Raw genomic sequence first — 56316 nt, forward strand, 5'->3', positions numbered from 1 at the left:
AGCGAAACGATCACCAGGCGTCAGGGCGGGGAGGATCCCCGCCGCCGGTTCGACCCCGCCTACCTGCGTTCGCTCCCCCTGGAGCCGGCCGTTCTGCGGGAACGCCTGAGAAAGGACACGAAGGACATCCCTCTGCCCGAGGCTCGGGCGGTGTTCGGTCACGTCCTGACCATCCTCCAGGAGGGCGCTCCAGCGGCTCGCCTGCGTGCCGCCCTCTACACCGTCCTCTCGCAGCTGGACGGCGTCGGCGTGGAGAAGGTGAGCGATCTGCTGGGCAGGGAAGGAGTGGGCATCTACATCGACGACGAGGGAATTCGCCGGGAGGTCATCATCGACCCGAACACCTACGTCCTGCTCGGCGGACGCACCGTCTACGTCGGCGGATCGGCCTCGCCGCCGCCGTACGGCGCGTTGCCCGAGGGTGAGGTGATCTTCGCGGTGGCTCAGGTGGCCGCCGGCATCGTCGACCACGCGGGGGAAGTCCCGCGCTGATCAAACCCGCACACCCGTCTTCCGCGTACGCGCCAGGACGAGGCCCACCGCGCCGGCCGAGATCAGGCAGACAGGTGTGTAAAGCAGGAGGTTGAGCCAGTAGAACGGCATGCCGGTGTCCGTGCCGAAGCCGGTGGACCACACCAGGCCCAGCACTCCCCGCACCAGCAGCCCCGCCCCGAGGGCGAGCGCGACCGCCTTCGCCGGCCACCCGCCCCGGCCTCTGGAGACCGCCACGATCGCGGCCGCCGCCGTGGCCAGCAGAAGGATCAGCGGCAGCAGGACACGGGGAGTGAAGGGCACCTCCATGTTCAGGACGGCCATGGACAGCGCACGGGGGTCGGATGCGGGCCTGACGAGCCAGTACAGGTGGGCCATGGCGTCAACGACCAGGATGGTGGCGACGAAGGTGCCGAGTCGTGTGGTGTTCATGCCCTCAAGGAGGAGGCGGATTCCCTGATGGTTCCATGGAACCTTTGGGAACCTCGCCGCCTCTGGACGTATATGAACTGGCCTGTCGTTGATCTGGACCCGGTGCGGCGCCTGCGGGCGCTGGCCGCCACCATCCCGGGCGCGCACGTCGCCGAACGCGTCATCCCGGCCCCCTTCGAGCTGATCTGGGAGGTGGCGAGCGACCTGGAGCGGGAGTTCGGCACGTTCGAGCCGGACATGCGGCACGTGCGGATCGTCGCCGACGACGGCGACGGGCGTCTGGTCGCGAAGGCTCGCAGCAGGTACGGCATGCGCGCCCGGTTCGCCGTCGATCTGCGACCGGGCTGGTGCTGGATGCAGTCCAGGTTCCTGCTCGTCGGTCTGGCGGCGACAGCCGTACCCGGTGGCACGCTCGTCGCGCAGACCGGCGGTCTTCGTGTGCCGGGACGGTCCGCGCTGGTGCCGCTGGGCGTGCGCTCGGCCGGGCGCAAGGCGTTGGCGCGGCTGGCCGGCCGGATCGAGGAGCGGGCCAGGTGACCGTCGAACTGGTCCTGGCCGCACAGCGCGGGGACACCATGGCCATGAGCGACCTGCTCAACGAGCTGACGCCGTACCTCGGGCGGATCTGCGGCCCCATCGCGCTCGACAGCGGACCCGACGCCGTCCAGGAGGCGCTGATCGCCGTCTTCAAGAACCTGCGCGGGCTGCGTGAGCCCGAGGCGCTGTACGGCTGGGCGCGGGCGATAGCCGTACGGGAAGCGGTGCGCATCGCCAGGCGCGACGGCCGAGCCGGCCCCGCGGAGTTGTCCGAGCTGCCGTCGCGGCAGGACGTGGAGAGCGCGGTGGACATCCGCGACGTCCTGGAACGGCTCTCGCCGGAGCATCGGGCCGTGCTCATGCTGCGCGACCTCGAGGGCCTGGAGGAGGCGGCCGCCGCCCGGCTGCTGGAGGTGCCCGTGGGCACGGTCAAGTCGAGGCTGGCGCGGGCACGACGGAGTTTCCGCCAGGCATGGCAGTCCTGAGGGAACGGCGGCGCCCATCACCTCCCCCGGAGGCGGACCCAGCCGGAGCGCCAAAGGACAGGACGAAAGGCGCGACGAGCAGGACCGCCGGGATCAGCCGGTCACCACCGGCTCTGGTCGAGAAAGGCACGGCTGACTCCCCGAGGGCCGCTTTCGGCCGGTGCGGACTCGGATGCCCTGGACGTGAATGCCTGCGGATTCGCCGACCAGAAGCTCTTGCGCGGGACACGGTCGCAAATGGCTCGTCATGAGAACAATTCATGCGCCATTACTCGATGGCCCTGAAGATGAACGGCGCGACCAGGCCGATCAGGGCCAGGGCCTCGGTGAGGACGAAGCCGAGGAGCATGTTCTGGCGAATCAGCCCGTAGGCCTCGGGCTGGCGGGCGATGGCCTGCACGCCCTGACCGAAGATGATGCCGACACCGACGCCGGGGCCGATGGCGGCAAGGCCGTAGCCTATGGCGGTGACGTTGCCGGAGATCTGAGCGAGAACACCCATAACGTTGCCCTTCTGGACGTCCGGTAGCGATTTACCGATATTTCCTCACATAGAGGCTCTGAAGAGGAATGTTCAGATGCTCCAAGCCGATAGGAAATTGCTCGTCAAGCGACGCGCTAGACAAATCCATCCAGGTCGTCCCAGGAGGGCGGAAAAACGGTAAACATCTTCCTTTCGTCTTTTGCCGACAAGCCCCAAAGGGGATTCCGCGCCCACAGCGTTGGGCGCGCCCTCACCTCGGTGACCCACCCACCAGTGGGCGGCCGGATGATCGCACGTCACCAAGCTCGGAGCGCCGGCGCCGCATCACCATGGGCGGCCGCGCAGCCGGCCCGTGCGGTCATTCCCCGGGACGGCGGGCCTGGTTCGCCTCGCGGACGACCGTCCAGGTGTCGGCCACCGGGCCCAGGTGCCCGAGCTTGTCGGGGTTGATCACCGCGCGGATCGTCTGAACCTGCCCATCGAGGATGTCGAGCCTCAGGGTGTTGACGACCTTGCCGTCCCGGTCCCGGAAGATCGCGCCCGGCCGGCCGTTCACCTCGCGCGGTTCCACGACGCCGCCGATCCGGGCCGCTCGTGCCTGTCCGGGGGTGGCCGCATGGTGGTGGACTTCGGCCGAGTCCGTCCGAGGCCCTGTTGGACACCTTCACCGTCCGGCTTTGCTCGTGCCATGCGGCGGTGACCGAACGGACACCCACCGCAAGCAAAGGTGCGGCGAACCGTCCACCGGCCGAGCACCCGCTCACGCGCCTGAGCCACGGCGCCGGCACAGCTCCCACACATCCGACACGAGAAGGAGAACTCCCATGCGCACTCAGCTCAAGGCGGCCCTGCTGGCCGCGACCACCGTGCTGGCTCTGGGCCCCACCGCGCTCCCCGCCGCGGCCACCACCACGCCGGCGACCGCACTCCGGGCACCGGTGTGCGGCCACTACACCAACGCGGGAACGGAGTACTACCGCAACTGCGCGAACGTGAGTGAGAGGATCTGGGTGACCAGGCGATTCAGCCGCAACGAGCACTACTGCGTCCAGCCGGGAACGCAGGTGCAACTGGGCAACTTCGCGAACGTTTACGGCGTCTATCACGATGGCTGGAACTGCTGACCTTTCAGGTCGTCCGATCCGGCGCTCACATTCCCGTGAGCGCCGGGCCGGTGAGGCGCTCAGGTCGGAATGAGCCCTACGCCTGCGCGTTCTCCGCGGCCGTACGCAGGGCGTGGATCTGGCCGGCGTCGGTGCGGCGTACGGCCAGGCGGATCAAGGGGGCCAGCAGCGTCCAGGGGAATCCGGTCGTGGCGAGGTCGGCGGTCAGGCGGGCGCGGGTACGCGCGTCGCCGTCGAGCGGTTCCAGGCGGTAGACGTAGCGGGCGGTGACTCCGCCCTGGATGGTCACGAGTGTGATCGAGCGTCCTTCGTCCAGGTCGGCGATTTCGCTGGTGCGGGTCTTGCCGCGGGCATGGAAGATGATCGTCGAGCCGACGCGGGTGCCCGACTCGGCGTACATCGACTCCACGCCCTGCATCCATCGGGGAGCTCGTTCCCAGTCGGTCAGTACCCGCCATACGTCCCGCGCCGGCCGGTCGATGACGGCGTCGACGGTGAATGCCCGTTTCATGGCCCATAGTGTGACGGCCGGCCGCGGAAGGGGACTTGTACGGAATTCACATCTCGGGGACGAACCCCGGCTCGTTCTGCCCGTCCGCGTACGCGCCGCGCTGGGCGAGCACGTACGCGGACGGCGTCACCCCGCTGTGGCGCTTGAAGTCCCTGATGAAGTGGCTCTGATCGAACCATCCCCATTCGGCGGCCAGTCCGGTCCAGTTCAGGTCGGCGTGCACGTCCACACGATTCAGCAGCTGCCGCAGCCGGAGGATGCGCGCGAGGGAGCGCGGGGTCAGGCCGATGACGCGCACGAACTCGCGATCCAGATGGGCGGGGGTGATGCCGAGCTCGGCGGCCAGGCCGGAGATGCGCCGTCGCGGATCGGCCTCCAGCGCGGCGACGGCGGCCGTACACCGTCGCCATCCGCGGGCGGGTGAGAGACCGGCGCGCAGTGTGGCCTCGACGGAATCCAGGCAGGTGGCGGGGTCTGGGCGGGTGAGCAGTGCGGCGCGCAGCGCACGGGCGGGCGGCCACGCCGTCATCAGATCCACGACCCGCCCGCGCAGCGGAGCGGGATCGACGCCGAACAGCGCGCGGCAGCCGACCGGCGACGTCACCACACCGACGGCGAGCGTCTCGGCGGTCGGAGCATTGATCACCGGCTGGTCATGCGGCCCGGCCAGCCAGCCCTCCGTCGCCACGAACGCCGGTCCGTCGCCGTTGCGCGGCGTCTGCACGATCGGGGATCCGAGGACGAGCACCGCGACCGTCGATCCCGTCGGCGCGATCCGCTCGCGCGGGTACGTCATCCGTCCCCGGGCGAACCACACCGACTCCGTGAACGGCTCAAGCCCCTGCGACGGCCGCCGTGTCACGAACTCGAACTCCATGCCCGTCACTATCGCGCCCCGCGGGCCGCCATGTCACCGTCCGTCACGCCCGCCCTGGGTGGGTCGCGGGCTCCGGCCCCGCGCGGGACGCGCACGCGCCACCGGCCAGGGCGAAGGTCGCTCGTGTTCAGGTCTTGGGCCGGTACAGATACAACCTCTTGCGCGGCAGAAGGAAGGTGGCGGCGAAGGTGAGGGCGAGCAGGAGGATGCCGGCCCAGATGGTGACGGTGAAGGCGGCCGCGTATCCGCCGGCGCGCGTGGACGACTGCGCGAAGAAGAGGGTGCCGAAGAGAGCCACTCCCACGGACGCGGCGAGCTGAGCGATGGTGTTGAACAGGCCGGATCCGGAGGCGGCGTGCCTGGCCGGGACCTTCTCCAGCGTCAGCTGGGCCAGGGGCGCCACGGTCAGCCCCATCCCCAGCCCGCCGACGACGACCCCCGGCAGGAAGCCGAGCCCGTTCGCGCCGGGAGCGGAGTCCGCGGCCAGCGCGAGGAGAGCGAACCCGACGGCCAGAACAAGGAGCCCGATCTGCACCGTGGCGCGTCCGAGGCGCGGAAGGAGCACCGCGGCACCGAGCCCGGCCGCGAGGGTGGTGGCGATCGGCCACGGCAGGATCGTCAGCCCGGCGCTCATGGGAGTCATGCCGAGACCGGGCTGAAGGAGTTGCATGAAGGTGAGGAAGAAGCCCATCACCGGGAGGAAGAAGAGGAACTGGATCAGGAGGCCGCCGCCGACCGGCCGCATGCGAAGGAGCCCGACCTCGATCAGCGGGGACTTCCCCCGGCCGGACAGGCGCCGCTGATGGCGGACGAAACCGGCCAGCACGAGGACGCCCAGGATGACGCTCAGGTACGCCCACGTGGGCCAGGATCGTCCCTCGCTGCCCTGGATGAGCGGGTAGAGCACCAGGACCAAACCCGCCGTTGAGATCAGCACGCCGGTGAGGTCGAGGTGGGGCCGTGTGGTGCTCCGGGCTTCCGGCAGGACGAGGACGGCCGCGAGAAACGCCGCGATGCCGACGGGGACGTTGATCCAGAACACGGTTCGCCACCCCTGGCCGAACCAGTCGGCCTGCAGCAGGACCGCGCCGAGGATCGGCCCGGTCGCGGCCGCCAGTCCGGACAGGGAGGAGAAGGCGGCCATGGCCGGGCCCCGCTCGTGCGGGCCGTACATGAGCTGGATCTGTGAAAGCACCTGGGGGACCATCACCGCCGCCAGGAGACCCTGGACGACGCGGGCGCCCACCAGCACCTCGGCGGTGGGAGCGGCGCCGCACAGGGCGGAGGCCGCGGTGAAGCCCGCGATCCCGATGAGGAAGACCCGCTTGTAGCCGTACAGATCGCCGAGCCTTGCTCCGGTGATGATGCCCAGCGCGAAGGCGAGCGTGTAGCCGGCGAGCATCCACTGCAGGTGCGCGGGCGAGGCGCCGAGTTCGGTCCGGACGGAGGGCAGCGTGATGTTCACGATGGTGACGTCGAGCAGGTCCATGAAGCTCGCCAGCAAGATGACGACGAGGGCCACCGTCCGCGCTCTGGTGGTGACGGGTGATGTGCCGATAGACACCGGGGGACTCTCCGTTCGCAGACATCCGATACAATAGCTTCATCGTTAAGTATCTGAATCGCGAAGATAAATGGAGCCCCGCATGTCTGTCAAACCGCATGACGACCACACGGGCGAACTGGCCGACCGGATCGTCACGTCCATGACGGACCTCGCCGGAGCCCTGGGGCGCCTGAACGACCTGATCTCCCAGCGCCTCGGCATCGCCCAGACCGACCTGCTCTGCCTGCACGCGCTCAACCGGGCGGGAGCCTCCACCGCCGGCGCGCTCAGCACCCAGCTCGGGCGCACCACCGGCGCGGTCACGCACATGATCGACCGCCTGGAGAAGGCGGGATATGTCCGGCGGCAACCCGACCCGGAGGACCGCCGCCGCGTCCTCGTCGAAGCCTCGGCTCAGGGACTCGAACGCATCGCTTCGTTCTACGAGGGGATCGATGCCCGCAGCCGCCGGGCTATGGCGACCCTTTCACCTGACCAGCTGGCGACGATCCACACCTTCCTGCGCGGCAGTTACGAAGACGCCGTCGACGAGTGTGATCTGCTGCTCCGGAAGCGGGAACGATGACGCGCGCGCTTGCACTCAACCCGGGTTGGGGCGACATCGTGATGCCACCTGCCGACCAGCGAAGGAGTGGTGACCAGGTGGCTGTCACGGATGCGCGCACCGTGGTGAGGTCGCGAGAGGCGCGGGACGCCGAATCGGCCGGGAACAAGGCCGTGAACCTGGCCGCCATGCTCGGCAGGGGATTCAGCGTCCCCGACGGTTTCGTCATCACCACCCCCGCCTACGCTTCCGCCTGCGCCGAGACGGCGGCGCTTCTCCTGAACGGCGCTTCCCGGCCGAGGCGGTGGCGCGCTCGGTTCGCACGGCGATCCTGGCCACGGAACCGCCCGGGAAACTGAGCCGGGCCGTCGTACGCGCGTACCGGGAGATGGGCGAGGACACCAGCGTCGCGGTGCGCTCGTCGTCGCCGGGCGAGGATCTGGCCGAGGCGAGCTTCGCCGGGCAGTACGACACGTTCCTGCACGTCACCGGCGGCGAAGAGGTCCTCGCGGCGATCAAGCGCTGCTGGGCGTCCCTGTGGTCCGACCGCGCCGTCCGGTACCGGACGGCGCACGGCGTCGACCACCGTGACACCGGCATCGCGGTCATCGTGCAGCGCATGGTGAACGCCCGGGTGGCCGGCAGCGCTGCCCGCACGGGTTCTGCCGCGTGAGCCAATTCACCTGCCGGGCCTGTCACAGGGCGGCACTCCGGTCCGTCCAGAGGCATGAACGCTTCCCCGACCACGCCGGAGATCACCATGGTTGGCCTTGAGAACGCACCGCAGACCGCCGCCGCCCGCCCGGTGCGCCGGCGCCGCCGGGTCGCGGCCGTGCTGGCGCTGCTGGTGGCCGCGCTGCTGTTCGGCGCCTATGGCTGGCAGCCCGCCGAGGACGGACGTGCCTTCCGCTCGCCGTACCTGGCCCAAGCCGGCTCACGCTACATCGACACTCCCATCGCCCGCTTCCACTACGTCCAGGCCGGATCCGGCACGCCGGTGATCCTGCTCTCGCCCGGCGGCACCTCGGTCATCGGCTGGAAGGACCAGCTCAACGCGCTGGCCCGCGACCACACGGTCTACGTGGCCGACCTGCCCGGCCAGGGTTACACGCGGGTGAAGGACCCGGGCTTCGCCTTCGACCTGGACGCGATGGTCGCCGCCGTCGGCGCGTTCATGGACGGTCTGGGTGTACGGCAGGCCGCGCTCGCCGGCAACTCCTGGAGCGGCGGCTGGGCCTTGGCCTTCGCGCAGCGCCACCCCGGCCGCGTCACCAAGCTCGCCCTGCTGGACGCCACCGGCCTGGATCTGCCGGGCACCCTGATGTGGGAGTCCCTGAAGATCCCCGTCGTCGGCGAGCTGGCCGTCAAGCTGTCCACCGGCAAGTCCACCGTCCGAGGCCTGGCCGAGGGCATGATGGTCAACAAGGGCCGCGTCACCGATCAGCTGGTGGACGAGTGGTGGGCGCCGATGACCTTCCATGACAACATCCGCGCCACCTACCTGCTGGAGCGCCGCCTCGACTGGACGCCGACCGAACGCGCCCTGCCCGCCACCAGGACTCCGACCCTGGTGCTGTGGGGCAGGCAGGACACCGTCCAGCCCGTCGAGCGCGCCCACCGGTTCGCCGACCTGCTCCCGAACGACCGGCTCGTGATCCTGGACGGCTGCGGCCACGTCCCCCAGCTGGACTGCCCGGACCCGGTCAACCGCCACCTGCGGGCCTTCTTCACCGGCACCCGGTAGAGCGTCCCGGGCACGTGGTCACCGGGTCAGGCAGGATTCGATCATGTGGGCGAGCAGGCAGAGCTTCGGGTTGCTCTTCGCGCTCTTCTGGATCCAGCGCACCACCGCCAGATCGTCGCCGGTCATCTTGGCCAGCGAGCATCGCAGGATGGGCTTGATCCGGGGCGATCTGGTCACGCGGGCGTAGCGGATCATCGCGCGGCCGGCGTCGAGGGCCGGCCTCAGGGCGGACAGTTCGGGCGCGTGGTGGCGGGCCAGGCGGGGACCGTACTGGAGGACGTCGAGGAAGGGCCAGGTGAGCAGGTGGTCGCGCAGCCTCGCCCAGTCCTCCCACGCGAGGAAGGTGTCGGCCACGAACAGCTGTTCCTCCGGTGAGGCCGGATTGACGATCGCGAGAAGGTCCAGGCCGCGGGCCTCGCGTAAGGCCGCGCGGATCGGTTCGCGAAGCTGCGGATGCCGGTAGCCGGCCGTCAGCCGGCCGGTGTCCAGGGCGTCCAGGCGGCCGTTCAGCAGGTCGTGGACCACGTGGCCACGCAGCGTGGGGGAGCGCTCGATGAGCACGCGGATCGCCCGTGGCAGGCGGGGGGACATGAGGACCTCGATGAGCAGGTCCGTCTCACCGACCACGCTCATGTCGTCCAAGGCCGGGCCGCTGACCTCGCTCCCGTGCCTCAGCAGGTGGCCGGACAGCTCCCGGGTGGGGCCGGCCAGCCACAGTCGCCAGGCGTGTCCGCTCGCCTCGGCGCCGAGGCGGGTGTGATTGGCGAACAGCGCCGGCCAAGGTTCTCCGCCGCGCAGCGCCTGGGCCCACAGGGCCGCGAGCTCGCTCCCGCGGGCCGTGCGGCACCGGTCCCCGGCGAGGTCGGCGGTCGGCGGGTGCGCGCTGCGCAGGGCGGTTTCCACGAGGTCGATGGGTATGGGGCGCTTCAGCATCCTGGCGAAGGGCGCGAAGTCCTGATCGTCTCGGCGCAGGCTCTGGCGGAGGAACCAGTCCTCCAGTTCCAGCTTCTTGAGATGCTCGGCGATGATCGCGTGGGGCCACAGAAGCCCGGGGACGGGCGTGGTCACGGACTCACCGACCTCCAGGAAGCCGTCCCGGTCGCCGATCGCCAGCCGTACCTTGGCCAGGTGTGCGTTGCCGTGGGGTGCCAGGTCGCGCGCCGTCAGTTCACGCAGCAGTTCGAGCGCCGCGTCCGGGTCGCGCCAGCCGGGGTGGAACAGCCTGTCGATCACCTTCTGGTCGCCTCGGGCGATGACCGCCTCCAGCGCGGTGGCCCGTACGACGGGGGTGCCGTGAAGCACGGAGAGCACCAGTTCGTCGTCGATCAGGCCCGTGCGCCGCAGTATGTCCCAGATGGCCGGGTCGCCACCCGCGCGCCAGCGCCGCCACAGTTCACGGATCGCCGCCGGGTCTCCGCGCCTGGCCCGGAAGGACAGCCACCAGATCACCCATCGAGAATGATGGAGGGAAACGCGGCTGAGCAAGGGGCCCGCTACACGGACCAGCCGCCCCTCCGCATCAACCGATCGGTTGATGCCGGAATCCACCGCTCCGCTCTCCGGCCGGACGATCCGCCACCCCCGCTCCCCGCGCGATTCTCAAGACATGCCAACACACCAGGAGCCCGCCCTCCGAGCCATCGGACTCCACAAAGCCTTCGGCGACCACCAGGTCGTCGACGACATCCATATCACCGTCCCCGCCGGATGCTTCTACGGCCTGGTCGGCCCCAACGGCGCCGGCAAGACCACCACTCTGGCCATGGCCGTCGGCCTGCTCCGCCCCGACGCCGGCAGCGCCGAGATCTTCGGCGTCGACGTCTGGCGCGACACCGTCCGTGCCAAGGAACTGATCGGCGTGCTGCCCGACGGCAACGCCATGCCGGAGCGGCTCACCGGCCGTGAGGTCCTCACCTACCTCGGCCTGCTGCGCGGCCTGCGGCCCGCCGTCGTCGCCGAGCGCACCGACGAACTCCTCCAGGTCCTCGAACTCGACTCCGCGGAGCGGACCCTGGTCATCGAGTACTCCACCGGCATGCGCAAGAAGATCGGTCTGGCCGTCGCCCTGCTGCACGCGCCCCGCCTGCTCGTCCTGGACGAGCCCTTCGAGGCCGTCGACCCCGTCTCGGCGGCCACGATCAGGGCCATCCTGCGCAGGTTCGCGGACAACGGCGGCTCGGTGATCATCTCCAGTCATGTCATGGCCCTCGTCGAGCAGCTCTGCGACCACGTCGGCGTCATCTCCGACGGCCGCGTCGTGGCCGCCGGACCGCTGGCCGACGTCCGCGGCGCCGGAACCCTGGAGGACGCCTTCGTCGACCTCGTCGGCGCCCGCGCCGGCGGAACGGAGGGGCTGGCATGGCTCACCTCCTGACCCCCGGCCCGGCCGCGTCGCCCCGGCACATGATGCGCATGCGGCTGGCACTCATGCGCAACTCCCTGCGCGGCGACAACGCCACCAACCTCTACACCGGCGTCTCGGCCGGGCTGATCCTGGCCTTCGGCACCATCGCCGTCGCCGTCCTGTGGCCCGCCTACCTGCCCGTCACCTTGGCCGTGTGGCTCTCCGGCTGGATCTTCGGCCCCATCTTCATCGGGGGCGGCGAGGCCCTTCGCCCCGAGTACTTCTCCATGCTCCCGGCCAAGCCGGGCCGGATCGCGGCGGCGCTGCTCGCCGGAGCCTTCGCGGGCCCCGCACCCGCCGTCAATCTCCTCGCCCTGATGTCCCTGCCCGTGTACGGCTGGCGCTTCGGCCCGGCCGGGGTGCTCATCGGCCTGGTGGCGGCCGTCACCACGCTCTTCACGATGGTGATGATCTCCCGCGTCGTCGTGGCGGTCATCGGGCTGTTCGTCAGGTCCCGCGCCACCGCGGCCGCCGTCGGCATCGTGACCGGCACCGCCATCGCCCTGTGCAGCAACGGCTGGGCACCCGTCGTGGCGCTGGGCGGCACCGACACGGCCGCCTGGTCCCAGGTTCTCGTCCGTGTCCTGCCCTCCGGCTGGGGCGTGGCCGCCATCGAGGCCTCCTGGCCCCTGGCCGTGGTCATCCTCGCCGCCAACGCCGGCGTGATCGCCCTCCTCCTGGCCGTCTGGGCCGCCCTGCTGTCGCGGCGCGTCGTCTCGGCCGCACGCGGAGGTGTGCCGCCCCGTCGCGGTACGCCCCGTCCCCTCCCCGGCACCGGCGGCGCCCGCATCACGGCCGCCAAGGAGCTGCGCGCCTGGTGGCGCGACCTCGTCCGCATCCAGCTGCTCGCCACCGCCTTCTCCTACGCCATCGTCACCCCCCTCCTGCTCCTCACCATCGGCGCCTGGGCCATGGTCCCCTTCACGGGGCTGATCGCGATCGTGATGGCCGCCGCGTCCTCGGCCAACCTCTACGGCGCCGACGGGACCGCCCTCTGGCTCACCCTCATGACCCCCGGCGCGGAACGCGCGGACGTCCGCGGCCGCCAGCTCGCCTGGCTCCTCATCGTCGGCCCGGCCGCGGTGCTCCTCTCCCTGACCGGCACCCTCGTCAGCGGCCAGACCTGGGCCTGGCCGTGGGTACTCGGCCTGCTCCCCGCCCTTCTCGGCGGCGGCGCCGGGGTCATCGTCCTGCTCGCCGTCACCTCGCTCGTCCCCGGCACCGACCCCCACAAGCGCGGCGGCAACCCGCTCAGCACCGGCGCCGACGAAACCGCCGAAACCAGCCTCGCCTGGCTCGTGCTCCTCGCTGTCCCCGTCACCGCCCTGCCCGCGGCCGGCGCCATCCTCCTTCACCCCTGGGCCGGCATCGCCACCGGTGTGCTGACCGGCGCTCTCGCCGCCTGGGGACTGGGCAGGATCGCGTACCGCAGACTCGAGAACCACGGGATCGATCTGCTCAACCTCATGAAGCACGGCCCGGCGCCCCAGGCCGGCAAACCCACCACCGTGGACCTCCCCCTCCTGCACCGCGTCGGCGTCACGATCAGCTACACCATCGCCTGGCTTCCCCTGTTCCCCCAGGGCCTCGTGCCGATGATCATGAAGATCTTCGGCATCGAGGGCCGCTCATGGTTCCTCGCCTTTCATCTCCCGCCGATCTGGCAATGGCCCACCATCATTTTCATGATCGCCCTGGGGCTGCTCATGTACGGCTACGCCATCCTGATCCCCATGCGCCTAAGCTCGTCCTCGTCGGCCCCCACCAGCTGAAACCCATCCGCACCCGAGAGGAGGGCGTGCCCCCGGATGAACGACCCCTTCCCGCTCTCCACCTGGGAGCGACGCTTCGAGCGCGTCGTCGAGATCGTCCCCTACATCACCCTCGCCGCTTCACTGATCATCGGCCTGGCCTCACCCGACGAGCTCAAAGGCGGGATCCCCCGTACGGTCGCGCTCGCCGCCCTGGCCCTCGCCTGGGGTCTCGGCGCCCACACCCTCCTCCCCGCCGAGGTCCGCCGGCGCAGGGTCGCCGTCACCGTTCACTTCGCCGGCGTCCTGGCCATGGCCGGGTTGCTGACCCTCCACCACCCCAGCTTCATCATCTACTGCATCTCCGGGTTCTTCCTCGCGGCCAACTTCGCCCCCTCCAAGTGGACCTTCGCCGCCGTCGCCGCCACCTCCTTCGTCCTGTACGGCTCGTCGCTCGACTGGACCCAGGCCACCATCCAGCTCGTCGCCTTCCACCTGGCGATCATCGCCGTGCAGACCGTCGCCATCGGCGGCGGCCACATCGCGGCCATCAGGATCGAGGACCGGCAGCACAAGTATCGAAAGGCGGTCAGCGACCTTCAGACCGCCCTTGAGGAGAACGCCGACCTCCACGCCCAGCTCCTCACCCAGGCCCACCAGGCCGGCATCCTCGACGAACGCCAGCGCATGGCACGCGAAATCCACGACACCCTCGCCCAAGGACTCACCGGCATCATCACCCAGCTGCGCGCCGCCCAGCGCGTCGAGGACTCCGGCACCCACGTCGAACTCGCGCTCAACCTCGCCCGGGACAGCCTCACCGAAGCCCGTCGCTCCGTCGCCGCCCTGCAGCCCCACCAGCTTGAGGACGCCCATCTCCCCGAAGCCATGACCACCCTGGCCCGCAACTGGACCCAGACCACCGGCGTCGACCTCCACGTCGAAGTGACCGGCGACCGCGTACCCCTCAGCCCCGCCATCGAGGTCACCCTGTTCCGCGTCGCCCAGGAAGCCCTCGCCAACGTCGCCAAACACGCGGGCGCCACCCGTGCCGGCCTCACCCTGTCCTACACCGGCAGCGTCGTCCTCCTCGACATCCGCGACGACGGCACCGGCATCCACAACCCCAGCGGCAAGGGATTCGGCCTCAGCAGCATGAGACAACGCCTGCGCGGCGTCGGCGGCACCCTCGAGATCGAGAGCACGCCCGGCGAGGGCACCGCCGTCAGCGCCACCGTTCCCGCACTCCAAGGAAACCCCCGGTGATCCGCCTCCTCATCGTCGACGACCACCCGATCGTCCGCGACGGCCTGCGCGCCGCCTTCGAAGCCGAACCCGACATCCACGTCGCGGGAGAAGCCGCCAACGGCCGCGAAGGCGTTGACCGCGCCGCCGTACTCGAGGTCGACATCGTCCTCATGGACCTGCGCATGCCCGAAATGGACGGCGTCAGCGCCATCACCGCCCTGCGCCACTCCCATCCCCACATCAAGGTCCTCGTCCTGACCACCTTCGACGGCGACTCCGACGTCCTGCCCGCCATCGAAGCCGGCGCCACCGGCTATCTCCTCAAAGACGCCCCCACCGACGAACTCCTGCGTGCCGTACGCGCCGCCGCCGCGGGCGAGCCGGTCCTGTCCCCTTCGGTCGCCGGCCGCCTGATGGGCCAGGTACGCCGGCCGGTGAAGGCCGCCCTCACCGACCGCGAACTTCAGGTCCTCGCCCTCGTCGCGGACGGCGCCTCCAATCGCCAGGCGGCCGCCAAACTCTTCATCAGCGAGGCCAGCATCAAGACCCATTTGCTGCACATCTACGACAAACTCGGCGTACGCGACCGCGCCGCCGCCGTCGGCGAGGGCTATCGGCGAGGCCTGCTCAGTTAATCCCTCCCGCCTGCGGGAGGGCCGCCGGTAGGGTTTCGCGAGCCATGGACCGGACGGTGGGGTCACCCCTCACGCAGGATACCGGGCCCGGGTGGTGAGGATCGCTCAGCGCCGTGTCACGTAGTCGGTGCCGGTCGTGTGCGAGACGTGGGCGATGGCGTCGAAGGCGTCGAACACCGGCATGTTCAGGAAGTAGTCGGCCATGCGGGACGTCTGGAAGGCTGCCGCGTCCTCGACCCGGGACCGGGCCGCGCGCAGGTCCGCGAGGGTCCAGAGTGCGTCGGTGGGGAACGCCGCTTCGATGCTGTGGCCGGTGGGCGGCGGGAGCGGCGCGTCGTACCAGGTGCCCTCGGGGCGCTCCGGTGTCGGTTCGCCCACGGTGGTGGTGCGGCCGTGGCCTGAGGTCACGGCGATGGCGCGGTAGTCGTCTCCCAGAGCGGCGGCGAGGTGGGCTCCGGCCGGGAGCAGCCGGCGATCGCCGTCCTCGTCCGCGGGAGTCCGCTGGATGTGCCAGTTGTGCGCGGCCAGCACGACGCGATCACCGGATCCGTCCAGCAGCCGCAGGACGGACTCCGCCATGTAGATGTCGCGGAACGTCGACGCGACCTCGAAGCTCTCCCCGGCGGCGGTGGCGCGATGGAGCTGATCCAGGTACCAGGCCCCGCGAAGGTGCCACAGCGCTGTTTGGTGCTCGGTCCCGTGGCCCCGGCTCCGCTGGACGAAGGTGAGCCGCCGCATGGCGGCCGTCAGCTCGCTCAACGCGCTGGTCAGCGTGTCCCGCTCGCCGGGGCCGAGTTCCTGGTAGCGGGCGAAGGCGCGCATGGTGACCGGGTCGTGGAAGCCGCGTGTCACGCTGACCGCCGTCTCCAGGGCGGGGAGCGCGCCGGGACAGGCCCTGCTCAGGTAGCCGGCAAGCGCTTCGAGCGCGGGCAGAGGGGATCCGAAGGCGCCGGGCAGGTCGGTCCCGGCACATCTGAGCGACGGGCCGTCGGGCTTCTCGTTCCGTTGCCGTATCCAGGTCAGCACCTCGTACATCTGCCCGCATCGCCCCAGGGACATGGCGATGCCGGTCTCGGCGACCTGCTCCACCGTCCCCGCTCCGCCCCGCACCCACTCCTCCAGGATCTGGCCCTGGGTGAAGGGGGCCTCCAGGGCGTACACCTGGAAACCGCAACGTTCGACCAGGAAGCGCAGGATTCGATGGCGCACCTGGTAGAACTCCCGGATGTGGTGGGAGCTTTCGCCCAATGCCACCACCCGCGCGCCGCCCACGATGTCCCGGAGCGGTTCGAGATCATCCAGGGGAGCCTCGAAGTCCAGGGTGTGCAGCGCGGACCCGTGATCACGAATCCAGTTCTTCACAGTCCGCCGGCCGGTCATCTCTCGCCTCCATACCGTCGCCACGTCCCTTCGCCGAAGACGATGCCACGGTGCGCCGGCGATGATCGTCGTCCCCCGGGAGTGGTTTTCCGCTACTCCCCGCAGAGCAGTCGCCTCTCGCGCTACTGCTCCGGCCTTACGGCCGGCCGCCCGCGCTTCATTCAGGTGTCCCCGCGATACTCTGCCGCTCGGGAACGTCAGACGCCGGTCATCGGATGATCTTTCGGGCGAAGGCGTCGATCGCCAGCGTCGAGGACTCCACGGCCGCGAAGCCGCGTTCGATCATCGTGTGTTCGTAGGCGCCGATCGCCTCCGGCAGGCTGCCGCGGCCCCGCTGGGAGTCGATCAGGTGCCGGCCCAGGTCGGCGGCGTCGCTGAGCGCGGTGTTCGCACCGGACGCGCGGGAGGGCGGCATGGCGTGGATCGCGTCACCGAGCAGGGTGACGTGGTCGCTGTCCCATGCGGGGACGGGGACCGAGGTGCCGATCGACAGGTGGAAGGTGTGCTCGGGCCAGGCTCGCCCGACGACGCGGCGCAGGGCCGGGTGCGCGGTCGTGGTGAGGTCGAGAGCCCGCCGGTGCAGGTCGGAGGCGGGCAGGGCGGCGTCCGCGACGGTGAGCCGATCGCGCTGTACGGTGATCGCCCACATGACGAAGTCCTCGGTGTCGGTGAGGCGAAGGCCGGGCGCCAGCCGTTCGGCCGTGGCCCGGGGCGGGTTCCCGAAGCGCATGTAGCCGATCATCATCGCGGGGTCCATGCCGGTGACGGCGGCGAAGGCGTTGTGGAGCCCGCCGGGCAGTGAGCGTTCGATGTCGGCGGTGACGGGGGTCTTGCCGCCGATCCAGCGGATGTTCAGGTCGTCGATCCGTGCCTGGGGAAGGCGCTGCCTTCGTACGGCGGAGCCGATCCCGTCGGCGCCGACGAGGACGTCACCGCTCACATGGGTGCCGTCGGCGAACCAGGCCCGTACGTCGTGGTCGTAGTGGGTGAGTGCCTTGCCGTAATGGACGACGTCGTCCAGGCCGGCCAGCAGGATCTCGCGCAGGGTGGATCTGCTGACCGCCCGGCCCCTCTTGATGATCGAGGTGTCGCCGGGCAGCGGGGGGACGGGGATCTCCCGCAGGTGCTCGCCCTCGGCGTCGATCAGCATCAGGCGTTCGCTGGGCTGGCCACGGGTGGCCTCGTACAGAGCGAAGAGGTGGTGGGGCAGGCAGGCGCGCAGGGCGTCCTCGCCGCGATGATCGAGGTGCACGCGATGTCCCTGGGCCCGGCTGTACGGGCCGGCGTCGCGTTCGAAGACCAGCACGTCGACGCCGGCCCGGCGCAGGAGCTGTGCCAGGCAGAGCCCGCCCAGGCCGGCGCCCGCGATGAGCACGCGTAGCCGTTGGTTCATGTCAGAGCCTTTCTCTGGTCAGCCCGCTGAGGTTGCCGCCGGCAATCAGCACATCCATTCTTCATCACCCGTTGGAGAATGTAGCCGCATGGGGATCATACTTCAACGGGTGATGAAGAAAATGGAGAAATCACCGCCGCCCCCGATCACTGAGCCCATCCGATCCGGGCCGGCGGGGGCGGTTGGGGCGAGCAGACGTGCCGGTGCCCGGCGTCTCAAGGCGTGGTGACCGGCGGGCGTGATCTGGCTTCGAACGCGTGAACGAGGCTGACGACCTGGGCCACCGCGGCAACGACGGCGATGTGGACCACGGCGGGGGTCCGCCACCAGGGACGGAAGTCGGTGAAGCCGCTCGTTTCGCTGGACATCTCGCTCAGGTTCCCGGCCAAGGCCAACAGCAGAACCAGGACGTAGAACGCCGTCAGCGCCACGTACGGCGCGAGCCATCGCCGGCCCGGCAGGAGCACTGTGCAGAAGATCGCCGCCAGGACGAAGAGCACGAGGGCCATCTGCCAGGTCATCTCCCGGGCGCTCGCGGCCATGTGGACGGGGCCGTGGAACCCCTGCTCTTCCATCAGGCCGGCAGCCCTGCTGATGCCCAGGAAGTTGACCACGGCGTACGCCACCGCGGACGCCGGTCCCACGAGCGCGAGAAGGATGCCGGCCCGCGGGTGAACCGTGGTCCGCTTCAGCCGGCTTCTCGACGCGGGCAGCATCAGCAGGATGAGAACCACGAGCTGAACCCCCGACGCCGCCACCAGCGTCGTGGCGAGGGCGGACTCGTACTCCGGCGGTACCGTCGTGTGCCCGGTGAACGGCTCAAGCCCGCTTCTGCCCGGACGGGTTTCGTACCAGGAATCCCACAGCGGATACCAGAAGTCGTCCGTGACAGGGTGGCTCAGGTACGCCTGAAACAGCCAGAACCCGTAGCTCAAGCTGACCACCACGGCCAGCGACGGAACCAGCCCGGACCTGCTCGACGACCCACGCCACGCGATCCACGCCAGCCAGCCCATGACCAGCGCGAACAGGACGAAGAGCGCCGCGATCTCCGCCGTACGCGCTCGGGCGACGGAGTCGACGTGCTGCAGCCCCAACCGGATCAGATCGGGCCGCCCGGCCAGCGCCTCCCGGACCACCTGCTCCGCTTCGCCGGTGACGGAGATGTTCAACGCCGTCACCACCACACCGAACGGCAGCGGGGCCAACGACAGCAGCGCCGCCGCTCTGACGGTCCATGGCGATGTTCCTTCGCCTGAGATCATTTTCACCACGCTACATGGGACGGCCGTGGCGAGCCGATAATCGAGGCTTTGCCTGTGCCGGTTCGGTGGAGAACGCCGCCCAGGTCGGCGTCACCTGGTGGGTGCCCGAGGTGGTCCCGGCGCGCAGGGTGGCGCCGGGGGATCAGCGGCGGGGGAGGGTGAGGGCGCAGAGGGCGAAGGCGACGGCGAAGGCGGCCTGGACGATCATGCACACGGCGAGTGCGGTGGTGTAGGTGCCGCCGGCGGGCGGGACCGGCCCGGCGGTCGCCGCGGCGAGGAGCCCGCCGGCGACGGCGACGCCCAGGCCCATCGCGGCCTGTTGTGTCGTCTGGAGCGCTCCTGACGCGGCACCGGCGGAAGCCGGGGGGACGTCGGCGATCATCGCGCCGACGAGGGGCCCGAACATGAACGCCTGCCCGATGCCGACGCCGACCAGGGATGCGGCGAGGGTCCAGGAGTTCAGGCCGGTGCCCTGCGGGAACACCGAGGTCGCGGTGATCGCCAGCATCGCCGCCTGGATGACGCCGCCGATGATCAGCAGCCGGCGGAATCCGAAGCGCGGTGCGAGTTTGCCGGACCAGACGGAGACGGCGAAGAAGCAGAGCGCGTACGGAAGCAGCACGAGGGCGGCGTGCGTCGGGGTCCAGCCCAGCCCGGTCTGGGTGGTGAGGGCGTAGAGGAAGGTGAACGCGCCGAAGGCCGACTGGAGCATGAGGGCCATCACGAGGCCGACACGGTAGGAACCCAGGCGGAACAGCGGCGGCGGGACCAATGGGACGCGGCCGGCGCGATGCAGCCGCGACTGCGACCTCCAGAACGCGGCGAACAGGACGGGGACGGCCATGAGCAGTGCCCAGCACCACGCGGGCCAGCCGAGCGCGGCGCCCTGGGACAGCGGGACGAGCAACGAGAGGAGGGCGGCGCCCAGAAGCACGGTGCCGACCAGGTCAAGTGAGCGGTGGCCGGGGGAACTGGTGGCGGGCACCCAGCGCAGGGCCGCGAGGAACGCGACGACGCCCATGACGACACTCACCGCGAACACCGTGCGCCAACCGGCGCCGAGGAGCGGCACGGAGAGGAGCACTCCGCCGAGGACCTGCCCGATCGCCGTCGCGCCTCCAGCGGTGGCTCCGAACAACGCGACGGCTCTGGCGCGTTCGCGGCCCTGCGTCGAGGCGGTGATCGTCGCGAGCACCTGAGGAACCATCGCCGCCGCGCAGACGCCGGTGAGGGCGCGCGCGGCGATCAGGACGCCGACGGCGGGGGAGAGGGCCGCCATCAGGGAGAAGAGGGTGAATCCGGCCATGCCGAGGAGGAACAGGCGGCGGCGTCCGTAGAGGTCACCGAGGCGGCCGCCGAGGACCATCGGCACCGCGAAGCCGAGCGAGTACACCGACACCACGAGCGACTGCTCGGCAGGGGATGCGTGCAGAGACACGCCGATATCGGGGACGGCGATGCCCGCGGCGGCGAAGCTGACCACCGAGAGGAGCAGGGCGGAGAGGGTGGCGAGGAGCCCGGGAAGCCCGAGCGTTCGTGGCCGGGATCGGGTCGTTGGAGGGGAAGCTGTGGTCACGTGCCGATGCTGCTCGTTCGCGGATCCGGGTACCAGAAGCCTGTTTATGGGGGTATTAGCCGAACCTGGCTGGGCGACCGTGGGTGCAGCAGTATGGAGTCATGACCGACACGATCTCCCCGAGTGCCCGGCGTGAGCTCGGCGACTTCCTCCGCACCCGGCGCGAGCGGTTGAGCCCCGGCAAGGTCGGGCTTCCGGCCACCGGACGACGCCGCACGCCGGGCCTGCGACGCGAGGAGGTCGCGGTGCTCGCGGGGGTGGGGGTGACGTGGTACACCTGGCTGGAGCAGGGGCGGCCGATCAACGTCAGCACGCAGGTGCTCCGAGCGGTCGGCAGGGCGTTGCGTCTGGACGAGGCGGAGACGCGGCACCTGCGGAGGCTTGCCGGGGTGCGGACACCGGCCACCGATCCGGTCGGATGCGACCCGGCTCTGCTGACGGCCTTTCGGCCGGTGCTGGACAAACTGGATCCCTATCCCGCGTGCCTGCAGACGCGGCTGTTCGACGTGGTGGCCTACAACCGCGCCTACCGGCACCTGTTCACCGACATGGACCTGATCCCACCCGGTGAACGTAACTGCGCCGTGCAGTTCTTCACCGACCCGGACTGGCGCGGCCGTTACGTCGATGACGACGTCGTCGCGACCAGGATGGTGGCGAGGATGCGGGCCGCGGCGAGCGCCGGGACGGCGGGCGCGGATGCCTCCGGCGTGGTCGGGCGGCTACTGGAGCGGTCGGACGAGTTCGCGCGACTGTGGAGCCGCCACGACGTGCTTCTCCAGCACTACGAGGTGAAACGCCTTGAGAGTCCGCTGGTGGGGCTTCTCCGGCTGAACTTCGTTTCCACCGACGTCACGGAGACGGGCCACCGGCTGACGGTGATGACCCCCGGCGACGAGGAGACGTCGCGGCGGCTGGAACAGTTGTCAGGCCTCGCCGCGACCATGGCGTAGCGGTGTCATGACCCGCGCAGCCGTACGCGTGCGGCGGGGTGCCGGGGCCATGCCGTACACGGCGTTCGTAGAGTAGGCACATGATCTACGCGGTGATCCCTCTGACCGATACCGTCCGGCGAGCCGTCAAGGAGAAGTGGGGAGTCGACGGCCATGGAGAGGCGGTGCGGCTGCATGGCGGCGAAGAGTCGGCCGCGTACCAGCTCGGAGACCACGTCGTCCGCGTCGGTCCCGAGTGGCGCGGCAGCGAGGAAACGGAGTGGTGTCACGCGGTCGCCCGGCACGCCGCCGCCCGGATGCCCGAGGCGGTCGCGCCGCTGGCCACGTTCGACGGCGCGACGGTCACGCGGGTGGAAGGGCGGCCGGTGTCGCTGTGGCCCCATGTTCAAGGGAGCTGGCCGCAGGAGTCGGAGCAGGCGCTCCAGGCGGCCCGTCTGCTGGCCCGCCTCCACAACGCCCTGTCCACGGCCCGCCCGGGACCCCGCCCTATCCGGTCCTTCGCGGAGTACGGGCTGTTCGGAGCCGAGGACGGCCCGGGAGGGCACGGCGGCCTCGACGACCCCGGTCTGGATCGCTGGCTCACCGAGTTCCACCGGACGCACACGAGCCGTCATCCCCTGCACGGCGACTACTACGCGGGCAACACGCTGGTCCGTGGCGACGTGCTCACCGCCGTCCTGGACTGGGACGAGTCCTTCGTGGGCGCCCCCGAGTACGAGCTGGCCGCCGCCGCGACCGAATGGGGAGAGGACGAGCTCCCCCTGGTACGGCGGTTCGCCGACGCGTACCTGGACGAGGGCGGAACGGCCGCGGACCTCGACGACGAGGCCCTGGCCCAGCTGATCAGGCACAAGCTGCGCAGGGAGGCCGCCTACTTCGAGCAGTCCGTCGCCCGCGGGGTCAGGCACGACCAGGAGGACCTCGACTACCACCACGACCGGACCGAGCTCTTCCACCGCCTCCGGCCCTGACCCTCGTCTCACGCACGCTGGGACACGCCGGGCGGTCGTTCCCCGCGCAGCGGGTCCGGCCGGTTGAGCAGGGCGAAGACGAACATGATCACCAGGTTGGCGGGCGCGGCGACGCGTTCGTAGAGCTCACTGCCGTCCAGGAGGCGTGGCTGCGGCCCAGCCGTTCCGACACCGGCGAGGTGGAGAACCTGAGGGGGCGGCTGACCTGCATGACGTCTTCGCCGTGCCGTCCGAGGAGATCGCACCGATCGTGGACCGCTCTCCGGCCGCGGCCAGGAAGCTCGCCAGCAGGGCCCGTCGGCGGGTCCAGGGGGCGGACCCGCCGTCCGGCGCCGGCCTGCCGCGGCAGCGGGAGATCGTCGCGGCCTTCCTCGCGGCCTCACGGGGCGGCGGCTTCGCCGCCCTGCCCGCGTTGCTCGACCCGGACGTGGTGCTGCACTCCGATCGTGCGGCCGTGCTGACGGGCGCGTCCGTACGGCCGCGCGGCGCTTCCGCGGTGGCCGGGACCTTCCGCGGCCGTGCCCAGGGCGCCCGGCCGGCGCTGATCGACGGGGGCGCCGGTGCCGTCTGGCCGGCGGGCGGGCAGCCGCGCATGGCGTTCGACTTCACGATCACCGCGGGGAGGATCACCGGGATCAACCTGATAGCGGACCCCGGTCACCTGCGCGAACTCCGGCTGGAGGTCATCGAGGACTGACCACGGTGAGCGATCAGCCGTCCTTCTCGGATGGGTACAGCCCGGCCTGGCGGTAGATCGCGGTGAGGTAGCGCAGCATCTCGGCGGCGTCCGGCGGGCTGGGCTGCAGGACACGGTAGGTGACCGCGCCGGCCATCATGTCGATCAGCACGTCCAGATCGGCGTCGGCGGCCACGGTGCCGTCCTGCTGGGCGCGGCGCAGCATCACGGCGGCCAGCTCGCGCCGGGGCAGGATGTAGTGCTCCCAGTAGACGGCCATCAGCTGCGGGTGGCTCACCGCCGAGCCCATGATGCGGGCGACCAGCGCCCGGAAGTCCGCGCCGGCGGCCATCTCGGCCGCCGCCGGCAGGACGCGCTCGACGATGTCACGCGGCCGCAGGGCGTGGACGTCGGCGGCCGATGGGATCACCTCGGCGCGGACCCACTGCTCGATGGCCTGGGCGAGCAGATCCTCCTTGCTGCTCCAGCGGCGGTAGAGGGTCAGCTTGCCCACGCCGGCACGTTTGGCGACCTGCTCCATGCTGGTGCCCTCGACCCCCCGCTCCACGAAGAGCTCCAGCGCGGCGGCCAGGATCGCGGTGTCGGTCCCGGGGTCGCGCGGACGTCCCCGGCCTCGGGTGGCGGTCATCCCAGGGCTCCGTTCAGCCAGCGGGTGACCTCGGTGGAGCCGCCCTTGCAGGCCAGGTGGCCGTCCGGGCGGATGAGCAGGGCGAGCCCGCCGGCGGATGCGGCGGGGCGGAGCCGGACGACGCGGTCGCCGAGCCGCCGCCGGGCCGCCTCGAAGGCGGACTCGGCGCCCGGATCGTCGCCGAGCACGGCCCAGGTGCCTCGCAACTCGGCATGCAGCCGGGTGGGGCTGCCGTCGGGACGCTCGCACGCCAGATCGCCGACGCGGTCACCGGGGCGGGGCTTGGCGCCGCGCCTGCCGCCGAGCGGGCCGCGCCGGTAGCTCACCCACAGCTGGGAGGTGGTGTAGGTGGTCCACCGCTGGATCCACGCCTGGTTGAAGACGCGCAGCAGCACCTGGTCGCGCAGCAGCCGGCCGAGCGGGCCGCCCGCGATGTTGACCTTGGTGGCGGCGGTGCTGCCGCGCAACACCGCGGTGGCCAGCGGGCGGCGTTCGGCCTCGTAGGTGTCCAGCAGAGCGTCCCCGGCCCGGCCCTGAACGACGAGGGCGAGCTTCCATGCGAGGTTCTCGGCGTCACCGAGCCCGGTGAGCATGCCTTGGCCGCCGAACGGGGCGTGCACGTGCGCGGCGTCCCCGGCCAGCAGGACGCGTCCGGCGCGGTAGGCATCGGCCAGACGCCGGTGCACGCTGAACAGCGACGCCCAGGTGACCTCCCCCAGGCGCAGGCCGGACAGCCCGGTCCGCGCGGGGAGGATACGCCGCATTCGCTCGGCGATCTGCTCTTCGCCTGGCTTGTCGTCGTGGAAGGCGGCGTCGTACGCGATCAGCCGCCACAGGCCGCCCGGCATCGGCATGGCGCCCAGCATGCCATCGGCGTGTACCCAGCCGCTGGTGCCCGACCGGTCCAGCGCCGGTTCGCCGTCAAGGTGGCCGTCGACGAGCAGGAACCGTTCGCTGACCTTCACCCCCGGAAATCCGATGCGGGCCAGCTTGCGCACCGTACTGCCGGTGCCGTCGCAGCCCACCATCCACCCGGCCCGGACGCTCGCGCCGCCGGCCAGCACCGCGGTGACGCCGGTGCCGTCCTGCCGGGCCTCGACCAGGCCGCTTCCCCATTCCGGCCGGGCGCCCAGGGCGGTCAGCCGCTCACGCAGCCGCGCCTCGACCCGTGCCTGGGAGATCACCATGGGCGGAGCGGCGGTGCCCAGCCCGGGGTCGCCGAACCGGATGCGCATCATCGGCCGGTCGCCGGCGTAGGTGGTGATCGTCATCGCCCGTACCGACTCCTGCGGCAGGCCGTCGAGGGCATCCAGCCGGTCCAGCACTTCCGAGCCCCGTGCGTGGACGAAGTTCGCCCGGGAGGTGGCGGACGGGAGCGCGGCCCGGTCGATGACGCGTACCGAGACGCCGTGCTGGAGCAGTCCACACGCCAGCGCGAGCCCCACCGGTCCGGCTCCGACCACCAGGACGTCCGTGTCCATCGAACCTCCAATATATTTACGAGACGGTTCCGTAAACAAATAGTGCAGCTGATGGGCCCGTCTTGTCCAGCCCACGCTCCTCAGCACGACGACCGGGCCGCGGTCCTGGAGGGACCGGCCGACGACCCTGTTCCAGGCCAGGAGTAGCGGTATGCCCACGACCGGCCCGTTCCGCCGTATCTGCGGCGGCACGCCGTTCGCCTGCGTCATGTCGGTTCATCCGTCCCGTACGCGAGAACACCCCGAGCCGCCGCACGTGATGGGCCTGCCGGTGGGCGCGACGCCCTGGTCGTTGTTGTTCGCGGCATCGGTGGTCGTGGTGCGGCCCGCGTTCACCAGCCGTAGGGGCCGAATCGCCCCCACGCGACGAGCACGCAGAGCACGAGCAGGACGGCGGTCACCCTCAGCCCGGACGGCTCCTTCCTGCGCAGGTGCATGGCCCCGGCCAGGACCATCATGATCGCCAGGCCGGTCGCGGCGATCGGCGTCAGGACGGGTGCGACCCCGACGGCGGCCGGCACGATCAGCCCGATCGCGCCCGGCATCTCCGTCACGCCGATGGCCCGCACGACCGTCGGGGAGAACGTCCGCGTCCACGGATACCTGCCGGCCAGCTTGTCCTTGGGCCGGAGGAGTTTCTCCAGGCCGGACATGGCGAACATGGCGGCGAGGATCGCCTGCGTGATCCACAAGAACACGTTCATGGAGGGGTCTCACCTGTGGCCGTCGAGGTTCGGGGCAGTCCGCTGCCGCTCGGACGCGTTGTCGCTCATATCCGGGCGACGAACGAGCGGCCGCCACGGGGACAACCGGGACGTCGCGGCGATCCCGCTGATGTCCGAACCGGCCACCGGCGCCCGAAAGAACCCACCTCCGGGGACGGCACCACCCGAGATCCCGGCCCGGCGCCGACACGTTTCCCGCGTCGGCGCCGGGCTCACTTCACCACTGAGGGGCCGTGTCAGGCGTGTCTTCTACTCCGCGTACGGCTGGTCCGTTCCGTGGGCGCTGTAGCCGAGGCTCCAGATGTAGCCGTCCGGGTCGGCGAACACGCCGCCGTACCCGCCCCACGGCAGGGCGCCGGCGGGCTTGAGGATCGTGGCGCCGGCCTTCTGGGCCTCCGCGATGATCTCGTCCACCCGCGCCTCGCTACGCACGACGTAGGTCAGCACGAGCCCGCTGAAACCGCTGCCTTCCGGGCTCGTGCCCACCTGGCCGGCCAGGCCTTCGCGGCCGTAGAAGCCGACGGGCGAGGCTCCGTCCGACTCGAAGAACACCGAGATGCCGTAGTCGTCCTTGATCTTCCAGCCGAGCCCTTCGGTGTAGAACTGCTTGGCCCGGTCGAGGTCCCGGACGCCGAGAAGGATCGAGCTAACGTGCGCTTTCATGACATATCTCCCTATGTAGTAGAGGTGTGACCGGCAGGCCGGACATCCCGGGGACGTCACAACGGCGTGGGTTCGCCGGTCAAGAGATATGACCGGCGAGATGGAGGAATGTGACAGATGGCCGAGCAGAACTGGCTGAGCGAGCGGTTCACCGAGCACAAGGACCGCTTGCACGCGTTGGCCTACCGGATGCTCGGCTCACCCGGCGAGGCCGAGGACGCGGTGCAGGAGACCTGGTTGCGGGTCAGCCGCGCCGACACCAGTGAGCTGGAGAACCCGGCCGGCTGGCTGACCACGATCACCGCGCGCGTCTGCCTGAACATGCTTGAGGCACGCCGTAACCGGCGCGAGGAACCGGCCGGGGCACTGCCGCCGGAACCGGCGTCACCGCGGACGAGCCTCCACCCGGGTGATCACGCGGGCATCCATCCGACCGGCCAGTCCGGCCCGGAGGAGGAGGCGCTGCTGGCGGACTCGGTCGGTGTCGCGCTGATGGTGGTGCTGGACACGCTGACGCCCGCCGAGCGGCTCGCGTTCGTCCTGCACGACGTCTTCGCGGTGTCGTTCGGCGAGATCGGGGAGATCATCGACCGTTCCCCGGCGGCGGCCCGGCAGCTCGCCAGCCGCGCCCGGCGCCGGTTGCAGGGAGCGGCCGACGCCTCCGGCGCCGCGCGTTCGCCGAAGCGGGAGATCGTCGCCGCCTTCCTGTCCGCCTCCCGCAACGGGGACTTCGCCGCCCTGCTGGAGATACTCGATCCGGATGTCGTGGTCGGCGAGGTCCGCGGCAGCCACGCGGTGGCGACCTTCTTCGCCGGACGGGCTGAAGCCGCCCGGCTCGCGCTGGTCGACGGCGTCGCGTCGGCGGTCTGGTTCCATCTCGGCCGGCCGAAGGCCGTGTTCACGTTCACCGTCAGCGACGGGAAGATCACCCGCATCGTCATCGACACCGACGAGGAACGGCTGCGCGATCTCGACATCGTCGTCCTCACCACCGGCGACAGGGAGCGGCAGTGACCGGCCCGGCGCTGCGGCTCGTCTCCTGCGCGCTGACCGTCCACGACGTCGACGAGGCACTCGGCTTCTACCGGGACGTCCTCGGCTTCGAGGCCGGCGAGCACGTCGCCTTCACGGCGATGCGATGGGTGAGCGTCACCCCGCCCTCGCAGCCGGACCTCCGGATCCATCTCACCGCACCCGGCACGGACCTGATGGCCATGGAGTCGCCGGGCTGTCTCATCTTCGTGACCGATGACTGCGACGCCACCTTCGAGCACATCGAGGCCGCGGGTGCCGAGGTGATGCAGGAACCGATCAACCGGCCCGACGGCACCCGGGACTGTGCCTTCCTCGACCCGACCGGCAACATGCTGCGATTCACCGAACCCGCCACACCGTGCGAAGCCGGTCACCGGCCAGGTCACGACGCCGGATCGTGTCGCGCGGCGTCGCCCTGCTCTCACGGGGCGCCGGGCGAGGGGCTCAGAAGTTCGCGGGCCAGCGCCTCACCCCACCAGCTCTCGATCCGGTCCGGCGACCAGGAGCGTTCGATGAGAAGGGTGGTGTAGACGTCGATGTTGCACAGGGCGGCGTAGATGTCGATGGCGGTCGGGACGTCCAGCCCGGGGCGGAGCGCGCCGTCCGGCCAGGAGGAGAACACCTGGGCGCGGTACTCGCCGACCTGTCGCCGGCCCCGCAGATAGACGTCCGCGAGATCGGGCTCGGTACGGCCCGCCTCGCGTATCAGCATGATCAGATCACCCGCGCGCTCGAAAAGACGCCGGTCGTAGCCGGCCATCGTGGCCAGGTGCCTTCGGGGGTCGTCGGTGGCCTCCAGTTCGTCGATCGCCTGGGGCAGGCCCGCGGCCAGGTCCGCGGCGTCGGCCAGCGCCCAGACGAGCCCCGCCTTGTTCTGGTACGCCGCGTACACGGTCGGAACGGAGACCCCCGCCTCCCGGGCGACGTCGCGCACGGTGGTCGCCGCCCAGCCCTGCGACAGGAACAGCCTGCGCGCGGCGTCGGCGATCTCCGCTCGCGTCTGATGCGCCTGCGTCACGCGGCGCAGTGAGGTGTAGCGGCGCCGCCCTGTCTCGTTCTCCAAGATCGCACCAAGCCTTCTGCCGAGCTTATATTCAATAGATGAATCGTAAACTCAACTGAGGGACACCGTGTCCGATCGCGGGGCGCCGAACCGCGCGGGGCCTCACCGAATGCCCCGGCCCCGCGCGCCGATGTCACAGGAGCCGGGGGGCGAGCGGCAGCCTGGTCCGGGTGATCAGCGCCGCCGCCGTCGCCAGAACCGGCAGCCCCACCACCACCGCGATCAAGAACGGCCACGGCAGGGCGATCGTGGCGGGATCTCCGGTGCCGTAGGTCGTCATCGGCCGGCTCAGCGCCACGCCCGTCACCGTTCCCGCGACCAGCCCCACCAGCGCGCCGAGCCCGGAGATGTAGAGCGCCTGGCCCGCCACGACCATCCGCAACGTCCCGGGTGGGGCGCCGATCGCCATCATCGTCGAGCGTTCGGGCCGCATGTCGGCGGCCGCCAGGCGTGTGGCGGCCAGCGTGCCACCGACGACGAGGACCAGAGCGCCCACGAGCCACCCCCACAAGCCGGGGGAGGGCACATTGCGAAAGCCTTCCTCGGAGGCGACCGTCACCCGGTGGGTCACTTTCGCGAGATCGTTCGCCAGCGTGGAGCCGGCCGACGGCCGGTACATGGTGTAGAGCTGGCGTTCCACCGTGGAGAAGCCGGCCTGCTCGACCAGGGCGCGTGGCAGCAGCGCGCCGCCCTGGTACTCGGCGGCGGGGGTGGCCGGCACCGCCGGCACTTCGAAAGTGCGCGGGGGGCCGGACGTGGAACCCGCCCGTAGCGCCAGCTTGCCATCGCGCACCGCGGCGGCGTCGAACACCACGGCCTTGCCGCTCGCCAGCGCCGCGGCCGCCTGCGGATCATGGCGCCCTTGCAGGAGCCTGAGCAGGGCCTGGTCGCCGATGGCCGCCGTGCGCCGCAGGCGAGTCCCGTTCCATCGCACCGTGTACCGCAACGCGTAGCGGCGGCCCTGGGCGTCGTTCGCCTGATAGCCGGCGGTCAGCGGCACACCCGGCAACTGCCGGGCCGCTTCCGCGCGAAGCCTGGTCCACGTCTTGTCGGCCATGGTGCCGCCCCAGATCGCCAGCATGCCGGTCGGGCGCGCGGAGGTGTAGGCGTTGCGCCGGTCCATGAATTCGCTCTGGGCGCCGATGCCCACGGCGACGACCGTGGCCGTGACCGCCATGACGGCCGCCACGGCGCTCGCCGTACGGGATCGGTGGCGGACGGCGTCGCGGACGGACACCCGCAGCGGAAGCCGCAGCCGGGGGGCCACCCGGCCCGTGAAGCGCACCAGCCAGGGAGTCAGCATCACCAGGCCGATCATGACCAGCACCGCGGCGGCCCACACCCACGTCGGGGCCGGCTGGCGCCGCGCCACCACGGTCGCCCCCAGCCCGACCAGCACCAGCACGGCCCCCGACAGGGGCCATCCGGGCCGATCGGCCACCGCGGGCGCGCGGCCGGCCAGCACGCTCGCGGTGTCCTGCCGAGCCGCCTGTACGGCCGGCACCAGCGCCGCCACGATCCCGGCGAGCAGGCCCAGCACGGCAACGCCCAGCACCGGCGCCCACGGCACCTCGACCGGGCCGGCCTGCCCTCCCCAGCGCGCCACGACCTGGGCGCCCACCGCCCCGGTTCCGATGCCCAGCACGCTCGCCACGATGGTGGCCGCGCCGCCGAGGATCAGTCCGTCGGCCAGCACGATCGTCCGCAGGTGTCCCGCCGAGCCGCCTTGGGCCGCGATCTCCGCCAGTTCCCGCCGCCGTCTCCTGAGCCCGACCGCGAAGGCGGGCCCGGCCAGCAGCACGGTCTCCAGCACCACCATGATCACCATGGCGCCGAGCCCGACCGTGTACCGGACGCTGAGGCGGGCGGGCGGGGGACCGGGGAGTATGGCGGGGGAGGTGACGTACAGGCCGGCCTTGTTCAGCGCGGGCACGCTGGTCCACGACACGGGCCGCGCGGTGTCGGCGAGCCAGCCGGGGCCGTACTCGTGCGTGGCCCCCAGATGATCCGCGGCCGCCAGCGGAAGGTCCGGGCCCACGACCTTGCGAAGCGTGGGCCGATGCGGGTGCTCGACCACGCCCACCACCGTCAGCGGTGCCGCGCCGGGTGGCCGCAGGAGGCCGCCGGGTCGCAGGCCGAGCGCGGGGGTCACCACGACCTCGTGGGCGGCCGCGGGCAGCCTGCCCTCGTTCAGGGTCATCATCCCGCTGGTGAGAGGGTCGCGCAGGTCGGTCTCCAGCGCGTCGACCCGTTCGGTGCCCAGCCGGAGCATGCCCGTGCCGAACGGGATCAACCGGGTGCCCGGCCCGAGCAGGGCCCCCACCTCGGCGGATCCGGCCGCGGCCGCGGCGCCGTCTCCCGGATTCCAGATCGTCCCGTCCGGCTGCTGCCGTACCACCATGCCCTTCGGCGTCTGGACGAGGCGGGCGTCGGCCGTGCCGAGCTCGGCCACCCGCCCCTCGCGCGGATTGATCTCCATCGTCTGGATGAGGGTGAGCACCGCCGCGATCACCAGGACGGGTAAGCCGATCATCGTCATGATGAGCGCGCTCCGGCCCCGGGAACGCCGCACGTTCCGGCGGGCGAGGCGCAGCGCGACCAGTCCGGCGCTCATCGGGCACTCACCAGCGACGTGTCCGTGGTGTCGCTGATCATCCCATCGCGCAGGAACACCACCCGATCGGCCCAGGCGGCGTAGCGCGGCTCATGGGTGACCAGCAGGACCGCCGCGCCCGCGTCGCAGCGGGCCCGTAAGAGCCGCATGATCTCGTCGCCGGTGGGAGTGTCGAGCGCGCCGGTCGGTTCGTCGGCCAGGAGCAAACGCCGCTCACCCACCAGCGCACGGGCGATCGCGACCCGCTGGCGCTGGCCACCGGACAGCTCCTCGGGGAAGCGGTCGGCCACGTCTTGCGCGCCGATCTCGGACAGCACCGCCATGGCCTCCTTCCTGGCCGGGCCCGGACGCACGCCGTCGAGCTCCCGCGGCAGCATCACGTTCTCCACCGCCGTCAGCGACGTGATCAGGTTGAGGTCCTGGAAGACGTACCCGACGCGGCGGCGCCGCAGTGCCGCCAGGTCGCGCACGGCGGCCAGATCCTGCTCGCCGATGTACACCGTTCCCGACGAGGGCCGGTCCAGCGCGCCCGCGAGGTTGAGCAGGGTCGACTTGCCGGACCCGGACGGGCCCATGACCGCGACGAGCTCTCCCTCGTCGACCGCGAGGCTCACACCCTTCAGCGCGTGTACGGCCGTCGCTCCTTCGCCATGGACCCTGGCCACCTCGGCCAGCCGTACGAACGTCATCTTTCCTCCTCGAGAACGGCCTCGCAGTGGTCCAGCCACCGTTGCTCGGCCTCGGCCTGGAAGATCATGGAATCGAGCACGAGCCGCTGGGCCGCGCCTCCCGTGGCGGCGCGCTTGGCCCTGGTCAGCTGCTGAAGGGTGCGCATCGTCGCCGTCCGCTGCGTGTGGATGACCTCCGCGACGTCCCCCTGCCTGGCCGCGACGGCCACGGCCAGCTTGATGACCAGCTCGTCCCGCGGCCGGTCGGAGGGGATCACGGGGGTGCTGAACCAGCGCGCCACCTCCTCCTGACCGGCCGCGGTGATGGTGTAGACGACGCGGCCCTGCGCGTCCGCCTCGCCCGCCTCGACCAGGCCGTCGCGCTCCAGGCGGGACAGCGTCGTGTAGACCTGGCCGATGTTGAGCGGCCAGGTCGCCCCTGTGGACGCCTCGAACTCGACCCGCAGCTGGTAGCCATGCCGCGGCCCTCTGCCCAGGAGGGCGAGCAGCCCGTGTCTGACTGGCATGAGTACTTAGTATGCATACGCGGTATGCCCTACTCAAGGTGATGGGCGACCAAAGAGCCGAGCGTGATGGTTCGTGGTTCGGTCAGTCGCCGGACGGTCCATGGGTGTGGCGAACGGTGGCCTGCCGGATTTGATTACGGTCGAGGATGACGAGGTCGGCGCGCTTGCCCGGCTCGATGGAGCCGGTGTGCCGCTCCTGGCGCAGGGCGTAGGCGGCGTTGATGGTGGAGGCGCGGATGGGCCGGAACCGTCCGGTGCGTTCGGCGGAGTTTCAGGGGCGAGCGCCATCGATGCGCCGGCCGCCGTCTGCTTAAGATCACGTCATGCCGGATCAGAAGAGGGAAGCGCATCCGCTGGGGCCGCCGCCGGAGGAGCAGCACTGGGTGCGGACCGCGGCCGAACTCGCCAAGGAGTTCGCCGGGACCGCGGCCGCCTACGACGAGAGCACGCTGGTCCCGCGCGAGAACCTGGAGACGCTGCACGCCGCCGGTCTCGACGCGGCGCTGCTGCCCAAGCGGCTCGGCGGGCAGGGGCTGAGCTACCGGAGCTACGGCGAGATCGTGCGCCTGGTCAGCGCGGCCTGCCCGGCCACTGCCTGCGTCTGGGTGATGCACATCGGGGCGGGCGTGGGGCTGGCCGAGATGTCGGAGCCGGAGGCAGGACGCTTCTACGCCGACGAGCTGATCGCCGGACGGCGCTTCGCCAACGCGCTGTCGGAGCCGACGGGCGGCAACCTGTTCCTGCTGCCGCAGCAGCACGCCCAGCCCGTGCCCGGCGGGTTCCGGCTGTCGGGATCGAAGCGGTTCACCTCCGGATGCGAGATCGCCGACCACTTCCTCGTCAACGTGCTGGTCGACGGGGTGCCGACGTTCTTCGGGGTGGAGGCGGGCGAGTCGATCCGCTACCTGCCGATCGGCGACACCATGGGCATGCGGGCCAACGGCAGCCGCCTGGTCGAGTTCTCCGGCACCCTGTTGCGCGAGGACCGCCGCTGCCCGCCCCCGACGGGGCCGCGGCCGAACCACATCGGGTCCGGGATCGCGTTCCTGTCGCTGGGGATCGCCGACGCGGCGCTCGCGGCGCTGGTCGCGCACGCCCGTGGACGCACGATCCCCACGACCGGCGAGCCGCTGTCGGCGATGCAGTGGCTGCGGTTCGACCTGGCCACGGTCCACAGTCAGCTGGAGGCGGCCGGCATGTACGCGCGGCACATGTCGTGGCTGGCCGACCAGAACGACCCCGGATTCAACTCCGCCACCCTGCGGGCCAAGGTACTGAGCAACCAGGTGGCCATCGACGCCGCCCAGCTCGCCCTCAAGGTGGGCGGCGGTTCCGGTTTCCTCAGCACGTCCCCCATCCAGCGCATCCTCCGCGACGCGTATGCGGGCTGGGTGATGGCGTACTCGGTCGAGGTCTGCCGCGACCGCATCGGGGAGGAGCTGTTCAGCGACTGATGAACGGTGTGACCGTACCTCCGTAGATCTTCAGCCCGCGGGCGTGTGCCATCGCGATCGGGCGCCGATGCCCGCGGACGAGCCACCCGGCCCGCAGGCGGGTCATCGCTGTGTCGTACCCGCGATGTATCCCCATGGGGGACGTCCGCGACGGCCGGCCCCGCGACAATGCTGAGCGACACCTGACAGGGAGGACGCCACCGTGGGGGAGGACGCCGCCCCTCGCCTCGCGCCCGCCGCCCCGGCCGGGCGGGCGATCGACGCGACCTGGGTCGCCATCGCCGCGGCGATCAACGTCGGCGGCGTGGTCGTCGTGGCCGCGCACAACGATGCCCTGGGCGGGCTGACACCCGGCGTCGTGCTCCTGCTCGTGATCGGACCGGCGCTGCTGTGGTGGCGCAGGCGCGATCCGTGGCTGGTACTCGCCGGTTGTGTCGCGGTCACCTGGACGTACATCCTCGGCGGCCTGCCGCCGGGACCCGTCTATGGTCCGATGATCGTCGCCCTGGTCAGCGCCGTCGTCCACGGCGCCCGCCGGACGGCCTACCTCGTGGTCGTCGCCACCCTGGCCGTGCACGCCGGAGCCGGCCTGCTGCCCGGCTGGGACGCCTCCTCGCTCACCGCGATGGGAGCCCTGACCGCGTGGCTGCTGTTCCTCCTCGCCTTCGGGGAGCTGATCCGGCACCGCCACGCCCTGGCCGAGGAACGCCGCCGGCGCCGGGTGGCCAGTCTGGACGCCCATGCCGACCAGCTCAGGCGCGAGGCGGCGGAGGACCGCCTGGACCTGGCCCGTGAACTCCACGACGTGGTGGGCCACCACCTGGCGGTGATCAACATCCAGGCCTCCGCCGGCCTGCATCTGCACGCCGCGCGGCGCCCCGGGGTCGAGGAGGCCCTGCGCGTCGTGCGGGAGGCGAGCGGGCGCGCGCTCTGCGACGTGCAGGTCATGCTGGACACGCTCAGGAACCCCGGCCACGCCGCGTCGCTGTTGCCCTCTCCGTCGCTGTCGGACATCGACGGCCTCCTCGGCTCCGCCCGCGCCGGCGGGCTCGACGTCGAGGTCGTCGTCACCGGCGAACCGCGGAGCCTGCCCGCCGCCCACGACCTGGTCGCCGGGCGGGTGGTCCTGGAATCGCTCACCAACGTGCTCCGGCACGCCGGGCGCCCCAAGACCTGGGTCCGCATCGACTACCGCCCGAAGGGACTGCGCGTGGGGGTGGACAACGCGGCGCCCACTCCCGAAGCCGCCCGGACGCCCGGCGGCGGACGCGGCATTCCGGGCATGCGCGCCCGTGTGGAGACCTGTGGCGGCACGCTGACCGCGGGGCCGCTCGAACCGTTCGCCTGGTCCGTGCGGGCCACCCTTCCCCTCCAGGAGCAGCACCGATGATCCGTGTCCTGCTGGCCGACGATCAGCGCCTGGTGCGAGCCGGCTTCGCCGCGCTGCTGTCGGGCGCCGACGACGTGGAGGTCGTCGGAGAGGCCGGCGACGGGCTGGCCGCGATCGAGCAGACGAAGAAGCTCCGGCCGGACGTCGTCCTGATGGACATCAGGATGCCGACGATGGACGGCCTTGAAGCCACCCGCGCGATCCTGGCCGCACCCGCCACCGCCGAGGTCAAGGTGGTCATCCTGACGACCTTCGAGATGGACGAGTACGTGTTCGACGCCCTGCGGGCGGGTGCCGCCGGCTTCCTGGTCAAGCACGGCCTGCCCGACGAACTGATCAACGCCGTGCGTACCGTGGCGGCCGGTGACGCCATCCTGTCCCCGGGCGTGACCCGCCGGCTGGTCGCCGAGTACGCGCGCCGGGCCAGGCCGCTTGACCGGCGCGCGAGCTTCGGCGAGCTCACCGGCCGGGAGCGCGAAGTGGTGACCCTGGTCGCCCGGGGCCTGGACAACGAGCAGATCTCCGGCGTTCTGTTCCTCAGCAACGCCACGGTCCGCACCCACGTGAGCCGGGCGATGATGAAGCTCGATCTCAGGAATCGGGCTCAACTGGTGGTCTTCGCCTACGAGAGCGGTCTCGTCAGCCCCGGCTGGGACCATCAAGCCTGACCGCGGCCGTCAGAGGGCGAGTTCCACGATCGTGATGTCCGGAGGCGCGCCGACCCGCACCGGCGGTCCCCAGAATCCCGCTCCCTTGGTCACGTAGAGCTGCGTGTCGCCGAAGCGCCCGTGTCCGGCCAGCGTCGGCTGCGCCCATGAGGTGATCAGGTTCATCGGCACCATCTGGCCGCCGTGGGTGTGCCCGGACAACTGGAGATCCACGCCGTGCCGCATCGCCTCGTTCACCTGTATCGGCTGGTGTGCGAGCAGGATGACCGGGCGGTCCTGGTCGCGGCCGCCGAGTGCCAGGTCGTAGTCGGGCCCGTGGTCCTGCCGGGCGCCGGTCACGTCGTTGACTCCGGCGAGGTCGAGGCCGGGCAGCTCCACGCGTTCGTTCTGCAACAGCCGGACGCCCAGGTCCCGCAGTTCCTCGATCCACGCGCTCGCGCCGGAGAAGTACTCGTGATTGCCGGTGACGAAGAAGGTGCCGTGCCGGCTGCGCAGATCGCCAAGGGGAGCCGCGGCGGAGGCGAGCTGCCCGACGGTGCCGTCGACGAGATCTCCGACGATCGCGACGAGGTCGGCCTCGGTACGGTTGATCATGTCGACGATGCGCCGCGTGTGCGCGCGTCCCAGCATCGGGCCCAGGTGGATGTCGCCGACCAGCGCGATCCTGAGTCCCTGCGCCTGGGCTCCGCCGCGCCGCAGCCGTATGGTGACGTGCTCGAGGTGGGGCGGGCCCAGGGCGGTCACCATGCCGTACCCGACGATCGACGTCGCGGCGGCTCCCGCCGTCACGGCGATCGAGCGGGCGAGGAACGCCCGTCGTGCCGGGTCCGGAGCCTCGGGCCGCGCCTTCGCCCGGCGTCCGCGGGCCAACGCCGCGGCCAGCCGTACCGGCTCGGCGAGGATGAGCAGGATGAGCAGGTAGATGGCCAGGCCGTACCAGATGTTGGTGGGCCACGCGATCCAGCGGGACACGTCGATGTCCAGGAAGAACGGCGTGATGAGCGCGGCCGGGATGAACGTCGCGAGCACCACCGCGCATGCGGTGCCCACGCGGCGGGCGCGGGAGCGGGCCGGCGTGGTGCCCCGGACGAGGCGGGCCCACAGATAGAGGTGGGCCAGCAGCCACATCACCGACTGCCCCGCCACCCATGGGGGAATGGACATCAGGTCACTCTCCAGGAGCGGGACCTCCTGATGAGGATCTCCGCCACGACGAGGTTGACGATCCACCCGAGCGCCTGCCCTGCCGGGATCATGGACTGGGCGCCGGCCGTACCGCCGAAGGGCGCTTGGACCAGCAGCATCAGCGGCACCAGGACGCGTGAGGTGACGGCGAGGAAGGTGAGCGCGTAGTTGCGCGTCATCCAGTTCCGATGGCGCGCGAAGTCGCGGTCGCGGGCGGCCCGGACGGCGAGCCCGCCGGTGACGAGCCACAGGACGGCGGGGATGACCAGGCCGACCTGGGTGATGAGACGGCCGGACAGCAGCGCCACCGGTATCGCGGTCAGCGCGGAGGGGAGCACTCCCGCGAGGAGATAACACCGGCCGATCCTCCGGTGTACGCGACCGCGCGCCCGGATCGCCGGGACGAACTGGAGCGGGCCGAGGACGAGCGCGATCAGCGCGGTGAAGATGTGGGCGATGAGCAGGTAGTAGTGCGGCCCGCCCGTCACCCCGAGCCGGCTGCCGCTGACGTCGAGCCCGAGATAGGGGCTGACGAGCACGGCGCCGAACACGGCGGAGACGGCGAACATCAGCCAGATCTTGCGGGCTCGCGCGGGCTTGGCGGAGGCGGGGTCGCTCCGGTGGTGGATCATGGATTTCCCAGGGTTAGTGTGTCGGGACCGCCCATCATGCGGTGCGGTGGATCGCCCGGCATCGGCCGGCGGGAGTACGCGTACTGCCGTCAGGAAGCTGAAGACGCCGACCCGCCGCGCCCGTAGGTTCCAGCCCCGACGTTCCTTTGAGGAGGCAGGGGTTGTGAGCGGAACCTACGGACCCAGCCGGCGGGCGATCCTGGGCGGTGGCGCGGCGCTCGCCGCGATGGCGGCGGCCGGCGGAGGCGGCGGTACGGCATCGGCGCCGGGCAGAGCCGGACGGCCGCCCAACATCGTGTTGATCCTGCTTGACGACGTGGGCCATGGCGACTGGAGCTCGTACGGCTCGCGTGAGATCAGCACGCCGAGGATCGACGGAGCCGGGCGGGAAGGAATGACCTTCTCCCAGATGTACTCCGCGTCGCCGGTCTGCACGCCGGCCCGCGCGGCCCTGCTCACCGGCCGTTACCCGCAGCGGGTCGGCCTGCCGTGGGTGCCCGGCCCGGGGTCGCGCGACGGGATGCCCGGATACGAGAACACCGCGGGCGACGTGCTGCGCGCGGCGGGATACCGCACGGGCCTGTTCGGCAAATGGCACCTCGGCGACCCTGCCGCGCGGCCCGGGCTCCACCCCGAGGACCACGGCTTCGACACGTTCTTTGGGACGCCGGAGTTCAACAAGGAGCGGCCGTTCCCGCTGTACGACGGGCGGCGGATCATCGACCTGCTGGATCAGGAGGAGCAGGTCCATCTGTCTCGCCGCTGTACCGACCGGGCGATCGACTTCATCCGCCGGGGCGGCGACCGGCCGTTCTTCCTGTTTCTGCCGTACAACCCCGCGCACGAGCCGTACCACGTGGAGGAGCGGTTCAGGGGCTCGTCGAAGGCGGGCCCGTACGGCGATCTCGTCCAGCAGGCCGACTTCCACATCGGCCGGGTGCTGGACGAGATCGAGGCGCGCGGCCTGGCCCGGGACACCCTGGTGATGATCACCAGCGACAACGGTCCCAAGGTCCACGGCACCGGAGGGTTGCGCGGCGGGAAGGGATGGACCTACGAGGGTGGCATTCGCGTCCCGTTCGTCGCGCGATGGCCGGGTCGGATTCGCCCGAGGTCCACCTGCGAGCGGGCCGCGTGCTTCACCGACGTCCTGCCCACCCTGGCCGCGGCGGCGAACGGCGAGCTCGCCCGGGACCGGCCCATCGACGGCGTCGACCTGACCCCGGCCCTGCTCGGCCGTCCCATGCGAGTCCGGACGCTCTACCACTATCACCACTGGACCCTGAGCGCCGTGCGCTCCGGGCCGTGGAAGCTCCACCTTCCCGGGCGGGAGAACGGCCTTTGGGAAGGTGACGACATCGGGCAGGTGGAGCCCGTGGAAGATCGGGGCAAGCCGCTTCTGTACCACATCGACACCGACGCGGGCGAGCGCCACAATCTCGCCGGCCGGTACCCGCACAAGGTCCGGGAGCTGACGAGGCTGGCCGGGCGCTTCGACGCGGAGATCCAGGCGCGGAAGAACGAAGCCCTGGAACGCGCCGCCGGATAGGCCGAGCTTCATCCCCAAGAGATCCGATGTATTTACCTGGCCATCGACATTGAGTAAGGGTGGACATAATAGTAAAGATTCTTAACTTAACACCCTGTGTGCTGGCCTTCTGTGATGGCGAAGGCTCCGAGATCCGCGATTATGACGACTTGCGGCGGCAATAGGGGACGTGCGAAACTGGCGTGGGATTAATTGGAAAGATTCTTTCCAGTAAGGTCGAACCGCCGGCCGGCTGATGCCCCCTTTTCTGCTATACATCCAATGTCTCTGCGCGTCTTGGAGGTATCGCCATGACCGAGCAATCCGGGCGGCAAGGATCATGACCACCGATCACGCGGTCGCCGGCCGCGCCCCTGTGCTGTCGTCCGGGCAGGAGCGGTTGTGGTTCCTGAGCCAGCTCGACCCGGGCAGCGCCTCGTACAACATGTTCGTCACCGAGCGCCTGCACGGGACGGTCGACGCCGACGCGCTCGAACGCGCGCTCGTCGCGGTCGCGGCCAGGCACGACGTGCTGCGCACCCGCTACGCCGACGAGGACGGGCGGCCCGTCGCGATCGTCGACCCGCATCCGCGCGTCGCGCTGACCAGGGCCGGCCTCGACGGCGCCGACGTGGAGGAACGGGCCGCGCGCCTGGTGACCGAGTGGACCGGACGGCCGTTCGACCTGGTGGAGGACCAGCCGCTGCGAGCCGGCCTGATCCGGCTCGGCCCGCGCGAGCACATCCTGGTCGTCGTGCTGCACCACATCGCCGCCGACGGCTGGTCGCTGGGCATCCTGCTGGGCGAGCTCAGCCGCTGCTACAACGGTGAGCCCCTGGGCCCGCCGGCACCGCAGTACGCCGACCACGCGCGCGAGCAGCGTGAGAAGGACACCACGCCGCCCGCCGCCCTGCTCGCCCGTCTCACCGGGGCACCGGACCTGGAACTGCCGGCCGACCGGCCGCGTCCCCTGGTCAAGACCACGGCGGGCGGCCGCGTGGTCGCCGGCCTGCCCGCCGAGCTGAGCGAGCGGATCGGGCTGCTGGCCAGGCGGGAGCGGTGCACGCTGTTCATGACCTTGATGGCCGCCTTCCAGGCGCAGTTGTCCCGCTACAGCGGCCTGCGCGACGTGTGCGTGGGCACCCCGATCTCCACCCGCGACAGCGAGGACCTGGAGCCGGTGATCGGCTTCTTCCTCAACACCGTGGTGGTGCGGACCGATCTGTCGGGCGACCCCACGTTCCGCGAGCTCATGCGCCGGGTGCGTGGCACCGCGATGGAGGCGTTCATGGCCGCGGACGTGCCCTTCGACCGGCTGGTCGAGGCGCTGGACGTGCGGCGGGACCTGAGCCGCACGCCGCTGTTCCAGGCCGAGCTCGTGATGGGCGCCGAGACGACGGGCGTGCTCGAACTCGACGGCGTGACGGCCGAGCCCTACGACCCCGGGACCGCCCGGGCCAAGTTCGACCTGACACTGGAGGCGTCGCCCGGCGCCGGCGGGCTGCGGCTCTTCCTCGTCTACAGCAGCGACCTCTTCGACCACACCACCGCCGAGCGCTTCTGCGGCCACTTCGTCAACCTGCTGCGCCAGGTGGCCGGCGATCCCGGGTTACGGCTGTCGGAACTCGAACTCGCCGGGCCGGAGGAACGCGCTCTGCTCGACGCGTGGAGCAGAGCAGAGCCGGTGCCCCCGCGGGCGCGTACGCTGCACGAGATGGTGGAGGCGACCGCCGCCGCGTGTCCTTCGGCCCCGGCCATCGTCCAGGGCGAGCGCACACTGACCTACGCCGAGCTGGACGGCCGGGCCAACCGGCTCGCCATGACGCTCCGGGACAGCGGCGTGAACCGGCAGGACCGGGTGGCGATCTGCCTGGAGCAGTCACCTGAGCTGGCCGTGGCCGTGCTGGGCGTGCTCAAGGCGGGCGCCGCCTACGTGCCCGTCGATCCCGAACAGCCCGCGGACCGGCTGGCGTACCTGCTGGCGGACTCGGGCGCGGCGGCTCTGGTGTCCGAGCGTCCGGTGGGTGGATTCGACGGCCCGGTGCTCGACGTCCCGCGGGACGCCGCCGGGCCGGTCGGGCCACGGGCCGGATCGGCCGACCTGGCGTACGTCATCTACACCTCCGGGTCCACCGGGCGGCCGAAGGGCGTGGCCGTACAGCATCAGCAGGTCCTCAACTACCTGTCCGACGTGCGCGAACGCTTCGGCGTCGTGGACGGGGCACGGTTCGGGTTGCTGCAGTCGCTCTCGTTCGACTTCGGGATCACGGTCTTCTACCTGGCGCTCATGACCGGCGGGACCCTGGAGCTGTACCCGTCGCGGATCTCCGGGGCCGAGTTCGCCGGCCACGGGCTGGACTACCTCAAGATGACGCCCTCCCACTTCGGCGCGCTGGCCGCCGAAGTGGCGCCGGAACGGCTGCTGCCCCGCCGTACCCTCATCTTCGGCGGCGAGGGGTCGAGCTGGCAGCAGACCAAGGAGCTCGCGGCGCTGGGCCGGTGCGAGATCGTCAACCACTACGGCCCGACCGAGACCACCGTGGGCGTCACCACCTACACCGTCCGGCCCGACGACGAGGTACGCGGCCCGGTCACGCCCATCGGCCGCCCGCTGGGCCACGCCCGTGTGTACGTGCTCGACGACGCCATGCGCCCGGTGCCCATCGGCGTGGCCGGAGAACTGTGCGTGGGCGGCGATCGGCTGGCCCGCGAGTACCTCGGCCGGCCCGACCTGACCGCCAAGGCGTTCGTGACCGTCCGCGGCGAACGCCTCTACCGCACCGGCGATCTGGCCCGCTGGCTGCCCAGCGGCGACCTGGAGTTCCTCGGCCGGCGCGATCTGCAGGTGAAGATCCGCGGCTACCGGGTCGAACTGGGCGAGATCGACGAGGCGCTGCGGAAACTGCCCGGCGTGGCGTACGCGGTGGCCGACGCCCGCGGCGCGGCCGGATCCAAGGAACTGGTCGCCTACCTGGTGGCCGACGGCCAGGCCGTCCCGGTCGGCGAGCTGCGGCGCGAGCTCGCGACCGCGCTGCCCGAGTACATGATCCCCACGCGTTACGTCTGGCTGGACCGGCTGCCGCTGAAGTCCCACGGCAAGGTCGACCGGGCCGCGCTCCCCGAACCGGAAGGCGAGCGCCCCGAACAGGGCGTGGCGTTCGAGCCGCCGTCGGGACCCGTGGAGGAGACGATCGCGGCGGCCATGGCCGAGGTGCTCGGCCTGTCCCGGGTCGGCGCGCTCGACGACTTCTTCGACCTGGGCGGGCACTCCCTGCTGGCCACCCGCGTCATCGCCAGGCTCCGCCGCGACCTGCCCGAGGAATGCGCGCCGGTCAGCGTGATGGACCTCTTCCAGCATCCCACCGTGCGGAGGCTGGCCGCCGTGGCCGCCGCGCCGTCCGCGCGGCGCGGGCTGCTCTACCTGCTCACCCCGCCCGGGCCCGCCGCCCGCACACTCGTCTGTGTCCCGTACGGCGGGGGCAGCGCGGTGGTCTACCAGCCTCTGGCCGGCGCGTTGCCCCACGGCACGGCGCTGTACTCGGTGGCCGTGCCCGGCCATGACCTGGGACTGGAGGAGGAGCCCCGGCCGCTGGAGCAGGTGGCGGCCGAGTGCGCGGCGGAGATCCTGGAGAAGGTGGACGGGCCGCTTTCGCTGTACGGGCACTGCGGGGTCGGCGGCGCGCTGACCGTGGAGATCGCTCTCCTGCTGGAGCGGGCCGGCCGCCAGGTCGACACCGTGTACCTGGGCGGGATCTTCCCGTTCGCCAGGCCGACGCGCGGGCCGCTGGGCCTGTGGGCGAAAGTCACCGGCAACGGCCGGTGGCGCAGCGACCGCGAACAGCTCAACTGGCTGACCTCGATGGGAGCCGACCTGGGCGATCTCGACGAGGAGCAGCGGGCGTTCATCGTGCGCAACATGCGGCACGACGCCCGGCAGGCCGAGGAGTACTTCACCGGCCTGTTGCAGGCGAACACCCTGTCGCGGCTGCGCGCGCCGATCGTGTCGATCGTGGGCGAGCAGGACCCGACGACGGAGTACTACGAGGAGCGCTACCGCGAGTGGCACTTCCTGACCGGGCACACCACGCTGGCCGTGATCGAGGAAGCCGGTCACTATTTCCTGAAATATCGGGCGGAGGAGCTGGCGGCGATCCTGGCCCGCGAGCCGCTCGGCCCCGGCGACGGTGACACGGGGTGGAGCGTCTCCTCCGCCTCCGGGGGCGTGCGGGCCCCGGCCGAGGGGCCCGAGCCGAGCGTGCGGCGGTTCCTGGCCGTGGCGCTCGGGCAGATGGCGACGATCACGGGCGCGACGATCACCGAGTTCGCCATCCCCATCTGGATCTACCTCACCACGGGGCGACTGGCCCAGATGGCGCTGATGACCGTCCTCGCCGTGATCCCGGGCGTGCTGGCCGCGCCGCTGGTCGGTGCCATCGTCGACCGGTCGAGCAGGCGGGCGGTGATGCTCGCGGCCAGCCTGGCCGGGCTCGCCATCCAGTCGGCGGCCGCGGCCCTGCTGTTCACCGGCAGGCTCGACACCTGGACCTTGTATCCACTGCTGACCCTTCTGTCCGTGGCGCTGGCCTTCCAGCGGGTCGCGTACTCCTCGGCGATTCCCCAGCTCGTGCCCAAGCGCTACCTCGGCCACGCCAACGGCGTGGCGCAGATGACGGCGGGCGTGGCGCAGTTCGTCGCCCCGCTGATGGCCGTGGGGCTGATGTCGGTGATCGGTCTGGGCGGCATCCTGATCGCCGACATCGTGGGATATCTGGTGGCCGCGACCGTACTGGTGCTGATGCGCTTCCCCGCCACGCTCGCGCACCGGCGCAGGGAGACGGTCGGTGCCGAGATCAAGGCCGGTTTCCGGCTGTCGATCGGCAACCGGGACTTCCGGGCGATGGTGACGTTCTTCGCGTTGCTGGCCATCGTGCTGTCCCCGGTCTTCATGCTGTACTCGCCCCTCGTCCTCTCCTTCGCCGGGTTGCCCGAGGTGGGCACGGTGGCGCTGTGCGGCGGCGCGGGCGCGGCGGCCGGCGGCCTGTGCATGAGCCTGTGGGGTGGGCCGCGGCGCAGGCGGATGATCGGCATGCTGCTGCTCACGCTGGTGATCGCGGCGTCCTGCGTGATCGTCGGCCTGACCCGGTCGCTCGTGCTGATCGGCGTCGGCGCGTTCGGGGTGTCGTTCGGGCTGGCCCTGGTCAACGGCGTGTACGCCACCATCGTTCAGGTGAAGGTGCCCCAGCGGTACCACGGCCGGGTGTTCGCCCTCAACCAGATGGTCGCCTGGTCCACGATCCCGCTCGGGGTGGGCGTGCTGACGCCGTTCGCGGAGTGGGCACTCGAACCGCTCATGCTCCCCGGCGGCGCTCTGGCATCCACCGTGGGCACGGTGCTCGGCACGGGGCCGGGCCGCGGAGTCGCGCTGATCTACGTCATCTTCGGGTTGCTCATCGCGCTGCTGGTGGCCGGGGCGCTCAGGACCAGGGTGCTCGCCCGCTTCGATGACCAGGTGCCCGACGCGACCCCGGACGATCTCATCGGCGTCGCCCGCATCAGGGAGGGCGCGTGACCCGCCACGCGGGGGTTCTTCGTGCCGGCTCAACCTCCTGCGTCGCGTGCCGAGCCAACCTGTACATGTTGAGCAAGCTGTGCAGCATGGACACTTTTCCCGTACGGTGGAGCTGTCCGGGTAGAGGAATCCGCAGGAGAGTCACATGGCCACCACCGACCCGCTGGGCATCGCCGAGGCCCGCAGCCAGCTCGGCACGCTCGTGGCGCGAGCCGTGCACGGTCACCAGCCCACCACCATCCGCCGGTCCACCACCGAGCGCGCCGTCCTGATCTCCGAAGACGACTATGAGGAACTGCTGCGCGCCCGCCGGGAGCTGGAGGCCGGCCACGTCGCCGAGGCGATCGCCGCCCATGACCGCGGCGAGCGCGAGACGGTGACGTACGACGACAGGGCCGCCCTGTACGCCGACCTTGGCCTCCCCACGCCCGGCGAACGCTCTTGAAACGTCTCCTCCACGTTGACCTCCCTGTCCGCGACATCCTGCGTCAGGCGGCGCTCGGCCTGCGTGCGGCCATCGCGGACACCCTGCTCGATCTGACCGAGGACCCCGAACCGCTCGGCGCGACGCCCTACGGCGGCATCCCGGACGCGCTCGAACTCCGCACCGACACCTTCCGCCTGGTCTACACGCACGGTCCCGATCACGTCTCGGCCTGGGTCCTGGAGATCAACACCTGATCAGCGCCGCCGGGCCGTACCCGCGGCGTGATTTCCTGATCCAAGAGAGCAGTCGGCCGGAGGCGGTCACGCGGGCGCGAGCCGGCGGGTGGCTTCGATCAGTTCGGCCTGGCCGGCGGTGGCGGCGAAGCCGAGGCGCAGGTAGGCCGCCGGGAGTTCGGTGGCGAAGTAGCGGCTGCCGGCGCTGACGGCGACGCCGTGCTGACGGGCCGTGGCGGCGGCCATGGTGTCGTCAGTGCCGTACGGCAGGCGCACCCACAGATGAAGTCCGCCCGTGGGGACACGGGCGAGGGTCCAGCCGGGAAGATCGCGCGCGATGGCGGCCGCCAGCACCGCGCACCGCTCCCGCAGCGCCGCGGCCAGCGAACGGAGATGCCGTTCCCACGTGGGAGAGCTGAGGAGTTCGAGCGCCGTCTCCTGCAGCGGGCGGGTGACGAAGAAGTCGTCGACCAGGCGGATGGCGCGCAGGCGTTCCATCACCGGGCCTCGGGCGACCAGGGCGCCGATGCGCAGGCTCGGCGCCGCCGGTTTGGTGAGCGAGGTCAGGTAGACCACGGTGCCGTCGCGGTCGTCGGCCAGCAGGGGCGGCGGCACCGGCGTGCCGTGGCCGAGGTGCCGCGCGAAGTCGTCCTCGATCACGAACGCGCCCGCCGTTCTGGCGGCGTCGATGATCTGCCGGCGGCGTTGTGGCGCAAGCACGGTGCCGGTGGGGTTGTGGTGGGCAGGCTGGCAGTACAGCAGGCGGGCCCGGGTCAGGGCGAAGGCGTCGGCCAGGAGTTCGGGTTGCAGGCCGTCGGCGTCCATCGGCACCGGTACCGGGCGCAGGCCGGCCGCCCTGGCGGCGGCGATCGCTCCCGGATAGGTGGGCGACTCCATCAGGATGGGGTCGCCCGGCGCGGCGATGGCGCGGAACGCGATGGACAGGGCGCTCTGCCCGCCGGAGGTGACCAGGATGTCGTCCGCGCTCACGCCGTCACCGGCCATGGTGGCGAACACGCTGCGCAGCGCCGCCAGGCCGGTGGCGGGGGCGCGGTCCCAGGCGTCGGGGCGGCGTGCCGCGCGGGCCAGAGCCGCGGTCAGGATCTTGCCGGGCTGCAGTGAGCGATGCGGGTAGCCGCCGTCCAGCATGATCGTCCCCTCGGGTGGCGCGCCGAGGCCGCCGGTGAGGACGCGGGTGTCCACGCTCCGGTCGGCGAGGGTGACGGTCTGCCAGGCGGTGTCGGCCACGGAGGCGTGCCGCCGGAGGCGCGCCGCGACGTATGTACCGCTGCCCGGACGGGTGATCACCGCGCCCTCGGCGGCGAGCGTGGCGATCGCCTGCGACACGGTGGCGGGGCCGACCCGGTAGCGCTGGATCAGTTCCCGGCTGCTGGGCAGGCGGTCGCCCGGCGACAGCCGGTCGATCATCGCGCGCATGCTGGCCGCCAGCTCAGCCGAACTGCTACTGTCTGACATGAGAGATAATAGTAGCGCTTCCAGCGTTTCGGCAGAATCGCTGCTGGATGTCGCGGCCCTGCGCGCGGACACCCCCGGCGCCGCCGACGTCGTGCACTTCAACAACGCCGGTTGCGGGCTGCTGGCCGCGCCCGTGCTGGCCACGATGCTCGACCACCTGCGGCTGGAGGCGAACATCGGTGGCTACGAGGCCTCGGCCGCCCGCGCCGACCAGGTCCGCGAGTTCTATGCCGAGACCGCCGCATTGATCAACTGCGCTCCCGGGAACATCGCCTTCGCCGGTAGCGCCACCCATGCCTTCTCCACCGCCCTGTCGGCGATCCCGTTCGAGGCCGGTGACGTCATCCTCACCACCCGCAACGACTTCATCTCCAACCAGATCGCCTTCCTGTCGTTGGCCAAGAGGTTCGGCGTGCGCGTCGTGCACGCCCCCGATCTGCCCGAAGGCGGGGTGGACGTGGCGGCGATGGCCGAACTGATGCGCGGGCACCGCCCGCGGCTCGTGGCCGCCACCCACATCCCCACCAACTCCGGCCTGGTCCAGCCGGTCGCCGACATCGGCCGGCACTGCCGCGAAATGGACCTGCTGTACCTGGTCGACGCCTGCCAGTCCGTCGGCCAGTACCCGGTCGACGTCGCGGAGATCGGCTGCGACCTGCTCACCGCCACCTGCCGCAAGTTCCTGCGCGGTCCCCGCGGCTCCGGCTTCCTGTACGTGTCCGACCGCGTGCTGCGCGCGGGCTACGAGCCGCTGTTCATCGACATGTACGGCGCGCGCTGGGTCGAGCCGGGCCGCTACCGGCCCGTCGAGACGGCGGCCAGGTTCGAGGACTGGGAGTTCCCGTATGCCGCCGTCCTCGGCTGCGCCGCCGCACGCTACGCCCGCGAGGTCGGCATGGACGCCATCGCCCGCCGTACCCCGGCCCTGGCCGCGAACCTGCGCGGCAGGCTCGCCGAACTGCCCGGAGTCCGGGTGCTGGACCACGGCACGCGCTTGGGCGCCCTGGTCACGTTCGCCGTCGGCGGCTGGCGGCCGGAGCCGTTCAAGGCGGCCTTGGACGCACGCCGGATCAACTCCGCGCTCAGCTTCCGCCACTTCGCGCAGTTCGACTTCGGCGACAAGGACGTCGACTGGTGTCTGCGCCTGTCGCCGCACTACTACAACACCGAGCAGGAAGTGGACCACGTCGTCGCGGCCGTCGCCGACCTCGTCTAGCTGATGGTCCAGCGCTGCAGGGCCGAGCCGCTGTCGGGCTGCTGCGTGACCGGGGCGCCGTCGGCGGTCGATGCCGTGGTGAGCAGCAACCCGCTGTGCCGCGCGGCGACCGTGTGGCCGCCGCCGGACGCCGGGGTGACGACCCAGCGCTGGTTGCCGCCGCCCGTGCAGGTCCATTGGATCACCTTGGCGCCCGCGCCGGTGGAGCCTCCGCTGACGTCCACGCACAGCTGTGAGTGGCCGTTGACGATCTGGTAGGAGCCGTCGGCTTGCTGGGTGAAGACCCAGTTCTGGTTGGCTCCGCCGTTCGGTGCCCAGGTGTTGACCTGGGTGCCGGTGCTGGTCGAGTGGTTCGGGTTGTCCAGCGCCTTGCCCGAGGTGACCAGCGTGCGGGTGCCGTTGAGGTTGCCCGGCGGTGTGCCCGTGCCGGTGAAGGTGAGGATCTGCTCGGCGGCGGTGCGGGTGCCACCGACCGCGTTGCCGGTCGTGTTCGTCCAGTGGCGCGCCGGCGTGGTCTCGGCCGAGCGGGCCGGGTCGGCCGACAGCCCGAGGACCAGGTTGCTGTACCGGTTGACCAGGCGGTACGAGTTCGCCGGCGAGGTGTTGCGGACGATGAACCACTGCTGTCCGACCGTGGGGCCGCCGCTCACCGCGGTAGGCTTGGTCCCCCACGCGCGGGTGGCGGTGGTGGTGGATTCGACGCCGAGTGCCTGCCCGGTGGCGGCGTTGGTGACGCGGAACGAGCCGTCGCCGCCGGCGGTGAAGCGCCAGCCTTCGCGGGCCGAGCCGGTGGGGGCGACGGCGGCGGTCCCCGTGCCGCTGGCGGCCTGCGCGAGCACGCGTCCGGCGCCGCTGGAGATGGTGTACGTCCTGGAGGGGTCGACCGGTGAGGTCACCGGCGCGGTCGAGGTCATGGTGATGGTGACGTACTCGCCGGAGCGGCCGCCCGAGCAGGCGATCGAGCAGTAGTTCCGGAACGACCTGCCCACGATCGTGGTGCCGGTCCTGTTCGCGCCGTCGAGGAACCAGCGGTACCAGGAGGCGGTGCGGTAGCCGCCGGTGTTTCCGGCCAGGTACCACTTGGCGGTGCTCAGGTCGTCGGTGACGTAGATGTCCTGCGCCGCGTCGCCGGACTGGTCGACTGCCTGCGGGGTGCCCATGTACAGGCCCAGGTAGGCGTTGTACGTGATGTTCATGACGAACAGCGGCGAGGTCGGCGGGGTCTTGCCGGCGGCGATCTGCTGGCTGACGGTGCCGGTGTTGTTCGGGTCGTACTCCTTGTCCGCCGGGGTGTGGCCGTTCGGGTTGGACGCGGTGACGGGCACCAGGTTGCTCTCCCTGCCACCGACGCCGGGCTGCGACCAGGAGCCGTTGTACCACTTCTGCCACGAGCCGGGAGCCATCTTCGACGCCATCGGCGCCCGCGCGACGTGGGAGTAGAACGCCACCCAGCCGCCGCCTTTGTTGACCAGGCGCGAGCCGTAGTAGACGTAGAAGTACCCCGAGGCGGTGTCGGCGTACAGGCGCTGGTCGCCGTCGCCGTAGTGGTAGGTCTGCTGCGGGAAGGCGGCGGTGTCACCGCGCCTGGTGCTGAACGGCGAGGTGATCGCGTGATCGGCGATCGACCACGTCTTGCCCTGGTCGGCCGACACGGCGTAGTCGATCGCGTCGTAGTGCAGGCCGTCGCCGAACGGCTGCGGGGTGAACTCGTTGTGCACCAGGCCGTGCCAGTTGCCGGTGTCGGGATCGACCCACAGGCCGATCAGCCCGCAGAAGTTCTTCTGGGAGTAGCTGGAACCGGCCGGTGCCGAGGTGGATTCGACGCCGGTGGGGCTGTTGTTGCAGCGCCACGTCGTGTCGTTGTTCCGATCGGCGGGGTTGTCCGGGTTCACCGCGTCGCTGATGGCCGCCGACCGGCGGGCGGTGTCGAAGTCGGTCCCGGTGTAGAAATCCCAGTATCTCGGCTGCGTCGCGCCGTACAGCGCGGCGGACTGCTGGAAGTAGAACGTGCCGTTCTTGTCGATGTACGGCATGGCCGGGGTGTCGGTCGGATGCGACCAGGTGCCGGTGGCCCCCACCGAGATCGTGTAGGTGGCGGCCGGCGGCGCCGCCGACGCCGGCACGGCGCCTGCGGCCACCGATGCCACGGGCAGCAGGAGCGCGACGGCGGCGCCGAGGCGCCAGGTTCGGGACGGTAACACGGGATCTCCTCCTCACCAGGGGCCCCGCCGGGTTTCGTCCGCCCGAACAAGCCCTTGATCAGTCACCGTGCCCCAGGCGCTCCCGGGACTCCATGGACTTTGCGCCCCGCGCTGTTGCACTTTCCTGGGCGCCCGCGAAGATGCTCTCTAGCGGCGCACGGTCAGCTCGTAGGTGGCCTTCGCCGGGGCAAGCCCGGCCGTGCTGTGGGCGGTGACGGTGAAGGTGGCTTTCCCGGCGTGCCGGGGAGTGCCGATGATGCCGCCGGTGTCCTGGTTGAGGGAGAGTCCCTGGGGCAGGGCGCCGCCGGTGAGCTCGTACCGGATCGTGGCCGGGGTGTTGGTGGTGAGCCGTGCCGCGTAGAGCCGGTGACGGGTGGCGGCGGGCAGGCCGGTGGTGGTCAGCGCCGGGGCCGGCACGGTCACCTGCTGGGGCGAGCCGATGGGCCCGCCCGACGCGTCGAGCTCCTGCAGCGTCCACTTCTGGCCGGCGGTGACGACCGAGAGGTGCCAGTTGGTGCTCTTGTCGCGGAAGCGGGTCTTCTGCTCTTCGGTGAAGGCGCCGAGGTTGCGTGCCGTCTCCCACTGGTTGATCGCGTCGAGCACCTTCTGGGCGTTCTCGCCGCCGGACCGGAGACTGGACAGCGAGCTCTGGAACCCGGCCCCCGCGTTCAGCCCGGCGCCGCGTGCCAGCTTGCTCTCGATGCTCAGCAGCGGCTCCGATCCCTTGAGGCTGATCCAGCCGAGCATGCCGGGCAGGAAGTTGGCCCGGTAGAACGCGTTGTTGACGAAGACCTGGTCCATGCTGGTCACGCCGACCTCGCCCCAGCTCGCCCGGGTGAGGGCGTCCCAGGTGTTGGAGGTCATGCGGCTGGTCTCGGTGATGTAGCCGTCCTTGGCCTTGAGCTGCCGGAAGTTGCCGTTGATCAGCCTGGCCTGGCCGTAGTTGCCCCATCCGGACTCCGAGGCCGACTCCACGCCGTCGTAGGAGTGGGACATGATGCCGGTGGTGTTCCAGGCCGTGGCCAGGCGGGTGGCGATCTCGTCGATGATGCCGAGGCCGCCGATGGCCCCCGCGTACGAGTTCATGATCATCCTGGCGGCCTCGTCCCCGGCGGCGTGGGAGGTGGCCGACGAGCCGGCCTGCGCGCGGCTGAGGCCGCTCACGACCCACTCGTCGCCTTCCTGGCGCGCGTCGCCGTAGGTGAGGAGTTCGTCGCCGATCCGCAGCGCCTTGAAGTGCAGGCCGGGGGCGAACGGCGCGCCGGAGTCGACGTACATCGTGGTGCCGGCCGCCGCCAGCGGGCGGGTCAGCCGGGCACGCTGACCGGAGGCGAGCCTGGCGTCGGCGGGCGCGGGCCTGACGTAGCGGTCATCGAGGCTGATGAAGTCGGAGATGGTGTGGACGCCCAGCCGTACGCCTTCGGCCCCGGCCAGATCCACGGTCCTCTTCGCGCCCTGGTCGTCTCCGCCCATGCCCGCGTCGAACTCGTAGTGCCCGGTCGTCTTCCACGGCCCCACGGCGTTGGGGAGCGAGTAGAGGTAACCGATCCCCGCCGCCTTGGCGTACGTTGCCGCCTCCCGGACGTTGTGCGTCCGCAGGTCGCTCAGGACGAGGAAGGACTGGCTGCTGGCCTGTGCCGTCTTCTGCCACTGGCCGTTCTGGGTGGGGTACGGCAGGCCCTCGCCCCTGGCGATGTTCGCCAGGACCGTCGGTGTGAGCTCCGGAGCGGCTCCGAACAGCGCGATCTCCGACCCGGAGACCTTCCCCTCGTCGCCGGCGAGCGGGCCGACCGGAATGGGGTAGCCGCCCAGGTTATGCCGCTGCCGTACCTTGGTGTAGTCGTAGGTGAAGGCCCGCAGCACCGAACCCCAGCCGGTCCTGCCCGCCGCGCTCCACTCTTCGTGCGGCGCCACCTGCAGGTCGGAGGGGTTGCCGTCGACCTCGCTCTCCCAGCCGAGCTCCTGATACTCCTGCGGCCAGGCGCCCTCGGTCCGGTCGGCCAGCGGCCGCAGGCCCACGGCGAAGGCCTCGTCGCGGACCACGCCGACCGTCTCGCCGACGGTCCGCGTGATGGAGGTGGCCAGCGGGCCCCACAGGAGGGTCTGCACGTCTCCGTCGGCGCGGACGTCGGTCGCCGTGAGGGTGGTATACCCGGGTTTGGACACGACCTTCACCTCGACCGTGAACCCCTCGCCCCTGAAGGTCAGCCGGTCGTGCCCGCGCCGGTGGACCCTGGTCGGCCGCAACTGCCTGCCGTCGACCACCAGGCTGACCAGGGAGGCGGACTTCCCGGCCGCCAGGTAGTCGGTACCGGTTCTGGTGTCCCGCAGGCCGGTCACGGTGCCGGTGCGGTCGAGCTCGATGCCGAGGTAGCCGGCGGTGATGCCCGGCGCGGCGCGGTCGCGGCCGGCTCCGGCCGCCGCGGCGGCGTCCGTCATGATCAGGGGCAGTGCTCCCGCCGCCAGTACCGCGGTGGCCAGCCTTCCGAAATGACGCATGAACGTCTCCTTGCTGGGGGATCAGAGGTGTTCGAGCCGCCCTCGGCGGCGAGGACGGCCCGCCGGCCGTCCTCGCCGCCCGTGTGGCCTCTTCATGGTGGATATTTTTAGTAGGTCCTCAAATAATTCACAATGCCCTACCATCAAATCGTGACCTTGACCGGACAGGACCCAGCCCTGCTGCGCCGCCTCAACGCGGCGGCCGTGTTGCGCGCTCTCCATGGCGCCGACGAGCTCACGCTGACGCAGATCGTCACGACGACGTCGGTGTCCAGGGCGACGGTGGAAGACGTGCTCGCGGGCCTGCCCGACCTGGTGGAAGAGGTGGTCCCCCCGCCGGGCGGCCCACGCTCCGTCGGCCGTCCCGCCAAGCGCTACCGCTTCAGGGCCGAGGCGGGGCACGTCGTCGGGCTCGACATCGGCCCGCACAAGGTGCTGGCCGTCACCGCCGACCTCAAGGGCACGATCGTCGACACCCGCAGATCGGCCGTCACCCCCGGCACCGACCCCGCCGCCAGGATCGCCGCGGCCAAGGCGGTGGTGCGCAGATCCCTGCGGTCGGCGGGCGTCTCGTCCGTGCGCGCACTCGGCGTCGGTACGACCGGTGTCGTCGATCCCGCGGTGGGCAAGGTCGTGCTCAGTGACCGCCTGCCCGCGTGGACGGGCATGGACCTGCGCTCCGCCCTGGACGGCCTGGCCGGCGGCCCCGTCCTGGTGGGCAACGACACCAACCTGGCGGCGCTGGCCGAACGCTGGCGCGGAGCGGCGGCGGGGGCCGACGACGTGTTGTGCATCCTGGTCGGCAGGAGCATCGCGGCCGGCCTGCTCATCGGCGGCAAGCTGCACCAGGGCCGCAACGGCGCGGCCGGCGAGATCGGCGTCATGCGCGCCTTCGGCTGGTACACCGCGCTCGACCGTTTCCTGGCCTACGCCGGCCACGACCCCGACCGCGAAGGCTCGGCCAGGAGCGCCGCCGAACGGGTCTTCGAGGCCGTCCGCCAGGGCGACGAGGAGGCCGCGACGATCGTCCGCGCCTTCGCCCAGGACCTGGCCAAGGGCATCGGCGCCGCGGTGCTCACCGTCGATCCCGAGCTGGTGGTGGTGGGCGGGGGCATGTCGGGCGCGGGCGAGTTGCTGGCGGCGCCCCTGCGTGCGGAACTGGCCGAGATCTGCCTGTTCCCGGTGCGGGTGGAGGCCTCGACGCTGGGGAGCGAGTCTGTCGCGCTGGGCGCCGTACGGCTGGCACTGGACCACGTGGAGGACGAGCTCTTCGGCGTCCGGGCCTGAAGACGGACGCGCAGGCCGCATTCCCCAGGCGGGCACCAACCCCTAAACTCGGCATTTCACGGCCTGTTATCCGGCGTTGTCCAACCGAGCACGTGAACGGGACACGACATGACCGCAGCCTTGGGACAGTCGGCGGTGACGCGGATACGGACGAGGTCGCCCGTGCTCGTCGGGCGGGAGCAGGAGCTGGGCGACCTGCTCGCGGTCCTGTCGGCCCGGCCCGCGGTGGCGATGATCGAGGGCGAGGCGGGGGTCGGCAAGAGCCGCCTGGCCGGGGAGCTGATCGCCCAGCCGGACCTGGCGAGCTTACGGATCCTGACGGGCTACTGCCAGCCGCTGCGCGAGCCGTTCCCGTTCGGTCCCGTGCTGGAGGCCGTAGACGGCCTGCGCGGCTTCACCCACCCCTTCCAGCGCGCCCGCCTCAGCCCGGTCACCGGCATGCTGCGCGAGCTGCTGCCGGAACTGTCGGAGCACCTGCCGCAGTCGCCGGCCCCCACGGGCGACCCCCGGGCCGAGCGCCACCGGCTGTTCCGCGCGGTCCGTGAGGTGCTCGGCGCCGCCGGGCCGGCGCTGCTGCTGATCGAAGACCTGCACTGGAGCGACGAGGGCACCCGCAACCTGCTGTCGTTCCTGCTGTCGAACCCGCCGGCCAACCTGGCCGTCGTGCTGAGCTACCGGCGCGAGGAGGTCGCGGGCGGCGTGCCGCTCGGCCGCGCCTACCGTCCGCCGCCCCGCGCCGGCAGCATCGTGGTACGGCTGCGCCCCCTCACCCTGGGCCACGTCCGCACGCTGGCCTCCTGCATCCTCGGCGGCTCCGTCCCCCTGGACTTCGCCACGCGCCTGTACGAGCGCACGGCCGGCCTGCCGTTCGTCATCGAGGAGACGCTGCGCGCGGTGCGCTCCTCGGCGGGCGGCCTGCCCCTGGACGGCGCGGCCGCCCGCCGCCTGCTGGAGAACGCCGAGGTGCCGGTGCTGCTGCGCGAGGCCATGGCCGAACGGCTGGCGAGCCTGTCCGGCGAGGCGATCGCGCTGGCGCAGGCCGTGGCCGTCCTGGGCACACCCGCGACGCTGGAGCACCTGCGCGAGGTGTCCGGCCTCGACGACCAGCGCTGCCGGACCGCGCTGGGCGCCGCACTCGACCGGGGAGTCCTGCACGAGATCGACGAGTGCGTGTACGGCTACCGCCACGCCCTGGCCCGCCAGGCCGTCTACGCGACCATGGCCGGATACGAGCGCCGCCGCCTGCACGTGCGGGTGATCGACGTCCTGCGCCGCCTCGATCCGCCGCCGCTGGTCCGCCTGGCCGACCACAGCAGCCACGCGGGCCTGACCGAGGACGCGCAGCGCTACGGCGAGGCCGCGGCCGACGCCGCCGTGCGGGTCGGGGACATCGCCACCGCCACCCACCTGCTCCAGCGCCTGCTCAACGACCCGGAGCTGCCCGCCGGGGACGTGGACCGGCTGGCCATCAAGCTCGGCGAGATCGCGCACACCGGCCTGGACCAGCGCGACCCGTCCACCACGCTCAAACGGCTCCTGGACGACCCCCGCCTGTCGGCCGCGGCGCGAGGAGAGGTGCGGCTGTTCCTCGGCTGGATGCTGATCCGCCAGGCCGAAGGGCTGGACGAGGGCCGTGCGGCGATCGCGAAGGCGGTGGACGAACTGGAGGACCGGCCCGACCTGGTCGCCAGGGGGATCGCCTCGCTCGCCCTGCCCTACCTCGGCACCACGCCGCTGGCGCGTCTCCACCCCTGGACGCGGCGGCTGAAGGGGGCGCTGGAGAACGTCCCCGAGGGCGAGCTGCGCATGTCACTCCTGGCCAACTACCTGCCGTCCCTGGTGACCGTCGGCGACCCGGCCGCGCTGCGGGTGCCGGACCGGGCCTCCGGCCCCGGCGCCCAGCGGCACCTGGCCCGCCTGCGCTGCAACCTCGCCGACTCCTGCGTCTGCACCGGCCGCTACGAGCAGGCCGGGCACCTGTTGCGCGACGGCCTTGACCTGGCCGCGCAGGTGGGCGCCACGTTCGTGGCCAGCACCGGGCAGGCCACGCAGGCCCGGCTGGACTGGATGCTCGGCC

Annotated in this window: 51 protein-coding genes (2 of these 51 running past the window's edge); 26 read left to right on the forward strand and 25 right to left on the reverse strand. The window is 71.3% G+C overall.

Features of this window, described 5'->3' with window-relative positions; all coding sequences use genetic code 11:
• A protein-coding gene (locus tag ACIBKY_RS37735) for a CU044_5270 family protein (RefSeq protein WP_397104492.1) crosses the window boundary here: on the forward strand, window positions 1-492 show its 3' portion. It extends 477 nt beyond the left edge of the window; 492 of the gene's 969 nt are visible here — the last part of the coding sequence; its start codon lies off the left edge, out of view; it ends in the stop codon at window positions 490-492.
• Here ACIBKY_RS37735 and ACIBKY_RS37740 read toward each other — a convergent pair whose 3' ends face one another.
• A complete protein-coding gene (locus tag ACIBKY_RS37740; RefSeq protein ID WP_397104493.1) occupies window positions 493-924 on the reverse strand; it encodes a hypothetical protein in 432 nt (143 codons plus the stop codon). It lies immediately after the preceding gene.
• A 72-nt stretch (window positions 925-996) separates the two neighbouring features.
• Here ACIBKY_RS37740 and ACIBKY_RS37745 point away from each other — a divergent pair, with 72 nt between their 5' ends.
• Entirely contained in the window at window positions 997-1461 is a 465-nt protein-coding gene (locus tag ACIBKY_RS37745; RefSeq protein ID WP_397104495.1) for a hypothetical protein, read from the forward strand.
• Window positions 1458-1946: an RNA polymerase sigma factor gene (locus ACIBKY_RS37750; protein ID WP_397104497.1), complete on the forward strand. Its 489-nt coding sequence runs from the start codon at window positions 1458-1460 to the stop codon at window positions 1944-1946. The genes ACIBKY_RS37745 and ACIBKY_RS37750 overlap by 4 nt, the downstream gene beginning before the upstream one ends.
• A gap of 268 nt (window positions 1947-2214) precedes the next feature.
• On the opposite strand, the gene atpE is transcribed toward ACIBKY_RS37750, so the two are convergent.
• Both atpE and ACIBKY_RS37760 read right to left on the reverse strand, forming a co-directional pair.
• Window positions 2215-2448, reverse strand: a complete 234-nt coding sequence (atpE, locus tag ACIBKY_RS37755) for an ATP synthase F0 subunit C (RefSeq protein ID WP_397104499.1) — start codon at window positions 2446-2448, stop codon at window positions 2215-2217.
• A gap of 340 nt (window positions 2449-2788) precedes the next feature.
• Window positions 2789-3001 carry a hypothetical protein gene (locus ACIBKY_RS37760; RefSeq protein ID WP_397104501.1) on the reverse strand — a complete coding sequence of 71 codons (213 nt, stop codon included), beginning with the start codon at window positions 2999-3001 and terminating at the stop codon, window positions 2789-2791.
• Between the two features lie 253 nt (window positions 3002-3254).
• Here ACIBKY_RS37760 and ACIBKY_RS37765 point away from each other — a divergent pair, with 253 nt between their 5' ends.
• Window positions 3255-3554, forward strand: coding sequence for a DUF6355 family natural product biosynthesis protein (locus tag ACIBKY_RS37765; protein ID WP_397104503.1), 300 nt, complete (start codon window positions 3255-3257; stop codon window positions 3552-3554).
• 76 nt (window positions 3555-3630) lie between these two features.
• Here the strand turns inward: ACIBKY_RS37765 and ACIBKY_RS37770 are convergent, their stop codons facing one another.
• The 3 genes from ACIBKY_RS37770 to ACIBKY_RS37780 form a co-directional block, all read right to left on the reverse strand.
• Window positions 3631-4065: an SRPBCC family protein gene (locus ACIBKY_RS37770; RefSeq protein WP_397104504.1), complete on the reverse strand. Its 435-nt coding sequence runs from the start codon at window positions 4063-4065 to the stop codon at window positions 3631-3633.
• 46 nt (window positions 4066-4111) lie between these two features.
• Window positions 4112-4942, reverse strand: a complete 831-nt coding sequence (locus ACIBKY_RS37775) for a helix-turn-helix domain-containing protein (protein WP_397104506.1) — start codon at window positions 4940-4942, stop codon at window positions 4112-4114.
• A gap of 127 nt (window positions 4943-5069) precedes the next feature.
• Window positions 5070-6506, reverse strand: a complete 1437-nt coding sequence (locus ACIBKY_RS37780) for an MFS transporter (protein ID WP_397104508.1) — start codon at window positions 6504-6506, stop codon at window positions 5070-5072.
• Window positions 6507-6588: 82 nt separating this feature from the next.
• Between ACIBKY_RS37780 and ACIBKY_RS37785 the strand changes: the two genes are divergently transcribed.
• From ACIBKY_RS37785 to ACIBKY_RS37795, 3 genes are all read left to right on the forward strand, one after another.
• A complete protein-coding gene (locus ACIBKY_RS37785) occupies window positions 6589-7074 on the forward strand; it encodes a MarR family winged helix-turn-helix transcriptional regulator (protein ID WP_397104510.1) in 486 nt (161 codons plus the stop codon).
• A 283-nt stretch (window positions 7075-7357) separates the two neighbouring features.
• Window positions 7358-7726, forward strand: coding sequence for a PEP/pyruvate-binding domain-containing protein (locus ACIBKY_RS37790; protein WP_397104512.1), 369 nt, complete (start codon window positions 7358-7360; stop codon window positions 7724-7726).
• Between the two features lie 87 nt (window positions 7727-7813).
• A complete protein-coding gene (locus ACIBKY_RS37795) occupies window positions 7814-8797 on the forward strand; it encodes an alpha/beta fold hydrolase (RefSeq protein WP_397104514.1) in 984 nt (327 codons plus the stop codon).
• Window positions 8798-8815: 18 nt separating this feature from the next.
• Here ACIBKY_RS37795 and ACIBKY_RS37800 read toward each other — a convergent pair whose 3' ends face one another.
• Complete coding sequence (locus ACIBKY_RS37800) at window positions 8816-10246, reverse strand: hypothetical protein (RefSeq protein WP_397104516.1); 1431 nt, start codon at window positions 10244-10246, stop codon at window positions 8816-8818.
• A 157-nt stretch (window positions 10247-10403) separates the two neighbouring features.
• Here ACIBKY_RS37800 and ACIBKY_RS37805 point away from each other — a divergent pair, with 157 nt between their 5' ends.
• From ACIBKY_RS37805 to ACIBKY_RS37820, 4 genes are read left to right on the forward strand one after another with little or no spacing between them, the layout of a single operon-like run.
• Entirely contained in the window at window positions 10404-11171 is a 768-nt protein-coding gene (locus ACIBKY_RS37805) for an ABC transporter ATP-binding protein (RefSeq protein WP_397104518.1), read from the forward strand.
• Window positions 11156-12973, forward strand: a complete 1818-nt coding sequence (locus ACIBKY_RS37810) for a hypothetical protein (protein WP_397104520.1) — start codon at window positions 11156-11158, stop codon at window positions 12971-12973. The genes ACIBKY_RS37805 and ACIBKY_RS37810 overlap by 16 nt, the downstream gene beginning before the upstream one ends.
• Window positions 12974-13009: 36 nt before the next feature.
• Complete coding sequence (locus ACIBKY_RS37815; protein WP_397104522.1) at window positions 13010-14218, forward strand: sensor histidine kinase; 1209 nt, start codon at window positions 13010-13012, stop codon at window positions 14216-14218.
• Complete coding sequence (locus ACIBKY_RS37820; RefSeq protein ID WP_397104524.1) at window positions 14215-14835, forward strand: response regulator; 621 nt, start codon at window positions 14215-14217, stop codon at window positions 14833-14835. Before ACIBKY_RS37815 ends, ACIBKY_RS37820 begins: the two co-directional genes overlap by 4 nt.
• 105 nt (window positions 14836-14940) lie before the next feature.
• Here ACIBKY_RS37820 and ACIBKY_RS37825 read toward each other — a convergent pair whose 3' ends face one another.
• The 4 genes from ACIBKY_RS37825 to ACIBKY_RS37840 form a co-directional block, all read right to left on the reverse strand.
• Entirely contained in the window at window positions 14941-16215 is a 1275-nt protein-coding gene (locus ACIBKY_RS37825) for an erythromycin esterase family protein (RefSeq protein WP_397104526.1), read from the reverse strand.
• Window positions 16216-16423: 208 nt separating this feature from the next.
• Window positions 16424-17608, reverse strand: a complete 1185-nt coding sequence (locus tag ACIBKY_RS37830) for an FAD-dependent oxidoreductase (RefSeq protein WP_397104528.1) — start codon at window positions 17606-17608, stop codon at window positions 16424-16426.
• Between the two features lie 215 nt (window positions 17609-17823).
• Window positions 17824-18873 carry a hypothetical protein gene (locus ACIBKY_RS37835; RefSeq protein WP_397104529.1) on the reverse strand — a complete coding sequence of 350 codons (1050 nt, stop codon included), beginning with the start codon at window positions 18871-18873 and terminating at the stop codon, window positions 17824-17826.
• Window positions 18874-19015: 142 nt separating this feature from the next.
• Window positions 19016-20449 carry an MFS transporter gene (locus ACIBKY_RS37840; RefSeq protein ID WP_397104531.1) on the reverse strand — a complete coding sequence of 478 codons (1434 nt, stop codon included), beginning with the start codon at window positions 20447-20449 and terminating at the stop codon, window positions 19016-19018.
• Between the two features lie 101 nt (window positions 20450-20550).
• On the opposite strand from ACIBKY_RS37840, the gene ACIBKY_RS37845 reads away from it, so the two are divergent.
• The 3 genes from ACIBKY_RS37845 to ACIBKY_RS37855 all read left to right on the forward strand — a co-directional run bounded on the left by ACIBKY_RS37845 (window position 20551) and on the right by ACIBKY_RS37855 (window position 23070).
• Entirely contained in the window at window positions 20551-21402 is an 852-nt protein-coding gene (locus ACIBKY_RS37845) for a helix-turn-helix transcriptional regulator (protein WP_397104533.1), read from the forward strand.
• An 80-nt stretch (window positions 21403-21482) separates the two neighbouring features.
• Entirely contained in the window at window positions 21483-22373 is an 891-nt protein-coding gene (locus ACIBKY_RS37850) for a phosphotransferase enzyme family protein (RefSeq protein WP_397104535.1), read from the forward strand.
• 223 nt (window positions 22374-22596) lie between these two features.
• Window positions 22597-23070, forward strand: coding sequence for a hypothetical protein (locus ACIBKY_RS37855; RefSeq protein ID WP_397104537.1), 474 nt, complete (start codon window positions 22597-22599; stop codon window positions 23068-23070).
• A gap of 13 nt (window positions 23071-23083) precedes the next feature.
• Here ACIBKY_RS37855 and ACIBKY_RS37860 read toward each other — a convergent pair whose 3' ends face one another.
• The 4 genes from ACIBKY_RS37860 to ACIBKY_RS37875 all read right to left on the reverse strand — a co-directional run bounded on the left by ACIBKY_RS37860 (window position 23084) and on the right by ACIBKY_RS37875 (window position 26567).
• Window positions 23084-23698, reverse strand: a complete 615-nt coding sequence (locus tag ACIBKY_RS37860) for a TetR/AcrR family transcriptional regulator (RefSeq protein ID WP_397104539.1) — start codon at window positions 23696-23698, stop codon at window positions 23084-23086.
• On the reverse strand, window positions 23695-25179 hold the full coding sequence (locus ACIBKY_RS37865; protein ID WP_397104541.1) for an FAD-dependent oxidoreductase: 1485 nt from the start codon (window positions 25177-25179) through the stop codon (window positions 23695-23697). Before ACIBKY_RS37865 ends, ACIBKY_RS37860 begins: the two co-directional genes overlap by 4 nt.
• A 332-nt stretch (window positions 25180-25511) precedes the next feature.
• On the reverse strand, window positions 25512-25883 hold the full coding sequence (locus tag ACIBKY_RS37870; protein ID WP_397104543.1) for a DoxX family protein: 372 nt from the start codon (window positions 25881-25883) through the stop codon (window positions 25512-25514).
• 270 nt (window positions 25884-26153) lie between these two features.
• Complete coding sequence (locus ACIBKY_RS37875; RefSeq protein ID WP_397104545.1) at window positions 26154-26567, reverse strand: VOC family protein; 414 nt, start codon at window positions 26565-26567, stop codon at window positions 26154-26156.
• A 117-nt stretch (window positions 26568-26684) separates the two neighbouring features.
• On the opposite strand from ACIBKY_RS37875, the gene ACIBKY_RS37880 reads away from it, so the two are divergent.
• Both ACIBKY_RS37880 and ACIBKY_RS37885 read left to right on the forward strand, forming a co-directional pair.
• Window positions 26685-27581, forward strand: coding sequence for a sigma-70 family RNA polymerase sigma factor (locus ACIBKY_RS37880; RefSeq protein WP_397104547.1), 897 nt, complete (start codon window positions 26685-26687; stop codon window positions 27579-27581).
• Window positions 27578-28132: a VOC family protein gene (locus ACIBKY_RS37885; protein WP_397104549.1), complete on the forward strand. Its 555-nt coding sequence runs from the start codon at window positions 27578-27580 to the stop codon at window positions 28130-28132. Before ACIBKY_RS37880 ends, ACIBKY_RS37885 begins: the two co-directional genes overlap by 4 nt.
• On the opposite strand, the gene ACIBKY_RS37890 is transcribed toward ACIBKY_RS37885, so the two are convergent.
• The 5 genes from ACIBKY_RS37890 to ACIBKY_RS37910 all read right to left on the reverse strand — a co-directional run bounded on the left by ACIBKY_RS37890 (window position 28024) and on the right by ACIBKY_RS37910 (window position 32712).
• Complete coding sequence (locus tag ACIBKY_RS37890; RefSeq protein WP_397104551.1) at window positions 28024-28665, reverse strand: TetR/AcrR family transcriptional regulator; 642 nt, start codon at window positions 28663-28665, stop codon at window positions 28024-28026. The genes ACIBKY_RS37885 and ACIBKY_RS37890 overlap by 109 nt on opposite strands.
• A gap of 133 nt (window positions 28666-28798) precedes the next feature.
• On the reverse strand, window positions 28799-31279 hold the full coding sequence (locus tag ACIBKY_RS37895; RefSeq protein ID WP_397104553.1) for an FtsX-like permease family protein: 2481 nt from the start codon (window positions 31277-31279) through the stop codon (window positions 28799-28801).
• Window positions 31276-31968: an ABC transporter ATP-binding protein gene (locus ACIBKY_RS37900; protein WP_397104555.1), complete on the reverse strand. Its 693-nt coding sequence runs from the start codon at window positions 31966-31968 to the stop codon at window positions 31276-31278. The genes ACIBKY_RS37895 and ACIBKY_RS37900 overlap by 4 nt, the downstream gene beginning before the upstream one ends.
• Window positions 31965-32474, reverse strand: a complete 510-nt coding sequence (locus tag ACIBKY_RS37905; RefSeq protein ID WP_397104557.1) for a PadR family transcriptional regulator — start codon at window positions 32472-32474, stop codon at window positions 31965-31967. The genes ACIBKY_RS37900 and ACIBKY_RS37905 overlap by 4 nt, the downstream gene beginning before the upstream one ends.
• 82 nt (window positions 32475-32556) lie before the next feature.
• Window positions 32557-32712: an amidohydrolase family protein gene (locus ACIBKY_RS37910; protein ID WP_397104920.1), complete on the reverse strand. Its 156-nt coding sequence runs from the start codon at window positions 32710-32712 to the stop codon at window positions 32557-32559.
• Window positions 32713-32797: 85 nt separating this feature from the next.
• Here ACIBKY_RS37910 and ACIBKY_RS37915 point away from each other — a divergent pair, with 85 nt between their 5' ends.
• The 3 genes from ACIBKY_RS37915 (at window position 32798) to ACIBKY_RS37925 (ending at window position 35986) form a co-directional block, all read left to right on the forward strand.
• On the forward strand, window positions 32798-33928 hold the full coding sequence (locus ACIBKY_RS37915) for an acyl-CoA dehydrogenase family protein (RefSeq protein ID WP_397104559.1): 1131 nt from the start codon (window positions 32798-32800) through the stop codon (window positions 33926-33928).
• Window positions 33929-34130: 202 nt separating this feature from the next.
• On the forward strand, window positions 34131-35318 hold the full coding sequence (locus ACIBKY_RS37920) for a sensor histidine kinase (protein ID WP_397104561.1): 1188 nt from the start codon (window positions 34131-34133) through the stop codon (window positions 35316-35318).
• Window positions 35315-35986, forward strand: a complete 672-nt coding sequence (locus ACIBKY_RS37925; RefSeq protein WP_397104563.1) for a response regulator — start codon at window positions 35315-35317, stop codon at window positions 35984-35986. Before ACIBKY_RS37920 ends, ACIBKY_RS37925 begins: the two co-directional genes overlap by 4 nt.
• A 9-nt stretch (window positions 35987-35995) precedes the next feature.
• Here the strand turns inward: ACIBKY_RS37925 and ACIBKY_RS37930 are convergent, their stop codons facing one another.
• Both ACIBKY_RS37930 and ACIBKY_RS37935 read right to left on the reverse strand, forming a co-directional pair.
• Window positions 35996-37150 carry a metallophosphoesterase gene (locus ACIBKY_RS37930; RefSeq protein ID WP_397104565.1) on the reverse strand — a complete coding sequence of 385 codons (1155 nt, stop codon included), beginning with the start codon at window positions 37148-37150 and terminating at the stop codon, window positions 35996-35998.
• Window positions 37150-37803 (reverse strand): DUF2306 domain-containing protein, encoded by a 654-nt coding sequence (locus ACIBKY_RS37935; protein WP_397104567.1) that lies wholly within the window; start codon window positions 37801-37803, stop codon window positions 37150-37152. The genes ACIBKY_RS37930 and ACIBKY_RS37935 overlap by 1 nt, the downstream gene beginning before the upstream one ends.
• Before the next feature lie 163 nt (window positions 37804-37966).
• Here ACIBKY_RS37935 and ACIBKY_RS37940 point away from each other — a divergent pair, with 163 nt between their 5' ends.
• The 4 genes from ACIBKY_RS37940 (at window position 37967) to ACIBKY_RS37955 (ending at window position 45581) form a co-directional block, all read left to right on the forward strand.
• The gene (locus tag ACIBKY_RS37940) at window positions 37967-39352 is read left to right on the forward strand and encodes a sulfatase-like hydrolase/transferase (protein WP_397104569.1); all 1386 of its coding nucleotides are present in this window, start codon (window positions 37967-37969) and stop codon (window positions 39350-39352) included.
• Between the two features lie 319 nt (window positions 39353-39671).
• The gene (locus ACIBKY_RS37945) at window positions 39672-44900 is read left to right on the forward strand and encodes an amino acid adenylation domain-containing protein (protein WP_397104571.1); all 5229 of its coding nucleotides are present in this window, start codon (window positions 39672-39674) and stop codon (window positions 44898-44900) included.
• A 145-nt stretch (window positions 44901-45045) separates the two neighbouring features.
• The gene (locus ACIBKY_RS37950) at window positions 45046-45345 is read left to right on the forward strand and encodes a type II toxin-antitoxin system Phd/YefM family antitoxin (protein ID WP_397104573.1); all 300 of its coding nucleotides are present in this window, start codon (window positions 45046-45048) and stop codon (window positions 45343-45345) included.
• Window positions 45342-45581: a hypothetical protein gene (locus ACIBKY_RS37955; protein ID WP_397104575.1), complete on the forward strand. Its 240-nt coding sequence runs from the start codon at window positions 45342-45344 to the stop codon at window positions 45579-45581. The genes ACIBKY_RS37950 and ACIBKY_RS37955 overlap by 4 nt, the downstream gene beginning before the upstream one ends.
• Window positions 45582-45647: 66 nt before the next feature.
• Here ACIBKY_RS37955 and ACIBKY_RS37960 read toward each other — a convergent pair whose 3' ends face one another.
• Window positions 45648-47036, reverse strand: a complete 1389-nt coding sequence (locus tag ACIBKY_RS37960; RefSeq protein WP_397104577.1) for a PLP-dependent aminotransferase family protein — start codon at window positions 47034-47036, stop codon at window positions 45648-45650.
• Between ACIBKY_RS37960 and ACIBKY_RS37965 the strand changes: the two genes are divergently transcribed.
• Entirely contained in the window at window positions 47035-48252 is a 1218-nt protein-coding gene (locus ACIBKY_RS37965) for an aminotransferase class V-fold PLP-dependent enzyme (protein ID WP_397104579.1), read from the forward strand. The genes ACIBKY_RS37960 and ACIBKY_RS37965 overlap by 2 nt on opposite strands.
• Here ACIBKY_RS37965 and ACIBKY_RS37970 read toward each other — a convergent pair.
• Window positions 48249-50453 (reverse strand): RICIN domain-containing protein, encoded by a 2205-nt coding sequence (locus ACIBKY_RS37970; RefSeq protein ID WP_397104581.1) that lies wholly within the window; start codon window positions 50451-50453, stop codon window positions 48249-48251. The two genes, ACIBKY_RS37965 and ACIBKY_RS37970, sit on opposite strands and share 4 nt — an antisense overlap.
• Before the next feature lie 147 nt (window positions 50454-50600).
• Window positions 50601-52952, reverse strand: a complete 2352-nt coding sequence (locus ACIBKY_RS37975; protein ID WP_397104583.1) for an Ig domain-containing protein — start codon at window positions 52950-52952, stop codon at window positions 50601-50603.
• Between the two features lie 150 nt (window positions 52953-53102).
• On the opposite strand from ACIBKY_RS37975, the gene ACIBKY_RS37980 reads away from it, so the two are divergent.
• Both ACIBKY_RS37980 and ACIBKY_RS37985 read left to right on the forward strand, forming a co-directional pair.
• Entirely contained in the window at window positions 53103-54239 is a 1137-nt protein-coding gene (locus tag ACIBKY_RS37980; protein WP_397104585.1) for an ROK family protein, read from the forward strand.
• A gap of 108 nt (window positions 54240-54347) precedes the next feature.
• Window positions 54348-56316: the 5' portion of an ATP-binding protein gene (locus tag ACIBKY_RS37985; protein ID WP_397104587.1), read on the forward strand. It continues 893 nt past the right edge of the window; 1969 of the gene's 2862 nt are visible here — the first part of the coding sequence; its start codon is at window positions 54348-54350; its stop codon lies beyond the right edge, outside the window.

The sequence above is a fragment of the Nonomuraea sp. NPDC050394 genome (genome assembly GCF_044459065.1).
Taxonomy (GTDB): Bacteria; Actinomycetota; Actinomycetes; order Streptosporangiales; family Streptosporangiaceae; genus Nonomuraea.

Coding starts and splice junctions, on each gene's coding strand:
- ACIBKY_RS37740 (WP_397104493.1), bottom strand. CDS start 924: ATGAACACCACACGACTCGGCACCTTCGTCGCCACCATCCTGGTCGTT.
- ACIBKY_RS37745 (WP_397104495.1), top strand. CDS start 997: ATGAACTGGCCTGTCGTTGATCTGGACCCGGTGCGGCGCCTGCGGGCG.
- atpE (WP_397104499.1), bottom strand. CDS start 2,448: ATGGGTGTTCTCGCTCAGATCTCCGGCAACGTCACCGCCATAGGCTAC.
- ACIBKY_RS37765 (WP_397104503.1), top strand. CDS start 3,255: ATGCGCACTCAGCTCAAGGCGGCCCTGCTGGCCGCGACCACCGTGCTG.
- ACIBKY_RS37770 (WP_397104504.1), bottom strand. CDS start 4,065: ATGAAACGGGCATTCACCGTCGACGCCGTCATCGACCGGCCGGCGCGG.
- ACIBKY_RS37775 (WP_397104506.1), bottom strand. CDS start 4,942: ATGGAGTTCGAGTTCGTGACACGGCGGCCGTCGCAGGGGCTTGAGCCG.
- ACIBKY_RS37785 (WP_397104510.1), top strand. CDS start 6,589: ATGTCTGTCAAACCGCATGACGACCACACGGGCGAACTGGCCGACCGG.
- ACIBKY_RS37795 (WP_397104514.1), top strand. CDS start 7,814: ATGGTTGGCCTTGAGAACGCACCGCAGACCGCCGCCGCCCGCCCGGTG.
- ACIBKY_RS37805 (WP_397104518.1), top strand. CDS start 10,404: ATGCCAACACACCAGGAGCCCGCCCTCCGAGCCATCGGACTCCACAAA.
- ACIBKY_RS37810 (WP_397104520.1), top strand. CDS start 11,156: ATGGCTCACCTCCTGACCCCCGGCCCGGCCGCGTCGCCCCGGCACATG.
- ACIBKY_RS37815 (WP_397104522.1), top strand. CDS start 13,010: ATGAACGACCCCTTCCCGCTCTCCACCTGGGAGCGACGCTTCGAGCGC.
- ACIBKY_RS37825 (WP_397104526.1), bottom strand. CDS start 16,215: ATGACCGGCCGGCGGACTGTGAAGAACTGGATTCGTGATCACGGGTCC.
- ACIBKY_RS37830 (WP_397104528.1), bottom strand. CDS start 17,608: ATGAACCAACGGCTACGCGTGCTCATCGCGGGCGCCGGCCTGGGCGGG.
- ACIBKY_RS37835 (WP_397104529.1), bottom strand. CDS start 18,873: ATGATCTCAGGCGAAGGAACATCGCCATGGACCGTCAGAGCGGCGGCG.
- ACIBKY_RS37845 (WP_397104533.1), top strand. CDS start 20,551: ATGACCGACACGATCTCCCCGAGTGCCCGGCGTGAGCTCGGCGACTTC.
- ACIBKY_RS37850 (WP_397104535.1), top strand. CDS start 21,483: ATGATCTACGCGGTGATCCCTCTGACCGATACCGTCCGGCGAGCCGTC.
- ACIBKY_RS37860 (WP_397104539.1), bottom strand. CDS start 23,698: ATGACCGCCACCCGAGGCCGGGGACGTCCGCGCGACCCCGGGACCGAC.
- ACIBKY_RS37865 (WP_397104541.1), bottom strand. CDS start 25,179: ATGGACACGGACGTCCTGGTGGTCGGAGCCGGACCGGTGGGGCTCGCG.
- ACIBKY_RS37870 (WP_397104543.1), bottom strand. CDS start 25,883: ATGAACGTGTTCTTGTGGATCACGCAGGCGATCCTCGCCGCCATGTTC.
- ACIBKY_RS37875 (WP_397104545.1), bottom strand. CDS start 26,567: ATGAAAGCGCACGTTAGCTCGATCCTTCTCGGCGTCCGGGACCTCGAC.
- ACIBKY_RS37880 (WP_397104547.1), top strand. CDS start 26,685: ATGGCCGAGCAGAACTGGCTGAGCGAGCGGTTCACCGAGCACAAGGAC.
- ACIBKY_RS37895 (WP_397104553.1), bottom strand. CDS start 31,279: ATGAGCGCCGGACTGGTCGCGCTGCGCCTCGCCCGCCGGAACGTGCGG.
- ACIBKY_RS37900 (WP_397104555.1), bottom strand. CDS start 31,968: ATGACGTTCGTACGGCTGGCCGAGGTGGCCAGGGTCCATGGCGAAGGA.
- ACIBKY_RS37905 (WP_397104557.1), bottom strand. CDS start 32,474: ATGCCAGTCAGACACGGGCTGCTCGCCCTCCTGGGCAGAGGGCCGCGG.
- ACIBKY_RS37915 (WP_397104559.1), top strand. CDS start 32,798: ATGCCGGATCAGAAGAGGGAAGCGCATCCGCTGGGGCCGCCGCCGGAG.
- ACIBKY_RS37925 (WP_397104563.1), top strand. CDS start 35,315: ATGATCCGTGTCCTGCTGGCCGACGATCAGCGCCTGGTGCGAGCCGGC.
- ACIBKY_RS37930 (WP_397104565.1), bottom strand. CDS start 37,150: ATGTCCATTCCCCCATGGGTGGCGGGGCAGTCGGTGATGTGGCTGCTG.
- ACIBKY_RS37935 (WP_397104567.1), bottom strand. CDS start 37,803: ATGATCCACCACCGGAGCGACCCCGCCTCCGCCAAGCCCGCGCGAGCC.
- ACIBKY_RS37945 (WP_397104571.1), top strand. CDS start 39,672: ATGACCACCGATCACGCGGTCGCCGGCCGCGCCCCTGTGCTGTCGTCC.
- ACIBKY_RS37950 (WP_397104573.1), top strand. CDS start 45,046: ATGGCCACCACCGACCCGCTGGGCATCGCCGAGGCCCGCAGCCAGCTC.
- ACIBKY_RS37965 (WP_397104579.1), top strand. CDS start 47,035: ATGAGAGATAATAGTAGCGCTTCCAGCGTTTCGGCAGAATCGCTGCTG.
- ACIBKY_RS37960 (WP_397104577.1), bottom strand. CDS start 47,036: ATGTCAGACAGTAGCAGTTCGGCTGAGCTGGCGGCCAGCATGCGCGCG.
- ACIBKY_RS37975 (WP_397104583.1), bottom strand. CDS start 52,952: ATGCGTCATTTCGGAAGGCTGGCCACCGCGGTACTGGCGGCGGGAGCA.